Source organism: Lentibacillus jeotgali, assembly GCF_000224785.1.
Lineage (GTDB): Bacteria > Bacillota > Bacilli > Bacillales > Amphibacillaceae > Lentibacillus > Lentibacillus jeotgali.
Genome location: NZ_AGAV01000003.1, coordinates 57,672 through 115,342 on the forward strand (window position 1 = coordinate 57,672; position 57,671 = coordinate 115,342).

Below are 57,671 nucleotides of genomic sequence, written 5' to 3' on the forward strand. Positions count from 1 at the left end.
TGCAGCGAAGTCAGACCGTGAGGACTGGTGGAGCGTTTGGAAGTGAGAATGCCGGTATAAGTAGCGAGAAAAGAGTGAGAATCTCTTTCACCGAAAGCCTAAGGTTTCCTGAGGAAGGCTCGTCCGCTCAGGGTTAGTCGGGACCTAAGCCGAGGCCGAAAGGCGTAGGCGATGGCCAACAGGCAGATATTCCTGTACCACCTCGTGAGCGTTTGAACGATGGGGGGACGCAGCAGGATAAGGAAAGCGCACTGTCGGATAGGTGCGCCCAAGCAGTGAGGAAGTCGGACAGGCAAATCCGTCCGATGATTTCTGAGCTGTGACGGGGAGGGAAAATGAGTACCGAAGTTCCTGATTCCACACTGCCAAGAAAAGCCTCTAGTGAGTTCACAGGTGCCCGTACCGCAAACCGACACAGGCAGGCAAGGAGAGAATCCTAAGGTGATCGGGAGAACTCTCGTTAAGGAACTCGGCAAAATGACCCCGTAACCTCGGGAGAAGGGGTGCTCAGACCGAGTCTGAGCCGCAGTGAATAGGCCCAAGCGACTGTTTAGCAAAAACACAGGTCTCTGCGAAGCCGAAAGGCGAAGTATAGGGGCTGACACCTGCCCGGTGCTGGAAGGTTAAGGGGAAGCGTTAGCGCCTTCGGGCGCGAAGCGGCGAACCGAAGCCCCAGTAAACGGCGGCCGTAACTATAACGGTCCTAAGGTAGCGAAATTCCTTGTCGGGTAAGTTCCGACCCGCACGAAAGGTGCAACGACTTGGGCACTGTCTCAACGAGAGACCCGGTGAAATTATACTATGCGTGAAGATGCGCATTACCCGCGACAGGACGGAAAGACCCCGTGGAGCTTTACTGTAGCCTGATATTGAATGTTGGTACAGCTTGTACAGGATAGGTGGGAGCCGTGGAAACGTGAGCGCCAGCTTACGTGGAGGCATCCGTGGGATACCACCCTGGCTGTACGGACATTCTAACCCAGGACCGTTAGCCGGTCCGGAGACAGTGTCAGGTGGGCAGTTTGACTGGGGCGGTCGCCTCCCAAAAGGTAACGGAGGCGCCCAAAGGTTCCCTCAGAATGGTTGGAAATCATTCGCAGAGTGCAAAGGCAGAAGGGAGCTTGACTGCGAGACTCACAAGTCGAGCAGGGACGAAAGTCGGGCTTAGTGATCCGGTGGTTCCGCATGGAAGGGCCATCGCTCAACGGATAAAAGCTACCCCGGGGATAACAGGCTTATCTCCCCCAAGAGTTCACATCGACGGGGAGGTTTGGCACCTCGATGTCGGCTCATCGCATCCTGGGGCTGTAGTCGGTCCCAAGGGTTGGGCTGTTCGCCCATTAAAGCGGTACGCGAGCTGGGTTCAGAACGTCGTGAGACAGTTCGGTCCCTATCCGTCGTGGGCATTGGAAGTCTGAGAGGAGCTGTCCTTAGTACGAGAGGACCGGGATGGACACACCGCTGGTGTACCAGTTGTTCCGCCAGGAGCACAGCTGGGTAGCTACGTGTGGTCAGGATAAGTGCTGAAAGCATCTAAGCATGAAGCCCCCCTCAAGATGAAACTTCCCATCACGTCAAGTGAGTAAGATCCCTCAGAGACGATGAGGTAGATAGGTCTGAGGTGGAAGCGTGGTGACACGTGGAGCTGACGGATACTAATCGATCGAGGACTTAACTAACTTACTTGGCATTGAATGGCGCTCTTATTTAGTTTTCAGGGTATAAAGCAAAAGCGTAAGCGCCCGGTTAGCGATGTACGGACTGAACTGAACCGCAGGAGATAAAGAAAACTCTTTGGGAGCGAAAGCGAATCGATGTTGCCTTATCGTACGGAGGTGAGGGAAGTCGCGCTAGTCGCTGGGCGCTGAAGCTGGATGTGGCTTGTCCTGTGAAAGAATAATACAAAGCCAATTTTATATTGCTTTCATTAAAAAAATCCTTGCATTTTTCACTAAAAATGCGTATAATAATTTTTGTCCGTAAAAATCATATAGCGTCTCAATCAGACTAAAAACACATGCATAGGTCTGGCAGCAATAGCGGAGAGGACACACCTGTTCCCATGCCGAACACAGAAGTTAAGCTCTCCAGCGCCGATGGTAGTTGGGGTTTAACCCCTGCAAGAGTAGGACGCCGCCAGGCATTTTCCTATATTTTTTTATTTTAAATTATTCCACAGTAGCTCAGCGGTAGAGCAATCGGCTGTTAACCGATAGGTCGTAGGTTCGAACCCTACCTGTGGAGCCATTTTTTTGCTTCCGTAGCTCAGTCGGTAGAGCACCACCATGGTAAGGTGGGGGTCAGCGGTTCGAGTCCGCTTGGGAGCTCTTCTTAAAAAGGCTTTTGCTCATTTGGAGCAAAAGCCTTTTTATACGGTCAATCTTTTGATTAGAATAAGGAAGCAGGGGATTGACCTCTTTTCCTCTGAAAATAATTTTCTCTACGTTCTGTACCAAAAACGTTGTTGGGCAATGGCGGAAGCAAAGTCTTTTCCAAAATCCGGATTGTTAGCGGCAAAAACGACACCGGCCAGATTATTCTGGTTAGACTTTGGGAAGAAAGATTGTCCAGTCGTTGCTACACCAATTGGTTTATAATGTTTATAGGTCATATTGATGAACTCCATAATATCTTGCCTGAATTTAGCTTCATTATCGGCTCTTCCGCCAACGACATAAATCGAGTCATACAATACCGGGTAAGTTGTTTTAAAGGTCTCGTTTACTTCAATTGTTGTACCATCAGATCCGGTAACTGTCCCCAGTTTCTCACTGATAATGTCCATAAACACACCATATTGCTGCAGGGTGTCGAGCGTTCTTCTTACCTCTTCACCGTTAAATCCATTGTCAATTAAGACACCAACTTTTTGTGTTGCAGCATAATGCGGCGTATTGGCCTGGCTAATCGCCGGAGAACTTTTTGACATAGGAACATTGGATCCCTTTGGCCGTTCAACACCAATATTATCGGCAATGATACAAGCCATCTCCCTGTCTACATTAGCCCAAAATTCCACATTTTGCTGCCTGGTTAATTTGCTCTTAACATATCCAAGGTGATAATTAAATGTGTCGATAAGGTCTTGTTTTTCAACAGTTGACAAGCTGTTCCAAAACAGCCGTGCCTGTGAAAAGTAATCATAGAACGATTCGCTTGGGCGTTCTCTCGTTATATGCCCGTCGACCTCTTCAGGATAATGCGCATATCCACCTTCCTCAGGTGGGGTTTCTGCAGGTGTATTGCCGGCTAAAGTATTGTTATGATAGTGTACAGAATCCACATCTATTCGATATTTTGAAAAGCCGTCCCGATTGTTAATGTTCGTTTCTGTGATAGGCTTATTAACGGGTATTTCATTAATATTACCTGTACCAAGCCGGTGGTAATCTGTATCTCTGTAAGCAAAAGCCCTTCCTTGTAAAACAGGATCACTCGTGAAGTCAATGCCTGGAACAAGCGTAGCAGGATCGAATGATGACTGTTCTTCTTCGGCGAAGAAATTCTCAACGAGGCGATTCAACGTCAATTTCCCGATAATTTCAACAGGAATGACTTCCTCCGGCCACAGTTTTGTATCGTCCAGAACGTCAAAATCATACTTGTATTCATCTTCTTCATCAATCAACTGCACACCTAATTCATACTCAGGATAGGCGCCGCATTCGATCGCTTCAATGATATCGCGGCGATGGAAGTCCGGATCGACACCGCCGATAATATTCGCTTCATCAAGCAGCAAGGAATGAACACCAAGTTTAGGTACCCATTTAAATCGGACAAAGGTTGATTGACCTTGTTCATTAATGAACCGGAATGTATTGATTGGCCACCCTGCCATCATACGCCAGCTTCTTGGACGTCCTCGCATGGACATCAGCCACATCACCATATGTGCTGATTCCGGATTGCTGATGACATAGTCCCAAAAATTATCGTGCGCAACAGTCGCTTGTGGTACATGAGTTTTCGGGTTCGGTTTAGCTGCATGTGTTACGTCCATAAATTTCATGGCATCTGCAAGAATAAAGACAGGGAATTGAAGCGCTAAATTATCATAGTTTCCATCTTGTGTATAAAACTTAGTTGCAAATCCGCGTATATCGACTGCTGTATCCTTTGATCCCTTATTTCCAATGAAGTTGGAAAATCGAGTGAACACAGGAGTTTTGCGACCGGCCTCTTGCAGAAAGTGTGCTCTGGTGACATGCCTCATTGATTTATATGTTTCAAATTCCCCATAAACTCCAAATCCTCTGGCATGAACCACTTTTTCTGGTATTCGTTCACGGCTGAATCGTGACTGCTTCCTGTAAAAGTGAAAGTCCTGAAATAATAATGGACCGCGTCTTCCTGCTCGTAAACTCCACCGGTCATTAGAAACCTTATATCCGGCATCATCGGTCATTTTTTCGCCTGGTCCAGTATTTTTTTCATAGTATTGCTCAAGCTGCTCTTCTTTGTTGTCTTCGTGATCTTTATTATAACCGTGTCCTCTTGAAGACTTGTTTTCGTTTTCGTCCATGGTATCACCATCCTTTTCAATCAATAATTGCCTAAGCTCCACTTACATTCCTATTCATTTTTTGAAAATGTATTCATTTATTTAGAGGTAGTATATACAGTTTTACGGCGGCAGTCTTGTATTTTTTTAAACATTCTTCTAATATAGGGGTTTAAACAGCTTGCAGGGCCATTAGAGGGAATTATGATAATTTAAGTGCTTCAGCTGTAAATGTTATTCATCGTGAAGAGACAGGAGGAAATTAATAATGGATGCTTTCCCGGTTCTAATCGTTATTGCTGTTGTTGTGACGGTTATGGAGGTTTTTGTGGCCTTTTATTTAATTAAAAGGCACGATATGAGTATGTGGCAATCCCTTTATACGTCATTGCCGGTAGTTGTGATTGTCTGGATCGCAGCATTTACGTATTCATGAGACGATCCCTATTTTCGAACTTTTTTCGTGTAATCAGCCTGTACACCAGGTATTGCACCAGGAATACAATAAATGCCAATATAGATAGATTCACATAATACCAGATACCGCTTCCCAATAAGTCCAGGGGAGTGCTTGCTGTCGGTGTGTGGGACAGATACAAATAATTGGAATTCAGGAACGGGTTAACCAAAAAGCCGATGACAGCAGCATAGATTAATAAGTACCCATAAGTTTTAAACAATGATTGAAATGTAATGGTTACATGATTGGAAGCCACCAAAAAAATACTGGTCCAGGAAATCGTGATATGGTGAATAAAGAATTTCAAATAACGATAATGCGGGAAATCGTAAAGCAATTCGGGTGTTGCCAACGCCAAAAACGACGGAACAAGTCCAATAAAAAATGTGATCTGGATTAACCGTTTATTGTGATTAATCAAAGCAATAGCGCCGGTAATCCCGGCGACACCGCACAGATGCAGAAACATGTGATCACCAAGACTCCAGATGCCATTCAAAGCAGTATACGTCTGATAACTCACTTCGGACAAAACCAGCAAACTGAAGAGACTCCAGCGTATGGTATTATAAAAGATGGAGTGTTTATGTAATTTTTTGCAAAGGAACGGAAGAGCAGCAGCTCCCAAAAAATAGATGAGCAATGCTGTTAAATGACTTGTCCCATATGCTATGAATGGTTCACCACTCACTTCTAAGAAGATGTCTTTCATCGTTTTCCCCTCGAATACAAGTTTTTTGATTCAGTGATCTGTGCAACTAATAACAAGTGGGGGCGAGGAGCCCCAATTGCCCAGGTGATTGAGATTTCACTTAATTATAAGACGGAAAGATGAAATTGAAAATAAAAATTTCGTTTTCCCCTTTACAAAAGCCCATAATCTTTATATAATAAAATTCGTCGGTTTACGACAATACATATTTCAAGTTATTTTTGCGCCATTTGTGGCCCGTTGGTCAAGTGGTTAAGACACCGCCCTTTCACGGCGGTAACACGGGTTCGAATCCCGTACGGGTCACCACCGGAGGATTAGCTCAGCTGGGAGAGCACCTGCCTTACAAGCAGGGGGTCGCAGGTTCGACCCCTGCATCCTCCACCATTCATTTTTACGTAAATGCCGGTCTAGCTCAATTGGCAGAGCAACTGACTTGTAATCAGTAGGTTGGGGGTTCAATTCCTCTGGCCGGCACCATTTATTTTTTTGTGTATAAAATTAAGCAATGTTAGTTACAATATTTACGGAGGGGTAGCGAAGTGGCTAAACGCGGCGGACTGTAAATCCGCTCCCTCAGGGTTCGGGAGTTCGAATCTCTCCCCCTCCACCATATTGTTTATTGGGCTATAGCCAAGCGGTAAGGCATCGGGTTTTGATCCCGTGATTCGCTGGTTCGAATCCAGCTAGCCCAGTCTTTTTTTATTTTAAGAAATTGTTTATTCTAAAGAGTACCATAATATTATACGAGCCATTAGCTCAGCTGGCAGAGCATCTGACTTTTAATCAGAGGGTCGGAGGTTCGAATCCTCCATGGCTCATTGGACTATATTTGAACATCAGCTTAATTACATAACACAGATTATACCAGGAGAAACAAAACAAGGTTGTTATGATATTAACAGCCTTGTTTATTTGCATTTTATGCTGTTTTTTTACATAATAGAAACAGTAAAATCACAAATAATGATATTCTCATATGAATGATTATTAAAGGATGAGACGGTTATGGAAACTTCCAGAATTCCTGGCTTTTATAACATGACAGTTGAAGAACGCAGGCGTCTGCTGACCAAAATGGAAAATCTAACGGATAAAGATGCCGGATACTTATTTTCCAAAGAACCATTGGCAATGGATACAGCTGATAATATGATAGAAAATGTTATTGGCACTTTTCAGTTGCCGTTAGGGTTAGGATTGAATTTCCTAATGAACGGGAAAGACTACTGTATACCAATGGCAATTGAAGAGCCATCTGTCGTTGCTTCTGCAAGTCATATTGCCAAAATAGTCAGGAATGCCGGCGGTTTTACAACTGATGCCACCAACCGTGTTATGACCGGGCAAATTCAGGTGGTCGGCTGTCCGGACTTTAATGAGGCAAAAGAGGCTTTGTTAAAACAAAAAAAATCATTGATTGAAGCTGCAAATAATGCCTACCCCAGCCTGATGAACAGGGGAGGTGGAGCTGAAGATCTAGAAGTTAGAATATTAAATGAGGAATCAGGGTCAAAATACAGTCAAATGCTCATCGTTCATCTCTATGTCAACACGTGTGATGCAATGGGCGCTAACATTATTAATACAATGGCTGAATCACTGGCTCCTGTCGTTGAGGGTCTGACGAATGGGAAGGTGTATTTACGTATTCTTTCCAATTACCCTGAGCGTTGTCTTGCTCGCGCACGCTGTGTTATTCCGCCGGATTTGTTGAAGACAGGTGATTTCACTGGTGAAGAGGTACGTGATGGGGTTATTCATGCTTATGAATTTGCCGCTTCTGATCCATACCGTGCAGTCACGCATAATAAAGGTATTATGAATGGGATTGATCCGGTCGTGATCGCAACTGGAAATGACTGGCGTGCGGTCGAGGCCGGGGCACATGCACATGCTGCTCGTGATGGTGTGTATACATCCATGACGGTGTGGTCCAAGGACGAGCATGGAAGTCTGGTTGGTGAATTGGAACTGCCGATGTCAGTCGGAATGGTGGGCGGCTCAATCAGAGTCCATCCGATTGCTAAATTGGCCCACAAAATATTGAATGTCGATTCGGCACGGGAACTTGCTCAAGTCATTGTGGCTGTCGGACTCGCGCAAAACCTTGGAGCATTAAAGGCATTAGCAACCGACGGAATTCAGAAAGGGCATATGGCATTGCATTCTCGTTCTGTTGCCATCGCAGCAGGAGCTACAGGGGAGATGATTGACATGATTTCAGAGCGGTTAATTGAAGAAAAGGAAATCCGTGTTGGAAAAGCTAAAGAATTGGTGGAAGAATATAAAAAATGAGTATAGAAAAAGCAACAACGTCAGTACAAACAGCCAGCGGTGTAGCTCATAGCAAGTTGATTTTAATCGGGGAACATGCAGTTGTACACGGACAGCCTGCAATATCGCTTCCATTTCCATTGGTTGGTGCAGAAGCCACTATTGATTACGTACCGGGCTCGGTAAAGATTGACAGTACGTTTTATCATGGACCGATCGAATCCGCTCCGGAATCTTTAAAGGGACTTACCTCCTGTATTAAAGCGACACTGGATCACCTTGATATGCCATGCGAAGACCTGCTGATCCAAATCAAATCTTCCATCCCCCCTGGAAAAGGACTGGGGTCAAGCGCATCAGTGGCAATTGCCGTCATCCGATCCTTATTTGCCTATGCTGATGAGAATTATGCAATGGAGGATGTACTGAGACTTGCGGATATTTCGGAAAAACATGCTCATGGAGAACCAAGCGGTATTGATACATTAACGATAACGTCTGAACTGCCGATTTGGTATAAAAAAGAAGAACCTATTGACCTGATTGAACCTAAAGGCGATTTTCATTTTATTGTAGCCGACTCGGGCAGAATGGGCGACACCCGTCTGGCGGTAGAATCTGTGGGTAATCTGATCCGAACAGCTCCGAAACGGATACAGTCCAAACTCGAACGGTTTGGTGAGTTCACACATCGGGCCAGAACGGCACTGGAAACGGCCAGCAAACATCTGCTGGGACAAATGCTCAATGAAGCACAGAAGGAACTGGAGGCGCTTGGTGTTAGTGATGCCGGATTAAACCGATTGATTTATTTTGCTAGGCAGGAAGGCGCATTAGGTGCTAAACTGACAGGCGCCGGCAATGGCGGCTGTATCATTGCTCTGGCCCAAAACGAGGTACATTCCAAACAGCTGTGCGAAAAGCTGAAAAAAATTGGTGCACATGCCGTGTGGTCATTTGCGCTCAGAAAGAAAAATCATTAGCTTTGAGTTTTAAAAAATGCCCGGTTCCGCTAAGAGGGTTATTAGGCATTCAAAATGTATAATTACTTTCTTGCTGCATAAGAGCAACTGATTTTTTATGCTGAGCGATAAGCCAAGTTTTCTAATCTGATTTTCGGCATATTTCCAAAAGGCAAAGGGGGCATAACATGAAAGCTACAGCTAAAGCCCATACGAATATTGCCCTTATTAAATATTGGGGAAAACGTGACGAATCCCTGATTCTTCCGATGAACAATAGTTTGTCGCTGACATTGGATGGTTTTTATACAACAACATCTGTTGAATTTCAGAACGACCTGAGTGCCGACCGTTTTTATTTGAATGGTCAGTTGACTGAAGGTGCTGAAAAACACCGCGTCACAGCATTTCTCGACCGTATCCGGGCTGCAGCAGGCGAGCCGGACGCCTTTGCCGAAATTCATTCTGCCAATCATGTTCCGACAGCTGCCGGCTTTGCATCATCCGCATCAGGGTTTGCTGCTCTAGCCGCAGCGGCTGCCAAGGCTATTGACTTATCGGTGAATCAGCAGCAGCTCTCTATTCTGACGAGGCAGGGCTCAGGATCGGCATGCCGGTCGGTATATGGCGGATTTGTTGAATGGGAGAAGGGCAAGTTGTCTGATGGCTCGGATTCGTTTGCCATCCCGGTAGCATCTGCCGATCATTGGGATATTAGGGTGGCCGCCGTCGTTTTATCATCTGCTGAGAAAAAAGTATTAAGCCGGGAAGGCATGAAGCGTACGGTGAACACATCTGTTTACTACCCGTCGTGGGTGGACAGCATTCCTGACGACCTTGCTGCCATAAAAGACGGCATTGTGGCAAAAGATGTTGAAAAAGTAGGCGAAATTGCAGAAGCGAACTGTCTGCGAATGCATGCGACGACTCTGGCTGCAAATCCCCCTTTCAGCTACTGGCAAAGCACGACTGTTTCAATCATACAGGCTGTACAGGACTTGCGGGCGGCAGGCGTACCAGCATTTTTCACCATTGATGCGGGGCCGAATGTGAAGGTTCTTTATACACCTGATTATGAAGAAAAGGTACGCAATACGCTCCGTAATATAGCCGGCGTCCATGATGTGAAAGTCAGCAAGCCCGGCGAAGGGATATCCTACATATAGGGGTTGAATATGTTGCCTGATTCAGCTTTAACGGTAAAAGTTCCTGGCAAACTAATGGTTGCGGGGGAATTTGCTGTCCTCGAAAAGTATCAGAAATTAGTTGTAATGGCAGTCAATCGCTTTGTTTTTGCAACATTAAAAGAAAGCAATGAAAACCGTCTTTCACTCGAGACCTTTGATTTGAATAATATGACATGGCAGTATAAAGTCGATGGCGTCCATGTCAAAACAAGCGACAAGCGTGTAAAGTTTGTGGAAGAGGCTATGACCGTTGTCTATACATATTTAAAAGAATACAATTTGAATCCTGCTCCATTTCATCTTTCGATCCGCAGTGAACTGGATGACGCATCCGGAAGAAAGTATGGGTTGGGATCAAGTGCTGCGGTTGTGACATCTGTGGTGGCAGCTATTTTGACTAAATATTTACCCGAAAAGCCGTCAGAAAAGCTGGTTTTCAAGCTGGCGGCCATTTCGCATGTGAAAACGCAAGGGAGCGGATCCGGTGCTGATGTTGCTGCTTCTTCTTATGGCGGGTTTCTTCAATATGCCTCATTTCAAGCTGACTGGCTTCGGGGAGCTTATTATGAGGGGGACAGCATTAGCGCACTCGTGAATAAGGATTGGCCTTACTTTCATGTCCGGCCAATAAGGCTGCCGGCAGAGTTGTATATGTGTATCGGGTGGACGGGTAAGCCTGCATCCACTCATGATCTGGTTCAGGGAATTACCAGGCTCAAGACAACTGATGTATCCTTATACGAACAGTTTTTGGCCGCTAGTGGAAGGGCGGTCAATACTTTCTTAGACGGAATCAGCGGAGAAGATCCTTCATCCATTATAGACGGAACAAAGCAAAATCGGGCGGCGCTGGCTGCTGTTGGCCGGTATGCCAATGTTGAAATCGAAACCCCCTTATTAAAAACATTATGTGACCTTGCAGAAGAATATGGCGGAGCCGGGAAACCGTCTGGAGCAGGCGGTGGTGATTGCGGTATTGCATTTCTTCCATCCCGTGAAAGTGCTGAAGAGCTGATGAAGGCATGGGAACAGTCAGGAATCAAACCGTTGGATATCGTTGGCTCTGAAGCCGGAGCGGTTAAAATATAATGCAGGATTGGCCCATTTGGGATAATCCTGCTTTTTTTCTGGACACAACCCCGTGAATGCATATATATACATTTTTTTGTCAGGTTGAGTCATTGCTTATATTTTGTCTAAAATGGTAAGCAGAGGAGGCTTATCAATGCAAAAGAATATGTCTATTATTGGTGTACCGATGGATCTTGGACAAAGCCGCCGTGGTGTCGATATGGGTCCAAGTGCCATTCGCTATGCAGGTGTCACGGAAAGGTTAGAAAATCTTGAATATAATATTAACGATTTAGGGGATGTGCCGGTTTCGCGTCCGGACAGCAAAGATAATGTACAGGGAGGTAATTTGCGCAATCTGCAGCAAGTATCTGAAAGCAATTTGACACTATCAGACATGGTCGATGAAGAGATCGGTCATAATCGTTTTCCGCTGGTGTTAGGCGGTGATCACAGTATCGCGATCGGCACTCTAGCAGGAACCGCCAAACATTATGAGAATCTTGGGATCATCTGGTATGATGCCCATGGTGATTTGAATTCAGGCGATACTTCACCATCAGGCAATATTCATGGGATGCCGCTGGCTGTAAGTCTTGGCATCGGTCATAAAAAGCTCACTAATATTTTGGACTATACGCCAAAAATCAAACCCGAAAATATTGTCATTGTTGGGGCACGCTCACTTGACCCGGGGGAAAAAGAATTGATAAAGGAAAAAGGAATTACAGTTTACTCTATGCATGAAATTGACCGTCTGGGCATGTCTCAGGTAATGGCGGAAACGATTGATTACTTAAAAGCCCGCACAGATGGTGTACATCTCAGCCTTGACCTGGATGGATTGGATCCGGAAGAAGCACCTGGTGTCGGTACACCTGTCATTGGTGGTTTGTCCTATCGTGAAAGCCATTTAGCCATGGAAATGCTGTCAGAAGCAGATATTCTGACATCCGCGGAATTTGTTGAGGTGAACCCGATCCTGGATGATAAAAATAAAACAGCAACTATGGCTGTAGGATTGATTGGTTCGCTATTTGGTGAAAAATTGAAGTAGTATTGGAAATAAAAGAGGTTAGGGACCGCTGCGGAAAATACTTCGCTAATTCAGATAAAAAACGCCGTATACTGAAAAGATCCGAATATGATTCGAAAACCAACTGAGAACGTTTGAATCATTGTTCGGATTTTTCTTTATTGTGTGTGTTCAAAAATTTTGAAACAACCTCTTATAACTCTTTTATCCAAGTTAGATCCTCATCAAGCCTGAGTGATAAGACTTCGAATTGGTATATGCCTGAGTCTCTATAACAGCCAGGGACTTCATGTCCCCTAAGCACCAACATTTCTGGCGTTATTCTTCAATTTTTTCTTATAATATTGAAAGATTATCCACAAAAGCTGCTCCTACTTTAGTATAATTAATAGTGTACAATTACCCATTTTATTAAAATGATAAGCCATTGATTAAAGTTTCACTTTACATATTTTTTTTGAAACCTTTAGCGGTATTAGTCCGTACGATTAATACCGCATGCTATGCGGAGGTACAGAAAATGAATTTGATAACCCAAGAAAAAATAAAACAGGTAAAGCGAGGAGACCAATCCGCTTTTGAAGATATTGTTTCCTTTTATCAAAATAAGATTTATCAGCACTGTTATCGGATGTTGGGTAATAAGCATGAAGCTGAGGATATTAGTCAGGAGACATTCATTCGTGCCTATGTCAACATTCATTCATTTGATGACAAACGCAAATTCTCGACGTGGCTGTACCGGATTGCGACCAATTTGACCATTGATCGAATCCGGAAGCGGAAACCGGACTACTATCTTGACGCCGAAATCAAGGGAACAGATGGATTGGATATGTACTCACAACTGGCAACCGACAGCCTGCTGCCCGAGGAGGAAGTGCAGGGAATGGAACTTCAGGATTATATTAATCAGAAGATCTCTGCTCTCCCTCCAAAGTATCGCAGCGTTATTATTTTAAGATATTTGGAGGAGTTTTCACTGCAGGAAATCAGTGACATATTAAATATTCCGCTTGGTACGGTGAAGACCAGAATCCATCGCGGTCGCGAAGCCTTACGGAAGAAGCTTCGTCATGTGTAAAGGAGTGTGATCGCATGAATTGCAGCAATGAAGCAGTGGAGCTGATGCATAAATATTTAGACCATGATTTGACCCTCGAAGAAGAACAGAGGCTGCGCAGACATCTGGAAGATTGTGATGCTTGCCAAAAGCATTTCCATGAACTTGAACGTACGATCAAACTCGTGCAAAATACGGAGAAAATCAATGCCCCTGCAGATTTCAAAAATAACGTGATGCAAAGCTTGCCGACTGAGAAAAAACGCGTTAAATATTCACGCTGGTTTAAAGCGCACCCTGTGTTAACAGCAGCAGCGATTTTCTTTATTTTTATGTTCGGCGGCATGTTTTCAACCTGGAATCAAGATAGCGAATTAGTTGTGTCCAAACAGGAAAACCTGGAAATCCGCGGTGATACTGTCATCGTTCCGGAGGGTGTCACTGTAGAAGGGGATCTGATGGTCAAAAATGGTGATTTACGGATAGATGGAACAGTCGATGGGGATGTCAGGCTAATCAATGGTGAGTTGATCGAAGGCGATACAATTGAAGGATCAGGCTTAATGGCCTCGGCAGGAGAGGTAAACGGTGAACTGCAACAGGTGGATCAGATGTTTGAATGGCTTTGGTTCAGCCTGAAGGATCTGGTGAAAAATATCTTTTCGCTGGGGCATATCCACCTGGCAGGCTGACAGAATGCTTATAAATATTTATACAGATAAACAAACCCGGGATGCCCGGGTTTATTATGTTTGCAGCCAGCACTTCTTCCTTCCTGAAAGCGCGTTAAATTAAATTTAAACGATATAATTAAAGGCAGATACGAAATATGATATAATGGGAAAGGTTCTGGCGTAAGATAGAAAGAGTACATATGCGGAAGGAAGTGTGAACATGCTTGATGGGGGGTTTGACCTTCTGGAACTGTTAAGAATCGGCGTAGATATAGCTCTCGTCTGGTATGTTTTATATAAAATCATTATGCTGATCAGAGGTACAAAAGCCATTCAACTGTTAAAAGGCATTGTAGTTGTTCTGCTCGTTTGGGGCATCAGCATTGTATTAGAACTGCATACAATCCAATACCTGACAAACCAGGTCATAAACTGGGGTTTTGTTGTCATTATTATCCTGTTCCAGCCTGAGCTGCGAAGGGCTTTGGAGCAGATTGGCCGGGGTAGCCTTTTCTCAAGGGGGTCAAGATCTGAGGAAGAAATACTGGAGCAGAAGATTGAAGCGATCGCGCAATCTTGTCAGTACATGGCTAAACGCCGCATTGGTGCACTGATCTCCATTGAGCGTGAAACAGGGATGGGTGATTATGCCGAGACAGGTACCCTAATCAATGGAAAGCTGACCCATCAATTGCTGACAAATATTTTTACACCGAATACACCACTCCATGATGGTGCTGTCATCATAAAAGATGAAGAAATTTTTGCAGCAGCCTGCTATCTCCCTTTATCAGAAAGCCCGTTCATTTCCAAAGAATTGGGCACGAGGCACCGGGCAGCGATGGGAATAAGCGAGGTTACTGATGCGATAACAATTGTTGTATCCGAGGAAACCGGGAATATATCTGCAACAAAAAACGGCGAATTAAAACGGGATCTCGATCAGGAGGGACTGCGCAGCTACCTTCGGGAGAATTTATCGTCATCCATGAGAGCCTCTGAATCCAAGTCTCGAAATCGGAGGGGGCAAGATAATGGATAATTGGTTTAAAAGTCCATGGTTTGTTCGTGGCATTTCGTTAGCCTTTGCAATTGCGTTATATGTATTTGTACAAGTTGAGATAGGCCAATATCAAAATGATTCAAGGCTTTCAACAAATACAAGTGCTGACGCTCAGACAGTTGAGGATGTACCGGTCAATATCCGCATCGATGAAGAAAAATATGTTGTCAGTGGTGTGCCTGAAGCTGTTACTGTCACCCTTGAAGGGACAACAGGAACACTGACGGCTACAGCTCAGCAGCAGAATTTTGATATATACGTTAATCTGAAAAATCTGGAGCCTGGCACACATACTGTTGATCTGCAGCATACCGGAATCCCTGATGAATTAAATGCCTATATTGAACCAAAAACAATTGAGGTAACAATTGAAGAGCGGGCGTCAGAAGAATTTGATGTTAGCGTTGACCATTTTAACACCGATCAGCTACCAGATGGATATGAAATCGGGAAATCACAGACAGATCCTGGACAAGTTACCGTTACAAGTTCACAGGAGGTCATTGAAAATATCGCCATTGTTAAAGCGTTTGTTGATGTAGCGGAAACAACAGAATCAATCGAGAGCAGAGAAGCACCGGTTAAGGTTTATGACGCCAGCGGAAATGAACTGAATGTTCGGATTGAGCCTGAAAGTATTAGTGCTTCAGTTGAAATTAATAACCCGAATAAAAATGTCCCTGTCAGTGTGGAGACAACTGGAGAACTTTCGGACGGATACTCACTCGCATCCATTACTGCGGATACAGATGAGGTAACAGTATTCGGGACAAATGAGGTGTTGCAGAATATCGAAGAAGTTTCGACCGAGCCTGTTGATCTGTCAAACATAACGGAGTCAGGTACGGTTGAAGTCGGTCTTAATTTGCCGGACGGTGCAAGCGTACCTGATTCAGAAACAGTTGAAGTAACTGTTGAACTGGAACAAACAAGAACATTTGAAGCAGTTCCAATTAATGTTGAAAATCTTGGTGATGGACAAGACATATCATTTATAGAACCTGAGAACCAGGAAATGGATATAACAGTGACAGGAAATCAGGAAGAAGTGAGTAATCTGTCAGCAGATGACTTTAGTATTTTGATAGATGCAGAAGGGCTGGACCCTGGGGGACATGAGGTTCCCATTACCATCGAAAGTCCCGACGGCATCGAGGTAGATGGAGAATTCGAACAAGCTGACGTCGAGATTTCGTAATGGATCTGGAATAGACATTTAAGTTGATTATTCACAAAGCTTTATCCCGGACAGCTTTTTGGATAAGTTACAGTAGCTGTTACATGGATATAAAGGAGAGTTTATCAAGATGGGAAAATATTTTGGAACAGATGGTGTCAGAGGAATTGCTAACACAGAATTGACATCAGAGTTAGCATTTAAACTGGGCCGGTTTGGCGGCTATGCATTAACCAAAGGCACCAATAAGCCCAAAATTATGGTGGGACGTGACACACGTGTTTCCGGAAATATGCTGGAAGGAGCGCTTGTTGCCGGATTGCTTTCGATTGGCGCCGAGGTTATGCGGCTAGGTGTTATTTCAACACCGGGTGTAGCTTATCTGACAAAAGCCACGAAGGCAGAAGCAGGTGTGATGATTTCCGCATCGCATAATCCTGTCGAGGATAATGGTATTAAGTTTTTTGGACCTGATGGCTTCAAGCTGTCGGATGCCGAAGAGGATGAAATTGAAAAGCTGATGGATGGCGAAGATGACCTGCCACGTCCGATCGGCTCGAATATCGGTGTGATGAACGATTATTTCGAAGGCGGCCAAAAGTATCTTTCGTTCCTGAAAGATACGATTGATAATGAGTTTGAAGATATTAAAATTGCACTGGACTGTGCGCATGGTTCAACCTCAAGCCTGGCAACACATTTATTTGCTGATTTAGAAGCGGACATAGTGTCAATCGGTTCCTCGCCGGATGGCCTGAATATTAACGATGGCGTTGGCTCGACCCATCCGGAAGCTTTACAGGAATTTGTAAAAGAAAAAGATGCCGACCTTGGTCTTGCCTTTGATGGGGACGGTGATCGTCTAATCGCAATAGATGAAAAAGGAAAGATTGTTGACGGTGACCAGATTATGTATATCTGCGGGAAATATATGAATCAAAAAGGCCTCCTGCGCCATAACACTGTTGTTTCTACAGTTATGAGCAATCTTGGATTCTATAAAGCGCTTGAGGAAAACGACATGCGCAGTGATAAGACATCAGTCGGCGACCGTTATGTCATGGAAGAAATGCGCAAAGGCGGCTATAACCTTGGCGGTGAACAATCCGGCCATGTTATTTTCCTTGATTACAATACAACCGGCGATGGCATGCTGACTGCCTTGCAGCTGGTTAATGTAGTCAAAGAATCCGGTAAACCGCTGTCTGAACTTGCCGAAGAAATGGAAGTTTACCCGCAAGTGCTGAAAAATGTCAGAGTTGTTGATAAGCACAACGCTATAACGAATCCAAAAATCCAGGAAGCAATCGACCGTGTGGAGGAAGAAATGGCTGGGGAGGGCCGTGTGCTTGTACGGCCATCCGGGACTGAACCGCTCGTCCGCGTCATGGTGGAAGCGCCAACCAAGGAAGACTGTGAAAAATACGTCGATCAGGTAGCAACAGTAATCGATGATCTACTTGGCATGAAGGAATGAGATGATTTATGATAACTGCTCTCCGGAAAAGGGGGAGCAGTTCTTTAGGATAAATGAAAAATCACCAGGCATCAGCAGCATATGACAATCTTTTTAAACATTCGCCCCTGTTTATGCCACACCATTTGCGGTATAATTGTTATATAAATGGAATAATTCAAACACTTTGTCAAGGGGGAATATGATGATCACGTTTCCGAAACCGACTGTCGAACAGTTTTTCCGTACATATGTTATAACAGGTTTTGATGTCAGTCCGAATGAAGAGCGGCTGATTTTTAGTTCCAATTTAGACGGCAATATGAATTTATGGGCAATGGATCTGCCTGATACATATCCATATTTATTTGCTCATCAGGATGAATCGTGCAGTTTTATCAAGTTTGATCCGAAAGGCCGTTACGTGTTAGCCGGCTTTGACCGGGATGGTGATGAAAACCATCAAATCTATGCAATTCCGTATAATGGCGGTATGGCAAAACCGATAGTAACAGGCGATCCACAAGAAAAATACTTTTTCACTGACTTAAGTGATGACGGTGAACGAATCTACTATATGACATCAGAAGAGAATCCGTCATTCATGAACGCCCGTGTTCGCAATTTGGAAAATGATTCGGATACATTGCTCAATATAGGCGAGGTGTCACCGACCGAGCTGGCAGCTGTGTCCGATGATGAACAAGCCTTTGTGTACTTGCGCGCATTTGCTAATACGTATGTCACAGGCTTTGTCAAACAAGGAGAAGAAACGTATGATTTAACACCCGATCCGAAAAGAATCCATGTTACATTTGATCCAGTCTTTGTTGCTCCAAACACAGTTTATTTCATAACGGATTTTGAAAGTGAATATAATTACGTTGCAAAATTTGATATCAATAATCAAACGTTTTCCAAGGTGCTGTCGGTAGAACATGAAAGTGTTGAGCAGCTGAAATTCAGCAAAGAAAAGAACACGTTATACCTTGTTACTGAAAAAGGTGTGACCGATATACTCTACCGGTATGAAATGGAAACGGAGAAGCTGGTCAGATTGTCAGCGCCGGTCGATGTGATCGAACAACTTAAAGTGACCAAATCGGGTAATCTATATATTTTGGGAAGAAGTGCAACAGCGCCACATAATATTTTTCGATCAAAATTTGGTGAGAACTGGAAGCAGCTGACCAACAACCGGGTGCTCGGGTTAAGTAGCGATGATATGGTAATACCTGAAGTGGTTTCGTATCAGTCGTTCGACGAAATGGAGATTGAATCATTATTGTTCAAAGCCAAACCGGAGAACGATAATGGTTATACCATCTTTTGGCCGCACGGTGGACCACAGGCTGCCGAACGGAAGTCGTTTCGCTCGATGTTTCAATGTTTGCTGAACAGGGGTTATACGATTTTTGCACCGAATTTCCGGGGAAGCACAGGTTATGGCTCATCTTTTGTCAAACTGGTTGAACAGGACTGGGGAGAGGGGCCACGTCTTGATTGTGTTGCCGGAATCGAGTGGCTGTTTGAAAATGGTTTCAGTGACCGCGACAAGCTGTTCCTCGTCGGGGGGAGTTATGGCGGCTACATGACCTTGCTCTTGCATGGGCGCCACCCGGAATATTTCAAAGCATGTGTCGATATTTTCGGCCCGTCTGATTTGTTCACGTTCGTCAATTCAGTTCCGGCGCATTGGAAGCCAATCATGGATCGATGGCTTGGTGATCCTGAGCGTGATAAGGAACGTTTTGAAAAGGATTCACCCGTTACCTATCTTGAGAGTATGACAAAGCCGATGCTTGTCATCCAGGGTGCAAAAGATCCGCGTGTTGTTAAAGAGGAATCCGATAATATTGTTGCTAAACTCCAGGAAGAAGATCGCGATGTTGAGTACCTTGTCTTGGAAGATGAAGGCCACGGATTTTCAAAGAAAGAAAATGAAATTAATGTTTACAAACGAATGCTGGACTTTTTGGAAAAGCATAAGGATTGAAAAGAGAGGTGAAGCCAAATTTGGCTCCACCTCTCTTTTGTTGCAATAAAAATCATTAAGTATGCAAAATGGAACGGCTCTTCTCACTATAGCTTATTCCTTAATTAATTCCCACCTGATCGAATCCGTCAGCTGCTGCCTGATGCTCTTCGCTTTCTTCGCCATATATGTCGATGGCTGACTGGACAACTGCCTGTCGGGCATGGCTGAAGTTTGAAGTTGGTGTCAGATAGGCTGTCAGGGCACGATAATAGATTTGCCCTAGCTTATCCTTGCCAATCTGCTGACCAGTGATATATGCTGCATGGTTAATAATCGATGAGTTGATGTGGACGCCGCCATTATCAAGATTTGACGGTAAATCATAGTACTCATCCATGTGTGATGGATATTTTCCCTCACCATTTCCATACGGGACATAATCTTCATCAACATTATATTTGCCTGGATCACTCAGACTTCTTAGGGAAACACGTCCATCAGCAACGGCTTCCGGCCCCATGATTTCTTCTCCGATTTCCCAGTCCTCTTCGTCAACAATTGCACCGAATATATCGGCAAACGCTTCATTTAATGCCCCCGGCTGATTACGATAAACAAGGTTGGCAGAGTGTGTGATCACCCCATGTGTCATTTCATGTGCGGCCACATCAAGACCTGCTGACAAAGGAACCATGTACGAGCCGTCACCATTGCCATACGTCATGTGGCGCCCATTCCAGAAGGCATTGTTAAAATCAGTTCCGAAATTAACATATGAAATAATCGGCATTCCTTCGTCATCGAGTGAGTTTCTGCCGTGTTCTTCCATATAATAATTATAGACTTTCTCGGAATTATAATGGGCATCTACGGCTGGACGAAGGTTCTCAGCCTTCCACGATGAGCTCTGGTTTGTTACAAGTTCACCTGTGTCGGAATCATATGTGTATATTCCTTCAAGACCTTCATGGGATTCATCCTGCAACACAAATGAAGTGCTTTCCCGCGGCTGGGTAACCCTTGTTGTATGTAATTTGCGTTGGTCACCCCAATAACCTGTTCCGACACCTTTATGAAAGCTGCCATCTGCGGTAGCTATTGTATTATATTGATCAATAACCTTTCCGTTTTTCGCATCAACCATGACGAACCAATTGGCGGGCTGATCACCAAGATAGGTCACGTTGACTTTATAAGCCAGATGAGTATTACCATTGAATGGATAAATGACAAGTTCTGATTCTGGGTCGTAATTCATATTATTGGGTGCATTCACAGATGACGTTGCGATCTCGATTGCTTTTTCGCTGGTCAGTTCAGGAGTTGTAGCAATTGTTTGCTTTGCTATTTGAGGGTTGTGCGAACCGTTTGTGGAAACGATTTCGTTATCTCCATTGTAGTGAACGATAACTTCGGCACCTTCAACTTTCACCCCATTTTTCACTTGATTGAAACGGACATGGGTCATGCCCAGATCGTCTTTTTGTACATCTGTCGCTTCCAGGTTTTCTTGTACATTTTGGATACCTGTTTTGTTTTTATTTTTCGCCAAATAGTCCAGAGCATTGGATGCATTGTTTTTATTATGGTTCTGGGCAAACCTTTCTTTAACAAAGAATGGGACGTTGGCATTTTCATTCCAAGCTTTGTCAGACGTAATGTTTGCATTATCTGAAGGCGAGATGACAGACGCTTCACTGACTGAAACGGATCCAAGCAGGAATGCTGTGGTTAGGAAAACACTGGCAAAATACTTTTTCTTCAAGCAAACCCCTCCTAATAGATTTTATAAAGTTTAGTATAGTGTAATAGATTGGATATAACATGAGGAGATGGAATGATTTTAATAGTGTGAATATTGATCGCAAAAAACTAGCTGTACATATTATAAAGGTCTTTGTGATACTTTCGGCCGGGGTCTTAAGTCGTGATGGAACAGTCATGTATCAATGTGTGTCCGGCAGACGGAAAGTTCTTCTCACTCCTATAATCGAATTCAGGACAGAAAAAGTGGCATCCGAAAGAAATTCTCTTCAGAATGCCACTTTTTCGTTGTTTATTTCGATTATAGAAGCAGAAGGGAGAGTTAACTATTTAATATTTTCTGACATGTCTCTATTGCTGTTTCAGTGGATTTGATTAGTTCACTGTTGCGATCATCTGCTCTTAGTTCCAGAGCCTTATGAAAGTAATCGAGTGCTTCACGGTATTGCTTCTGGTCAAACAGGTTTTTACCTTGATGTTGATAAGCAAAATCCTGATACTCAGCGTAATCCGGATCATTTTCAGCTGTTTCGAGCAGCTCACCAAACATTTTATTGGATGTAGCAAAATCGTTATGCCATTGGTATGTACTAGCCAGACGAAGCTGATTGACAAACACGCTTTGATTTCGGCCTAATTCACGGAAAATGACGATTGCCTGATTAAGATGCCGCTTGCTCTCTTCCAGTTCACCGACAATGCGTAAAAAAGTACCCAGCAAACCGTGAGATTTACCTTTTTCCGCTTTGTCCAGGGTCTCGTCGTTAAGCTGTTTTTGAATATACATCATGCCATAAAGCATATCCATTTTGTTTAAAGGCATTTCCCTTAAATTCGGCCCAAATTTAAATCTCATATCGTGCGGAATATCTGAAATATTCATCACAATTCTCCCTCGTACTTTTTTCTTTAAGTATACTAGTTAATGACCTTAGCGGCACACATTGTGCTTCAAAAAGACATACACTTAAAACAACACCCCTTTTAAAAAGTAATTGACCAAGGCGCCCTGACTCGGTTAAAATGTAGGAGGCCTCGATTGCCAATGGGGTTGATTTAAAAATAGAAAGGAGAGCAGGGATTAAAGCATAATAAGCGCCTGGACTATTTTCCGATCGGAAGTGAAAATAGTTGACGAGGAGGGGGTTATCGAATTGATCGGCGGATACCCCCCGACTGTACATCTCAGTCGTATGCTTTTTCCGAAAACAGCGAGGCGACTTGCTGTACAAAGGTTAAAGCAAGATGACAGCAGTAACAATCACGAGAAAGGGGCAGCAAACGCCCCATAGTCGAGAAGAACTGTTTTTGCATTGATTGCTGCTTTTTTGTTTAAAGGATAGGAAGCTTTGCCTGAAGCGGGTTCGAAATTCAGTCAATGATAAAATGCAGCACTCTATAAGAAAACAGCCTGAATGATAGAGGTCGTTTGTTGCCCCTTTAACCAAGGAGGAAACAACGATGTGTGGAATTGTAGGGTATATCGGATATAATAATACAAAGGAAATTTTACTGAACGGACTGGAAAAGCTGGAATATCGCGGTTATGACTCAGCAGGAATTGCGATGTTGGATGATAACGACATTAACTTGTTCAAAGTAAAAGGACGGATCGCTGCATTGCGCCAGCGTGTCAATGATACAGCTGCGTCGACGATGGGGATCGGACATACACGCTGGGCAACACATGGCGCGCCGAGTGCAGAAAATGCACACCCGCATCAAAGCACATCCGGCCGCTTCGTGCTGGTTCATAATGGCGTCATTGAAAATTATCAAGAACTGAAAAGAGATTATCTCGACGGCATCGCTTTTGGCAGTGAGACGGATACCGAAGTCATTGTACAGCTTGTCGATAAAAACGCTGAAAAATACGGCGATACAGCAGAAGCGTTTCGTCAAACGATAAATCTCTTGAAAGGTTCGTACGCGATTGGTTTAATCGATAAGCAAGATAAGGAAACGATTTATGTGGCTAAAAATAAAAGCCCATTGCTCGTTGGGCTGGGCGACGGCTTCAACGTTGTCACCAGTGACGCCATGGCAACATTGAAGGAAACAGATCAGTATCTGGAAATTTTTGATCGGGAAGTCGTACTTGTGAACCGCAATTTTGTGGAAGTGCAAAAACTGGATGGTACTGCCGTGACCCGAAGCCCGTTTACAGCGCAAATTGATGTAAGCGACACGGAAAAGGGCACATATCCGCACTTTATGCTTAAAGAAATCGATGAACAACCATTTGTCATGCGCCGTATTATCCAAGAATATCAAGATGAACATGATCGTCTGAAACTCGATCAGGATATACGCAGTGCCATGAAAACGTGTGACCGTGTCTACATTATTGCAGCGGGAACCAGCTACCATGCAGGACTCGCCGGTAAACGGTTACTGGAAAAAATGGCCGGAATACCGGTAGAAGTGCATGTGGCCAGTGAATTTTCCTATAATACGCCGCTTCTGTCAGAAAAACCGTTATTTGTTTTCATTTCTCAGAGCGGTGAAACTGCCGACAGCCGTTCGGTATTAGTTAAAATTAAAGAAATGGGACATCCGGCGCTGACAATTACGAATGTGCCCGGATCCACCCTTTCTCGTGAAGCAGACTTTACGCTGCATCTTCATGCAGGACCGGAAATTGCTGTTGCTTCGACAAAGGCCTACTCAGCACAGATCGCGGTATTGGCGATTCTGGCAGTCGATACAGCACGGGCAAAAGGTTTCGAACTGGACTTTGATCCATTGCAGGAACTTGCTATCGCTGCGAACGCGATGGAAGTACTGACAGAGCAAAAAGAAACGATTGAAGAGCTGGTCCGGGACAATCTTGGAACAACCCGGAACGCTTTCTTCATTGGCCGTGGCAGTGACTATTTTGTCTGCCTGGAAGGTGCACTTAAACTGAAAGAAATCTCTTATATTCAGGCGGAAGGATTTGCCGGCGGAGAGCTCAAACACGGAACCATCGCATTGATTGAAGAAGGAACACCGGTCATTGCACTCGCGACTCAGGAAAACGTCAACTACGCCATTCGCAGCAATGTGCAGGAAGTCGTTGCACGCGGTGCCAATGATATAATCTTTAGCATGAAAGGATTGGAACGGGACACCGACGCATTTGTCGTTCCGCAAGTGCATGAACTTCTGGCACCTTTAGTTAGTGTTGTGCCAATGCAGCTGCTTGCCTACTATGCAGCATTGCACCGTGATTGTGACGTTGATAAGCCAAGAAATTTGGCTAAAAGCGTAACGGTGGAGTAAATCAAATAACAAGTAATTTGTGGCTTTGAGATAAAATCGGGATATTTTAAAAAGCTGCAAATTTTGTCTCCCCCCCTTTGGATAGACATTGCCCAAAGGGGGTTTTATGGTAAAAATAACATTATGATATACAACAAGGTGTGGCTTTGAAATAAAGCTTGATAATTTATAAAAGAGTTTGATAAATTATGTTGACAAGCCGTGTTATGACAATTCTACAATAGGGCCATTTTGTTGAATAAGGGGGAAGATACTTTTTTATCACATATTTATAGTGTATTGCTTTCAAAAGTATGCGGTTATGTTGATTAGAAATACATTTGACTAAGGAAAAGGCTGATCATGGGGGCAGCCTTTTTGTAAGTATCCTTTTTAACAAAAATCCCACAAATAAACCCGGGAGTACGCTTAGCATTGAAAGCCAGATGGGCCCCAACAATACCCCAAATAGCATTAGTTTTGGTGAATAGATCGTACCTACAGTCACAAAATAGGCCGAAAAAACAAATGGCAAAAAAGAATAAGGTTCTTTTCCTCCACCAGCATCTTTGAAAGCATCCCATATTGCAAAAAAGTATAAACAAGGATAAAACATCAACCATCCATATTCTGTTTGGTACATAGCTTCTTCGATATTACCGTGGAAACTTAAGATAATTATTTTATTAAAATTTGATTGAACATTAATCAAAAATTCCAATCCAATAAAAAGAAAGCCTTTAAAAAGCTTACGGTTTAAAATTTGACCGATACCTGGTAATGCGATGCTCCAAAAGAGTTTTTCATACTTATTATTTTGATTCATATTATCTTGTCCTAAGTTATCATAGATTTTTTACATTGCTTTTTTCCTCCATTTAAGTATGGATTAAGCATCACGCCTAGATTATTTGCCCTGTCCTTTTGATAATTTTGTTCTGTCCGTTGCTTGAGGGGGTTCTTCCATCCAACCGTGTTTTATCATTATTTTCCCTCCGTCTTTGGCAAAATCAAACGTGTTGGTCATAATTGTTCCCATTTTTAAAAGTAGGTCATTTCGAAAGCTAAAGGCTGCGCCTACTGAGTTACCTCCCAAACCGAATATCGATAGCAAATGTGTCATATACATCATAATTTTGTCGGAAAACGGTGAAATGGTTGAATTGGTTACAATTCCTGACCATGTGGAAGGCGCGCTTGTGTATCACTTTCCAGTAAAAGATCATTCATTATTGACACTTGCTTTTCCGCAAGTTCTTTTCCGCGTTGAAAATATTATTTGACATCAGGGTTTTCAGCAACCTGTGCAAAGCCCGTCATCAATTGTGTTCCTGTAATGTTTACTTCTAGTGCCTGATACACTAAGCCAATTTCAACTGTATTAAGTACACGTTTTTTCCCAAAGGGATTCAAGCCACTGCTATAACTTGTGTCTTGGACGAATTCAATGTCGTTAGGCATGGGAACGCTGGGAGGACGTGCTACAACACCTTTCTTTAATAGACACTGTGTGCTTGTTATAAATCGTTTGACTATCCGATGTAAAGTCGTGATATAAGTTGTAGATATCCTCGCGATAAGACATACCAGAGTGCAAAGCATAAAGGCCAATCAAAATCTTGGCAAAAAGGCGTACAGTCATCAAATAAAAATTATCATCAAACAAATGCGGGGCATGTTTGTCAGTATCTTTTTCCCTAAAGGCAACAGGAATTGGAACCCCTTCATTCTGAAAAATGTTTAATAGTGTTTATATTTTTCGTTTCAATATCAAGGGCAGATTGGAGAACATCTTGGATTTCCTTATCGTCGGAACTTGTAAAAAAACGGTTCATAACATGTAACGCCATTGATTTTTCTTGATAGGCTTGCCACAGATTTCCTAATTCTGTAGATGATAAAGGTATGTCAGCCATGTTAGACCTCCTAATCAAAATGTTTTATATTATTATGTACATCCTTTTCCTTCCCTCTATTTATTTCGGTTTTCTTAAAATATTGCTGTTTTTCTAGTTTTTCCTACCACATTTGATGAAGCCATCTGATAAGGTTGGGTAATATACGCTCATTTTGGAAAATTATGGAATAACATAATTAATCCAAACAAGCTTAGTAACCATATTTCAGAAAACTAAGAATAATGTACCGTATGATCGCACCTTTGGATCTCCACATTGAACATGGCGGTGGATCCTCCCATTTCTCTCGGCGTCATGCGCGTAAATTCCTGTGTTCAACCTTACCATGTGTGGATGCCGGAAATGCTTTTTAAGTGGGTCTATGCCCTAACGGAGTAAATATCGACCGGCTAATCCGTGCTTCAGATGTAATAGAATCTAGACAAATAGACAGCGTATTTTCTTTTCGTATAACTTCCGCATTTCCTGTATATCATTCATTATTTGGTTTTGCCGGGGGCATAGCCTGTTTACAAGCCATCCCAATAGACATCATCACTCGAGCATTGATCAGTATTAACACGTTTTAGACCGGCAATCCGTTCATTTCTGTAACCTGTCTAATCAAGCTGCTTCCTGCAGGGATTTCAATTGGGGAATATCCCTCATCATGCGCTTGCCATCGAATACACAGTTGCGAGTCCCCATGACATAAAAGATCTTGATGAGTTTCCGACCAAGTGCTACAAACGATTCCTTACCTGTCAGCGGATTGTTTGCTCGATTTTTATAATAATGATGCAGCTGTTTGAAACCTTCGTTATTAGCCGATAAAGGACGCGCAGCCAGGTATAGTATGGATCTCAAGCGACGGCGGCCACGTTTCGTAATCGTTGTTTGACCCTTAAAAATTCCCGACTGGTTCAACTGAAGATTATATCCCGCTAATTTAATGATTTGGCGTGGATCTTTATAATTGGATAAATCACCTACTTCAGCGAAAAAACCGGCAACGGTCATGACGCCAATCCCTTTTATCGCGATCATTTGACTGGCCCCGGGAACCTGGCGAACAAGTTCTTCCAATCGTGCTTCATGGGCCTCGATACGTTCCTCTATGGCCAAATACTGATCGATTAAATAACTGATTTCCTGGCGCGCCATGGCCAAGCCAACGGTGAGACCTACACTCGTTTCAGCCGCATGCTTAAGTGCTCGAACACGCTTGATTCCAACGCCACGCTTTGCCGCCACTTTTACTTCCACCATTAATTCCTCTTCCGAACATGATGCGATATCTGCTGGCAGATAACCTTTTTTCAAGAAATGGATCGGTGTTTTCTTGGTCCAATCCTTAAAAACGCTTGTAAACTCTGGGAAATAACGATCCAGCGCATTTTGTACTTGTGCTTTGATCGATGATAAATCTTTCTGCATCATGTCATGAAGCTTCATGCCTTCACGCAATTCGGCATAAATGCCTTCAGGCAAAATGGGATCATGATATCGTCCCGCCCGCACGACCTGTGCAATGACTTTCGCATCTTTTGTATCATTTTTTGTTGGCGAGTCATCATCCAACTCTTTTGTGCGGTTGACTTTGGTTGGATTAACAACCACAGCGTGTAATTCCTGGGCCGTTAAATAGTAAGCCAGATTCAGCCAATAATGCCCGGTTGGCTCCATTCCAAAAATAAGGTCGGGACGATTCGTTTCCTCCGAAAGGTTTTGCGTCCAATCCAGCAATTCTTTAAAACCTGTTAGGCCACTCTCAAACACCAATCGTTTGGCCAAGTCGCGTCCACGATCATCAATTGCACGTGCGACATGTTTGTGTTTTGCCACGTCGATTCCGATAATGAGTGTCTCGTCTGTGATTTGCTCTAAGCGATTATTTTGTGTAAAATCCATTGTAGGAGTCCTCCTTGGTATCTAATTTCGAGGTCATTGCAATGACACTCTCTATCGTACCAAGAGGGCTCTATTTTTGTATAATTGATTCTACGCCCATATAACCTCAAATTTCTTTATATACAGGAATGCTTTTTATTAGGTATTTTCCTCGTGGGTGATTCCAAAATGCCAATTTTTGTTTACAACAGGAGTTTTTAATCATAGTTAGGCAATACGAACGGGCGCAAGAGTTGAATAGCTGACTGTCAATTAAGTTCTTTTTGCTGTTCTTACTCAGCTATAGGGTAGGACTACTGAAATTGGATTTATACAGCAAACAATTGCCAGTGTTAAAAATCTACTGCCAACATAATGTATAACGATTTTCAGTAAATAGGAACTCTTTGCTGTAGTAAAGAGATATGTAGTTGGGAAAAAATATGTCAGTGAAATAAGGGAGTTTGTAAATTCCAAACTAAGTGTATTTAAGGAATGAATAAAATGAATGTTACATTGTTTCTGGTCTTTCACTTAATTATAGGTTTGGTTTTAATCTACTTTTACGGAAATTTACCTAAAAGATTAACTGCATTTCTGACTGTGGTTTTTGCTATGAGCTTTATTTACTTTGGATCGGTTATTATGAAAATGTATTCATAGCTTATGGGCTTTACTCCGATATATGTGTAACATCAACATTTGAATTGGTATAAAAAGTAAAACATTGATTAAACAATGTTTTTTAGACGTCCGATAACAGATATTATCGTACATACTCCCCCCTTAATTCTGATTCTTAATGTCCGTTAAGGTGCAACATAAAAGGTGAACCACTAAATTTATAACGATTATATCCGTAATTTGGAATGGTGAATGTAGATTTTGTCTCAGACATACCCCAATATGTTCATCACCTATATACCGGCCACGGATATAGGGAAAGAACACATTCATGATCTCTATACGCTTCGCTGGCAAATTGGCGTGTCCAGAAGGACACAACATCTAGTCGGTGAAAGTCCGACCGGGAGAAAAGACTCCAATCCCGTAGCCTGAGAGACACCGCGGAACGAAAGTGAACCGGTGAAGCCCTCTGACAAACATTCTAAAGGAATGCGGCAAAACTTCAGGTTGTAACGCACAGTGAACGCAGATGTAGCCTCGTTACACGCAAATCCGGTGGCTGAGACGGTCGATAACGTGCGAAAGCAGCAGGAACTGACTGAAAAGAGTCTGAAACAGTAGTTCCCACCGGCGGGGTATCAGCGGCGACATGAAGGGAAAGATGATGTGGAAACTGGAGAAGCCCTCGACACCCGGTGAAGAAATCTCATCGAGGAGGCTGTCCTTATAACCGTGAATGGGAAATGGGACTAGCAGGTGTCAGGGTGGCGGAACGGATTGTAGTACTGAAGATACGCGTGCAGCAAAACACGCGAGGAGGGAAGAATCCGAACCTGTAAACAATTCGTGTGACCGAAGGAGGTAAGGGTGCCATGACAAAAACACCCATCAACTTACAGGAACTAAGGCAGCGAATTTATCAAAAGGCGAAGGCTGAACCTACGCATCGTTTTTGGGGATTATTTATCCACATAACCAAACGAACTACCCTTCATGAAGCTTACTTACAAGCAAAGAAAAACGGCGGTGCCCCAGGCATTGACGGACAGAGCTTTGATGATGTGGAGCATGAAGGTGTTCAACCGTTTTTGGAAAACATTCAGAAAGAACTCCAAGAAGGAAACTACCAACCGCAAGCGAATCGAAAAGTAGACATCCCAAAGGCAAACGGGAAGATGCGAACACTGCAAATTCCAACTATTCGAGACCGTGTCGTACAGGGGGCGTTGAAACTCATCATGGAAGCCATCTTTGAGGCAGATTTCTGCCCGAACTCGTACGGCTTCCGTCCAAGGCGCTCACCGCATCAAGCACTGGCAGAAGTACGGCGAAGTTTACTGCGTCGTATGACAACAGTCATTGATGTTGACCTATCTCGGTATTTCGATACGATAAGACATCACATATTGTTGGGGAAAATTGCGGAACGCATTCAAGACCCACAAGTCATGCATCTTACAAAACAGGTGATAAAAGCAGCAGGAAAAATCGGCGTACCGCAAGGGGGGCCATTTTCTCCACTAGCTGCAAATATCTATCTGAATGAGGTTGACTGGGCTTTTGATGCAATCCGGCTTAAAACAGCGGAAGGCAACTATGAGGCGGTAAACTATCATCGGTTTGCCGATGATATAGTGATTACCGTGAGCGGTCACTCCAGCAAACGGGGATGGGCAGATTTAGCCCTTCAGCGGCTCTGGGAAAATCTCGAACCTTTGGGAGTGGAACTTAACTTGGAGAAAACTCGGATGGTCAATGTCCTTAAAGGAGAATCATTTGCTTTTCTAGGTTTTGACCTAAGACGAGTCCCAAACCGAAAAAGAACAGGGCATTTCATCATGATGACACCAAGAAAGAAAGCGCGTACGATACTGAAAGCAAAAATTCGAGAAGTCATCCAAAAAGGAGGAGCAAAACCGGCCGAGGATATCGTCAAGCAAATCAATCGAATTCTTACCGGATGGGTCAACTACTTCCGTGTTGGAAACTCGAGTCGTGCATTCAGTGAAATACGTGACTACACAGAGATGAAAATTAGAACCCTGCTTACAAGAAGAAAACGAAGGAAAAAGCGTAGCATCGGATGGCAGAGATGGAGTAATGGGTACCTCTATGGCATACTGGGACTATATTGGGACTGGAAAGTCCGCCCGCTTGGAAATGCCGAAAGATACCGATGAAAGTGTCTACTATTCGATAGGTCTCATAACCCTTTTGACGAAGATTACGGGGTGAGCTGCTTGAGGGAAAACCTCACGAGCAGTTCTTATGGGGAGGAGCTGGAGACGGATCTCAATAAGACACCGCGCCAGTTCTTTACCCGACAGATCCTATTTAAAACATCTTGATAGCGGTTACATAGATGTTTATAATTGTGTCACAAGTTAAAATTATGGTGGAGACATGGAGACCCATACTGTAATAGTACTTTCTTCAGGAAAGTTCTATTGTTGTATGGGTTTTTGTCATTTTACACATTTGTTTGAATGACATCATGTTATTAAAAGGGGGCTTTTAACCAACCGTTATAGTGTTTGCGCCGTTAGATTGGTCTATTATTATTTTCAGGTTTAAAAATAATAATATCAAGAAAAGAGGGAGATTATGGAGAAAGTAAAGAAAAGAGCAAAACTGTTTGTGATACTATCTGTCATATTATGTTTGGTTAGTATGGTTGGAGCTTCGTTTGTTCAAACTTCCGGTGGTGACGTGGAAGTTAAGGAATTACAATGGGAGACTCCATCCGGTCATCTATTGAGTGCGTTACTTTTTGTGCCAGATGGTGTATCAGATGAGAATCAGGCACCGGGGATTGTTACAAGTCATGGTTGGTATAATAATAAGGAAATGCAGGATTTAAATTTTGTCGAGCTTTCCAGAAGAGGCTATGTTGTCATGTCCATAGATATGTACGGGCATGGGGATTCCGAAGCTGTTAAACCATCTGAATGGGATGACCGTGGTACTGGAATGTATGATGCTGTCGAACTGATGGCTCGTCTTCCTTACGTGGATAAATCGAGAATTGGAGTGACTGGCCACTCAAATGGTGCCAGAGCTGCCAACTGGTCGATTATGGTAGATAATAAAAAGGATAATCCATTGATTTCTTCCGTATTATTGGTTGGTAATGATGCTATTTATAAAAATCCAAAAACAAAAGAATATTTCAATTTATATGGAGCCAGAGATGTTGGAATCGTAGCTGCCAAATATGATGAATTCTTTTTTCGATCCCAAAAACCTGATGGAACGGTTACTCCCCCAAGAGAGTTTATACACACGGAGGCTGCGCAATCGTTTTTGCGTTTCGGAAAAAGTCCTGAAAACTTCAATTCCGAACGTTCCAGTTATGAAATGTATAAAAAAGAGATTAACGGAAAGACAACTACACGGGTTATTTATAATCCAACTCAAACACACCCGTGGAATCACTTTTCTGCTCATGTGGCAAAGGTAACTGTTAATTTTTTCGATGAAACGTTAGGAGCTCCGGAACCTATCCCGGCTACTAACCAAACATGGCAATACAAAGAGTTTTTTAATTTTCTGGGTCTCATTGGTTTTGGAGTGTTCATCGTAAGTTTGACAAAACTCTTACTGTTCACCCAACCTTTTTCGGACCTTCGTGCCTCACAAAAACCGGCTCCGACTGTGATGAGAACCAGAAGAGAAAAAGGATGGTTTTGGGGTGGACTCGTGGTCAGTGCCATATTTTCAGGGGTTTCTTACCTTGCCTTGTATAACTGGAGTGTAACCGTCCGACCGGATTTCTTTCCACAGCCATATACGTTCTATGTTGGCATTTGGGCAGCGGTAAATGGAGTGTTTGCGATTCTGTTAATGGTCTTGGCGCGAAAATTCACACCAAATGAGCAAAAGGCTTCTCTAAAAGAACTTGGTGTATCCATTCGTCCTAAATTGTTGGGTAAGACGGTGCTTTTAGCCGTATGTGTCAGCGCTGCTTCCTTTGGTTTAGTATTTGTCAGCGACTATTTTTTTAATACCGACTTTAGAATATGGTTTATTGCAGTTCGAACGTTTACGCCAGATAAAATCATTATAGCCTTAAAATACCTTCCGTTCTTCTTAATATTCTTTGTAGCTAATTCAGTAGTAGTGAATAGTTTTAATTACTACAGAAATAGCAAAAAAGAATGGGTTAATACTGCATTACTTGCTTTATTTAACACAATAGGTGTGGCAATTGTATTCGCGATCCAGTACATCACGTTTTTTGTTACAGGACATGTATTCTTTGAAAATGTATCAGCTATTGTTGGTATATGGTTAATAAGTTTTCTGGTTATTTTGCCTGTTGCTGCAATAATCTCAAGGAAAATCTTTCGGGTCAGCATGAACCCTTACCTTGGAGGCATAATTTACGCTATCATTGTCACATTGATTTCTGTGTCAAACACTTTAACTATTTCTTAAATAGACAGAAAGAATAAATACAATCAAAAGCACCTTTATTTTTGTAGGTGCTTTTTGTCTTATCAAAGGTTGCAGGTTGGGTAAGTGTGCATTGTTAATCGGGTGTTTTCATCATTTAAGTATATTATCAAACAAGCACATCCTTTCCCCCTCGTCTATATCATACAAAACTGGGGAAGATTGCTGGTACTACACCTAATAAACAGCTTTTAAAATCTATTCTCCCACAAAAATTCCAGAAAATATTCTCAGATGAAACAAATATTCAATAAGGATGTTTTTGCAAGTCCTCCGAAATGGCAGAATAAGGCTGTACCCCTTGTATGGGTTGGGTTCCAAAAGAGTCTTTCAAAAGGTGTTTTGAAAAATGGCGAAAATCCTCAAGACATTTTGATACAGACCATTTACCTTCTTAATCCCCTTTTTCAAGGCGTTGAGAAAAACGCTTAATCTTTGTCGGGTCTTTTGCCAATGGTATTTTGGTCACATGGTTAATTGTCAGTAGCCAGGCGATACAGTATCTTGCTTCGTGATAAAAAACACACCATACAATCTTCTTTTACGGAGGGTTGTGTGATTTTCCTTAATCATAGTTGTAATAAAGAGGACCGTTCTACTTTATTGATTTCTTTTACGGAGTATCCTCAAACTAATAGTCGCGGTCAGTCAAGGAGACGAAACCTCAAGAATCTGTATCCCTTTGACCACCTTTGGTCACCTTTTTAACAAGTCCGATAAAACTTCTCTCAAACAAGAGTGTGCCTGTGAGGGTGGCGAATGAATGACCAAGGTTCCAATGATGATATTTGAACAGTTTTGTTGTTTTTTCCAAAAACCATTGTCCGATTGTCATCGGGATGCTGAAGACGAGTGTCTTTAACAAGATCATCACCGGGTTGGAAGTGTAAGTCATTCGGGTATAGATGACGCCAATGATCGGGTACATCAAATAATCATAGAGGATGTTCAGTTTGAAGTGTTTGGACAGAAAGCGAACGGGATACCTAATTCGTTTGGATTCCACCACGTAAGTATCGACTAAGCTTGCTACAAAGGCCTTAAAAAGGAAGGCAATGATTAAAATTGGTAAAGGTCCCTTTTTGAATATGAAGGGTAAAATTCCGACACACGCGGCCAACAGGCCTTTTAACATTAAACGTTCCATGGGTGACTCACCTCTTTTGTTAGGGATAGGTTTATTATTTGCATTGTGGGGGAATTTATTCATTTTGCGAATCACGTGTCACAATTTACGAACCCACGTTTTTTGAAAACCTTTGCGTAATTGAACGAATGTCTTGACGTGGTCAATTCTATCCTTTGACCAATCATTGTAGTGTTCATCCCAATATTCGACTGTTGAAAAGAAGAAACCAAGAGCGACAAACTATTATTTTTTTGACTAAACTGTCTGGTTATTTGTATTAAATTTCTTAAAATAAATAGTAAAAATAAGAGTTAAATCTCCTTCATGTAAGGGATGAAAGACGGGATTTCTATGGATGAAACAAGGGTTGAGGTCAAGTGGGATAAGGGATCGAGGGAGATGGGGGAGATTTGTAAAAAGGAGTTACAAAGGCACAGCTGAGGAAGAAAAATGTAGTTTAATTTATGGAGGTGAGGTTGTCACCTTTTTTATGGTTGATTTTGGATTTTTTTCAGGAGCATCAGCCATCCCGGATACAAGAATATTCTAGTAAGAGAAAGGCATTTAAACTGTAAAAAGGAAAGAGGGGCCTGTTACCTTTTCTTTCCTTTTTGCTGAGGCACATGATTTACTCTGTATTCGCTTGCTGAATATGCTGTAATAAATTTGTGAAGTCGAAAAGGGTTCTCGAAAATTCCTCTTCAGTGAGACCACTCTTTTTAATAAGCTTACCGGGAATCTCCGCTGCCGTTTCCTTTAATTGTTTTCCTTCTTCAGTTAAGGAAATTAATACACGTCTTTCATCATCGGGATCTCGTTTTCGGTATGTTAACGCTCTTTCTGTAAGGCGCTTGAGCACTGGGGAAAGTGTTCCGGAATCGAGAAAAAGACTGTCTCCCAACTCCTTCATTGTACAGGATTCTTTTTCCCACAAAACAAGCATGACAAGATACTGTGTATACGTTAAATTGAGTTCTTCCAAAAACGGACGATACAATTTATTTATTTCCCTTGATAATGAATAGATAGAAAAACACAGTTGGTTGTTTAATTTTATTGCTTCATCTTTCTCCATTAATTATCATCCTTTCAGTCCTTCTCTATTTTAAACTATATGGAAGTTCATAAAATGTCAAACTGGTTTTTTGACGAGAAGAAATTTTTATGGTTTAATAAGTATCGCGCAATTAAATTGCACAAAATTAAATTGGGGTGATAAACTTGAATGCTTTATATACTGCTTCATCCACTGTCAGAGGTGGACGTAATGGACGTGTGATTTCAGATGATAAGATAATTGATATGCCATTAGTAATGCCTAAATCACTTGGCGGTGCAGGGGGAGAAGGGACCAATCCGGAATAATTATTTTCCGCTGGGTATGCGGCCTGCTTTGACAGTGCGTTGAATCTGGCTGCCAGAAAGCAACGAATTAAAATTGACGAAACAGAGGTGAAAGCGCAAGTATCAATAGGAAAAGATACCGATGGAGGTTTTGCTCTTACTGTTGCATTGGATGTTACAATTCCGGGAGTTGAACAAGAAGTAGCTGAACAACTTGTTGAATCCGCCCATCAAATCTGTCCATACTCCAAAGCAACCAGGGATAATATTGCAGTCGACTTGAAGGCTAAAGGGGTGGAAAGATAATGACATTAAAAGAAAAATTGAAAAATAGTCAGATTCTATTGGCAAAGCGCCCAAAAGGGCTGCCAACAAAAGAGAATTTTACATTTCAAGACAGTCCTGTACCACAACCGGAAGAAGGAGAGGTTCTTGTTAAAACAATCTATTTATCTGTTGATCCGTATATGAGAGGCAGGATGGATGATGCAAAATCGTATGTGAAACCTTTCGAATTAAATGAGATGATCTGTGGCGGAATTATTGGAGAGGTCGTTTTGTCTGATTCAGATCAGTTAAGCGTCGGTGATAAAGTAGTCGGGACGCTCGGATGGCAGCGATATAACGTTATTCAAGAATCTAAGGTACGTAAAATTGATGAAACAATCGCTCCTCTGACCGCATACCTGAGTGTCCTTGGCTTAACTGGCTTGACTGCTTATTTTGGTCTGCTTGATATTGGTCAGCCAAAAGAAGGGGAAACAGTTGTTGTATCCGGTGCAGCAGGAGCGGTTGGTATGATCGTTGGACAGATTGCCAAAATTAAAGGAGCTCGAGTTGTCGGAATTGCTGGTTCCGATGAAAAGACAACCTACTTAAAGCAGGAACTTGGCTTTGACGAAACGATTAACTATAAAACCTCTCCAAATATGGAAAAGGCGCTTGAGAAAGCCTGCCCAAATGGAATAGATATATATTTTGACAATGTCGGCGGACCAATTTCTGACGCAGCGATAAATCTATTAAATGAATTTGCACGCATCCCTCTTTGCGGTGCAATTTCGTCTTATAACCGGACGGACGGTGATTTAGGTCCAAGAATTCAGACAAAACTCATTAAGAGCCGTGGATTGATCAAAGGCTTTATCATTGGTGACTATGCTGACCGTTTCAGTGAAGGTATCCGGGATCTTTCAAGCTGGTTAGCCGAGGGGAAACTGAAATATGAAGAAAATATTGTGGAAGGATTTGAGAACGTACCAGAAGCTTTTCTCGGGTTGTTTAAAGGTGAAAATCTTGGCAAGCAACTTATAAAAGTCGATGAGGAATAACGAATTAGAAATAAGGAAATACATGATGAAGGAGGACCCAAATTGAAAGCAGTTATTATTGAAAATTACGGCAGCATCGATGAGTTAAAGTATACGGAGGTAGACGAACCAAAATTGAAAGACAATGACGTCTTGATTGAGATAGCAGCTACGTCCGTAAACCCCGTTGATTGGAAAATACGTGAGGGGTATCTGAAAGGAATGCTGGATTATAACTTTCCGCTTACTCTCGGTTTGGATGCCGCAGGAACAATAAAAGAGATAGGAAAAAAAGTGACGAAATTCAGGGTCGGAGACAAGGTATTTACCCGGCCGGATATAACCCGTAATGGAACTTATGCGGAATATGTAGCTGTTGATGAAAACCTTGTTGCAAAAAAACCGGAAAATCAATCTTTTGAAGAAGCTGCATCAATTCCGCTTGTTGGATTAACATCGTGGCAATGTCTTGATGACTTTGCTGACATCAAACAAGGTGACAAAGTGTTAATTCACGCTGGATCAGGAGGAGTTGGAAGTTTTGCCATTCAACTAGCAAAATCCTTGGGTGCCTGGGTGGCAACGACATGCAGCACGAAAAATGTTGAATTTGTTAAATCGCTGGGGGCAGACAAAGTTATTGATTACCGCAACGAAGATTTCACACATGTTCTTGCCGATATGGACATTGTGTTTGATACGCTTGGCGGTGACATCCAGACGCAAAGTTATGATGTTTTAAAAGAAGAAGGTGTTCTGGTTTCTATTGCTGATCAGCCTGATCAGGAATTATCCCAAACGAAAAAGGTGAAAGCGGGCTATGTTTTCCTTGAACCTGATGGTGAACAGCTTGCCAAGATCGGGGAAATGATTGAACAAGGAAAGATCCGCGCAAATGTAGGGACAGTTATGAAACTTGAGGAGATTCAAGAAGCCCACCGATTAAGTGAAACACATCATGCCAAAGGAAAAATTGTCCTCCGAGTGGGGTAAGGTAAGGAAAGTGCACAGATTTTACTAACGATTTTTTTCATGGCAAAGGAGTGACATCGCCAACGATTCACCGTATGGCTTAGGCGGAGCCTTCCATTCTGATTCCTTAGAACATGGGGTAAACATCGCTAGAAGACTTCATATCGGTATGGTTCATGTCAATGATCACCGTTAATGACGAGTCCCACGTCCCGTTTGGCGGGGAAAAAGAATCAGGTCTTGGTCGATTTAATAGGGACTGGATTCTTGACGAATTCACAACAGTACAATGGGTATCTGTCCAACACGAAAGACGCGATTATGGTCTTATTTTGATTAAGGGCTAGCGTGGTAAAATAGAATAAAAGTTCAATATCGAATCCATACTTGATGAATTCGGTATTGATAGCGTATAAGAGACTGCTTAATGGAATTGATTCGATTGTTTAATCCTACTAGAGAAGATAAATTTAAATATTGGGGATGAAAAATAACCATCAGTTAAAGCTGTGAAATTAGTAGATGAGGAGCTGTTGATATGAAAGTATTAGTGATCGGTGCATATGGACAAATTGGACAACATATTTTATCTGTCCTGGACAAGAGCGAACATCAAGCAAAGGCGATGATTCGCAACGAAAATCAGGCGAATGAACTAGAACATTTAGGGGCGGAGGTTGTTGTTGCCGATTTAGAACAGGATTTTTCTTATGCTTTTGACGGTTGCGATGCGGTGATTTTTACCGCTGGTTCCGGTGGCCATACCGGTCCTGAAAAAACGGAATTGGTGGATCGCCAAGGTGCTATGAAGGCGGTGAACGAGGCAGAAAATAATCATGTAAAGCGTTTTATCATGGTCAGTTCAATGAATGCTGATACCCCTGATAATGGTCCGGAGTCCATGAAATATTATTTCAAAGCAAAAGGCGATGCGGACAAAAACCTGCAATCCAGCCATTTGAATTATACCATTCTCCGTCCCGGAAGGTTATTAAACGAACCTGCCAATGGGACCATTACCGCGGCGGAACATATCGAAGACCGTTCCAATGGCATTCCGCGTGCTGATGTAGCGCAGGTTGCTGTCACTTCACTAGATACAGAAAATACATCCCATCGGGTGTTTGAAATTCTCTCAGGCGATGTTCCGATTGAAGAGGCACTAAGGAATATCTAAGGAATTTGCGAGTAATGAAAGTATTTATATGATATGCGATAGGTTGTTTTTATTATAGGAAATTTTTGTAAAATAATCTTTTTTAAGGTTGAAGTTATAAAGGGGAGGCAAAAACGTTGAATGAAAAATACCAGCCATTATTTGAATCCTTTTCTTTTCCGAATGGTACCCGATTGAAGAATCGTGTGATCATGGCCCCCATGACCAACTGGTCCTCAAATTCGGACGGAACGGTTTCTGATGATGAAGTGAAATATTATAAACGTCGTTCAAAAGGGGTCAGCATGGTCGTCACAGCCTGTGCCAATGTGACAGCAGGCGGCAAAGGCTTCTCCGGCGAAATTGGCGTGCACAATGATGATATGATCCCGGGATTAAGAAGGTTGGCGACAACGATTCAAGATCAAGGCGCCAAAGCGGTCTTGCAAATTTATCATGGCGGACGGTTGTGTCCACCGGATTTAGTCCCAAATGGGGACATTGTCAGTGCTAGTGCAGTTCCGGCAGGAGAGAACGAACCGGTTCCCCGTGCATTAGAGGATGGCGAAATCAAGGAAATCATTCATGCGTATGGGGAGGGCGCCCGTCGAGCCATTCAAGCCGGATTCGACGGGGTTGAAATCCATGGAGCGAATGGATACCTGATCCATCAGTTCTTTTCTCCTCATTCAAATCATCGTGACGACCACTGGGGTGGAAGCCTGAAAAAACGAATGAACTTTCCACTGGCTGTCATCAATGAGATCCAGAAAACCGTGGGTGACCACGCAAAAGATCCATTCATCGTGGGGCACCGGCTTTCTCCTGAAGAACCCCAAACTCCAGGTATTACAATGGCGGACACGTTGGAATTCGTCGATGTTTTAGCCGATCAGGAACTGGATTACATTCATGTTTCACTAATGAATTTTTGGTCCCGTCCTAGACGAGGCTTGGAAGATACACGTTCACGCTTAGACATCATCCAAGATCGTGTAGGGAACAAAGTCCCTGTTGTCGGAGTAGGCTCCATCTACTCAGCCGAGGATGCCCGATCCGCAATCCAAAGCGATGTACCTTTGCTAGCTTTAGGACGCGAACTTATTATAGATCCCGACTGGGTAGGCAAAATCGAACAAGGAAAGGCTTCCGATATTGAGACGATTTTAGATACAAATGGTCAAGATCGGCTGGTCGTACCGAATCCTCTTTGGAAAGCGATTATCCACACCCCTGGATGGTTCCCTGGTGTTGATTAACAGATTTAAAGCCTTTGCCACCTACAAAAAGGTGGCTTTTCATAAGATTGATTCCAATAATAATGGTTACGGACTTTTTAAAAACCTTTCATAACGCCATTATACTCACAAACTGTATATTTTACTGTTATTCTGGTAGATGCCCCATCCAGTTCTTCAGCCGTTCAAGATATCCGTCGACATACCTTCTCTCGAAGAGAGGCTTCAAGCCTTCGTTCTGCCGAATCAACTGGCTTCATACCTCAAAAATAGATGCACTCAGGATTGTTGACGAGATGAATTCGGGAAACGTGGTTCCGTCATTTTCACCCTCCGTTGTAAAGTTGGAATTCATTTGAAAGTTCCCAGCATTTCGTGCCTCAAAGTGTTTATAGCAGAACTTGTCGCGTCGCCCGTTGCGGAAGATAGGTAATCAATTTCAGTAATATTTTAAGGCTACCAACTTTATTGTTATATGACTGACTTTTATGTTAAACAACAACAATAACCATTACGGAAGGTTTTCTAAAAGAAATTTACGATGAATGGTATTAAGATAAAAGTATTCTTCAGCTAAAGGGCGCGCTTCTCGAATAGAAGGCGTCCTTCTTAAGGGTACATTTTTAGTACCAGGTAATAATATCATGTGTTAAAGTGGAATAAGAATAAGGTAAGGAGTGAAATGAATGACTCAATCAAAAGCTCGCATTACAGCCGTTGGAAGTTATGTACCGAAACGTATATTATCTAATGCTGATTTAGAAAAAATTGTTGACACAAATGATGAGTGGATCACTCAGAGAACAGGTATGAAAGAACGTCGCATAACAGAGGAAAATGAATTTACATCCGATTTATGTATTAAGGCGGTGGAAAAAATAGTACAAGATTATAATAAGAATCTTGACGATGTTGATTTAATTATTGTTTCCACCTCTACAGCAGATTACGCATTTCCAAGTGTAGCTTGTCAAGTTCAAGAACATTTTAACTTGAAAAGTACTGGTGCATTTGATTTGAATGCGACATGTGCTGGGTTTACATATGGGTTACACGTAGCCAATGGTTTAATTACCTCCGGACTTCACAAAAAAATATTGGTAATTGGGGGAGAGACGTTATCGAAAGTTACGGATTACACTGATCGTTCGTCATGTGTTCTGTTCGGCGATGGGGCTGGCGCGGTATTAGTTGAATATGATGAACAAAACCCCAGTTTTATATCTTCTGTTTTAGGGACGAATGGGGAAGGTGGGATCCATCTTTATCGTACTGGATTGTCAAAGCAAATGAATGGTATGGATTTGCTTGGGAATGGAAATATGGTTCAGAATGGGCGCGAAGTATATAAGTGGGCGGTACGAATGGTTCCAATTGGTCTCCAGACATTGTTAGAAAGAGCAAATTTAAAAACAGAAGACATTGATTGGTTTGTACCTCATAGCGCAAATTTAAGAATGATTGAATCTATTGGTGAAAAATCACATATTAGTATGGACAACACATTATACAGTGTTGAAAATATGGGAAATACTTCATCGGCATCGATACCATTAGCACTCGACCTCGGAATAAAAGAAGATAAATTACATTATGATGATACGGTTATCCTGTATGGATTTGGCGGGGGACTCACATATACCGGATTGATTGTTAAATGGGGAGTTCCTGACCGATCAAAAACCACTCAAAAGTAATAAATACTTGATTGCAACTATTCCTCAAACGGGCGCTAATCTTTAATAAGGATTGGCGCCAAAATTGCATATAAGGGCCATTTTGTGCAATAAGAAAACTTTTAAATTTATATAATGAAATGGGGATTTGAGCGTGAAAATTTTTGATTCGCATTTCCATATTATTGATTTTGACTTTCCAATTATAGAAAACCAAGGATATATACCACCGAGCTATGTTGCGTCAGATTATCAAAAGGAAACTGCTGATTTGAATGTGCAGGGTGGAGCGATTGTATCTGGCTCTTTCCAAGGATTTGATCAAGATTACTTGTTGAAGGCACTTAAACAAATGGGTTCAACATTTTGCGGTGTTACGCAATTGCCGTTTACTGTGACAGATGATGAAGTCTTGAACTTACACAACAAAGGGGTAAGGGCATTACGATTTAATATCAAACGAGGTGGATCAGAAGCTTTATCAAAACTCGACTACTTTGCAAGAAGAGTTTATGATCTGGCTGGGTGGCACAGTGAACTTTATATTGATGCAAAAGAGTTGCCCGAAATTGCGTCAACGATTGAAAGATTACCTGCCATATCGATTGACCACTTAGGACTATCTGAAGAAGGGTTACCACATTTATTAAGATTAGTGGATAAAGGGATTAGAGTTAAAGCCACTGGTTTTGGTCGTGTGCAATTTAATATCCAGAATGTCTTAAAATCAATTTATGATGTTAACCCAGATGCCCTTATGTTTGGAACAGATTTACCATCTACAAGAGCGAAAAGACCTTTTGAGTATGGAGATATTGAATTGATACAGCAACTATTTGACGAACAAGCTGCTGAAAAAATTCTGTACACGAATGCTTATCAATGGTATTTCAAATAATTTACTTATTCCTCAATCGGGCACTGTAATTGAATTAGAGCAGCGCCCGTGTTTCTTATAAGAGCCAGAGTGTTGATTTGTTGTGTCAAAAGTAAGAAAATATTTGTAGATGCTTTAGCTTCATCTTAATCCCCAAGAGGAGGGGGATTTATGAATGACAATAAATTGTATAATCAACTCGTAGAATACTTTGAACGTCAACTTTGACGCACACTATCCAAAAAGGAAGAAACTTTTGTTCAATGGATGGCACATCAAAATAGTGTAGATTGTGACAATAATAGAAATGGTGAGTGATTAAAATATGTCCCTAAAACTATTGTGTAATTATGTCCTTTCAGAGGCTTATGAAAAGGCAAGGCAGGAAGGTTTAGATGAGGATTTTATTGATTTGCTTAAAAATGAATTGAATCATCGTGATTTATTGGATTTGGATCAGGATATTGTAATTAATTAAACAAGACGATCGGGCGCCATTCTTGAATAAAAGATTGACGCCCGTGTCATATATATAAGGGTCAATTGTTGAATGAAACTTTTTGGACTAATCCCATAGGTGTAGTCAAAGGATGCTTTCAACTTTTAAAGAGGGGGCAGTCTTATTTTTTATCCTGCTTCTTATCCAATATGGATCTTAGTTCTTTAATATCCTCTTCAGACAGGTCTTCATCCTGAATGAATTGAACGAGCATCGATTTCAAGGTGCCGTCATAGAATCGTTTTACAAAGGAGTCTGTTTTGGCACGTTGGCACTCGTCTTGGGAATAAAACGGGTAGAATGTATAAACTCTCTGATTTTTATGGACGCCGACAACTTCTTTTTTAGTGAGCCGATCCAACAGTGTACGTACGGTTTTCGGCTTCCAGTTCGTCTGTGCTTGCAAGGATGAAATGATATCATTTGCTGTTTGCGGCGCCTTTTCCCAGAGAACTTTTAAGACTTCCCATTCCGACTCTGAAATAGTGGGTATTTTATTCGTCACGTTATTCCCTGCCTTTACCTTTTAAATAGATGCCTTTATCGTACAAAATGGATTTCGTAATTTCAGCAGCTATACTGCCACTGCCATGATGGTCGCTTTCAATATTAGTTGCGAAAAAATACGTATTGTTTTCTGTTTCTACATATCCAATGAACCAGCCATTCACATTTTTCCCGTTGACCGTTCCTGTGCCGGTTTTGCCATAGAGTGTTGCACTGTCTTTCGTCTCCAGTTTGATGGCATCTTTTATGAATTGAATGTTCTTACCATCAAATCCAAATTGGTTTGTATAAAAGTCTTTGAGTGTCTGCACCTGCTCAATCGGTGAAATTTTTAAGGAAGATTCAAGCCAATAGTCTTCGGTTCCACCCGACAGATTCTGATTGCCGTACTGTATTTTATCAAGGTAAGATTCAATGTTTTTCATTTGTACCTTTTTGTCCAGTTGCTGGAAGTACCAAGTTACGGAATTTTCCATTGCAGTAAGTAAATTTTGATTCTGGTTCCAGCTTTGATAAGGATACGAGTTCCCATTCCACTTCATGGAGTTGTCATTTCGTGCGATGACTTCGGACTCTAATGCAAATAGTGCACTGTAAATTTTGTACGTGGAATTTGGCGAAACCCGTAATGTGCTTTTGTCTTTATTATAGATATTGTATTGTTCCTCCTGCAAATCGTACAGTACAAAACTACCTTCATATCCACTGAAAAATGCGCTTAAATCCTCATACATTGTCTGCTTATTGTCGAAATCAATCCTATCATCACCATAAGGCATTGCAGAAACAATTGGTATCTGACTCACGACAATTCCGACAAGAAGTATAAAAACCAGGATGCTTTTCAGTTTTAGTAGCTTTGTTTCAGATCTAAAGGCTGCAATACGTTCAATCCGTTTTTTTAATTGTTTTTTTGAACTAGCGATTTGGTTAACCATTGAGAAATGCCTTGGAAGATAGGATTTATCCGCAAACATAATAATCGTGTTTCCGTATGCTGCATGCTGGTATTGATCCAATGTATTTAGGACAGCACTGTCACACGCGATTTCTCGGTCCAACCGCATTTCCCTGAACGCCATCCAGATCAGTGGATTAAACCAGTATAAAATCTGGAATAAGACGATCAGATAATTTATGGCAATGTCTTTATATTTATAGTGATGTAATTCATGCAGCAAAATGTATTTTATTTCATCCATGGACAGCCACGCTTCAGCATGACTCGGCAAGACTATATAGGTTTTAAATATCCCGAACGTCAATGGTGATTTGATCAATGGCGATTCTCCCAATACCAGTGGTCGTGATACATTCAACAGTTGTTTGCACTGTTTGAATAATGATAGAACCCTGCTATTCGTTAGCAGGATTATGGACTTTTTAATTTGTCGCAGTTTTATCCATGCGTGAATGGAGAGAGCAATCATCACGAGCATGCCTACAATCCATGTGATGGTTAAAACGTGATTCAAAAATGTCAAATCAATCCGGTTAACGGATGTTGAAAAATCGTGCATCCAATTTCCATTTTCCCATGATCTAGGGTTTTCGGTTGTAGTCACAGATGGTAACGGATTACTGTTTTGGTTCCCGTTCCACGTGAACTTATCTCCGAAGTTTAATAATTGGGTTGGAATATAAGGTAATAGTAAAGCGATTAGTAACAGGAACCAGAGATTATATTTCCATTTGGATGACAATTGGTTCTTAAAAATCTTTCGGATCAGCATGATAGCGATGATCATGATAGAAGATATGAACATACTAACAGCCAGATGGAGGACAGACATTTCTTTATCTCCTTAATCGCGAAGGTATTTACACAAAGCGCCTCTATTTTACCACTCAAGTCCATTTTATTGTTATGGAAAGAAATGCAAAAAAAGAAGGGTCACACATGCCGTCCCTGACTGGCATGTGTGTCCCGGATTTTCTTATTTAAAAGCGTTCAGTGTGATTTCGGCAGCCTTTGCAATCAGTGCATCATCATATTCGGCATTCTCTGTATCGTGCCGGGACATAATTGCAATGACGATTGGTTCTTTGTTCGGTGGCCATACAACGGCAATGTCATTTCTTGTTCCGTAGGTTCCGGCTCCGCTTTTATCAACAACTGTCCACTTTTCAGGTGCGCCTGCACGTATTAATGGATCTCCTGATTCATTGCCTGTCATCCAGTCGATAAGCAATTCACGTTTATCACCTGGCAGAAAGTCACCAAGGGCGACCTTCTTCAGATTGGTGGCCATAGCTCTCGGTGTGCTTGTATCACGCTTGTTCCCCGGTGTGAATTCATTCAATTCGGTTTCGTATCGTTCAGGCTGGGTAACGTCATCGCCAATGTCACGTAAGGCATGCTCAAATTTATCAGGACCCCCAATCGCCTCAAGTAGAAGATTCCCCGCAGTGTTGTCACTTTTCCGGATGGCCGCTTCACTTATTTCCAACAGCGTCAATCCGGCATCCACATGTTTTTCAGTAACCGGAGAATAAGTAACCAAATCATCATTGGTGTATGTAACGACTTTTTCAAGATTTTCTATGTTGTTTTGCTTAAGCAAGATTGCTGCAGCCAAAGGTTTGAAGGTGGATGAATAGGCAAAACGTTCATTCGGTCGGTATTCGATGGTTTGTTTCGTCCCTGTATCCATTGCATAGACACTGATTTGGGCATCAAACTCATTTTCAAGCTGTACAAACTTTTCATCCTTATTGATCGTTTGCTTTGATTCATTCTCCTTGTCGGATGATGTATCGGTCTTATTACCTGCATTTCCGCACGCGGTAAGTATTGTTAGTAACAGCAACGTTATGGACAGTGTAAACAGGTGCATACCGATTTTGGATGGGCTCGTTTTTCTCATATTGGTACCTTCTCTCTATTAGATTGAATTGCTCATATTTGTTTTCTTCGTTTACCAACCGTTATTTGTAAGCATTTTATACCTCCTTATTAACTCTATGACTACAACTGTAGTGTAATACTACAGTTGTAGTCTATAAAATGTCAAGCTAAAATTTAAAAGTAGTTTGACACAATCTTGAAGTGTTTTTCTGTGAAAGTGGAGAATGGTGTGGGCAAGTATGTCATGGAATAGGAAAAGGTATCGATTACAAAGATGAGGGCGCAGATCGTGGAATAAAGGAAGGATAGGATTTTTAGGTGGATCTTATATGTTAAAATATTATTATTCACTTTGGGGAGTGAGATGTAAATGGAAAATAACACTGCAACCGAATTATGGAATGACTATTCGCGGAGGAATTATTATGATTAAGCGCATCACCATTATAACCCTTATTGCTATCATCGCTCTTGGGGCGGCTTTCTTTTTCATTCGTTCATTGGCTGATAATACAAATGGTAAACAAGCAGACCAACAACCAAAGAATCCATCATCGGGTCATGAAAATGTAGAGATCCAGGAGCCGGAAGAAGCTTTGGACAACATATTCAACTTAGCCAAACAAGGAAAAATCCCGGAAAGCAATATCGTTGTCGGTGAAACGACCACCGATGCGGTGCAAGAAACTTTGGGGGAACCGGAAAAGACCACGGATACGGATGTTGGTCGTTTTTTGAACTATCCGTCACATGACATTGATGTCGGTATTACAGAGGGTATTGTGTCTGATATGCGTTCATCACAGGGTCAATTCAAGTCGTTCGATTTTGATACAATTAAATCAAATAAAAAGTCCGATGATACGCGTTACTACCAAAACGAAGATTACAATCAAATCATTCTTGTCTATGAACTTTCCAACAATTATGTCTTGAAATGGGTGTTGCCGAAACCTGCCGATGATTCAGATAACCCTAATGTAGATCATATTTCATTATCAAAAGAAATTAGCGGGAGTGGTGTAACTGATGAGAAAGGTGATAATCCCAGTGATACAGGCAACGATGATATGAGCCTTGATGAAAAAATTGGACAAATGATATTCAGCGGGGTCGATGGAACGGAAATGACCACTGAAACAAAAGACATCATCCAAAAGTACCATGTTGGAGGTATCATTTTATATGCCAATAACATCAACAGTAAGACGCAAACTGTCAACTTTTTAAAAGGGATGAAAGCTGCGAATGCTGACAATTCTTATCCATTATTTTTGGGTGTTGATGAAGAAGGCGGCCGTGTGACACGAATGCCTGATGGAGTGAAAAGCCTGCCGTCGAGCCGTTCGATTGGAGAACTGAGCGACAAGAATGTATCCTTCAATGTCGGTACCATCCTCGGTGAGCAGATGAAGGCACTCGGTTTCAATTTGGACTTCGCGCCTGTCCTCGACGTTAACAGCAATCCAGATAATTCTGTTATCGGAGATCGTTCATTTGGTGACGACCCCGATATTGTCGCCAGGATGGGCATCCAGACAATGAAAGGAGTTCAGAGTGAAGGGATTATTTCAGTTATAAAACATTTTCCTGGGCACGGGGATACGAGCAAAGATTCTCATTTGCAACTCCCAAAGGTTGATAAAAGCTACAAGGAGCTGTCCAAATTAGAACTTATACCTTTCAAAAGAGCCATCTCAGAAGGTGCGGACGTCAGCATGGTTGCACATATCTTGTTGCCAAAAATCGACGCAAATGATCCGGCATCCATGTCAAAAGAAGTGATAACGGGTATTTTGCGGGAGGATTTTAATTTTGATGGCGTCGTCATGACCGACGACTTGACGATGGAGGCAATAACAGATCATTATCATGTCGCACAAGCAGCAGTCCAAGCGGTGAAAGCGGGTGCAGACTCATTGCTTGTTGGACATAACCCGGATTTGATTTCCACTGTTTTTGATAAATTGAAAGAGGCTGTTGAAAATGGAGAAATAAGCGAGGACAGGATAGACGAAAGTGTGGAACGCATCACTGATTTGAAAGAAAATTATCAGCTGTCGAATGAAAAAAAGCGAGTACCCAATTTCCAATCGATTAATAAAAATGTGGAAGCCATTTTGAAAAAGGTATCCTAAAAGTTTTTCAACAGCACATGAGTGAAACTGTACAGCGTTACAGTTGGGAATCCCTGACCCAAAAGGCAGGGTTCCGTGCGAAGGGCGTGACCCATGAAGATCAATGCAAGTAGACTTTCGGATGTCTGTGGAAGTGGACAGATGCTGGATAGAAGTCAGGAATCGACTGATGCCAGGGTGGGACAAACGTATACCGTCCATCGCTTGTGGGAGGAAACAGGGATCGCAAAAAGCTATCAGCCCTGTGTCAATCGCATATTAAGAGGAGAAACAGAACAAAGGAAGATACGAAAGCAATGACGTAAAGGGAGTAAACAGATCATCTGTTTAATGACCTTTATCTCTAAAAGAGACGCCATGGGAGGAGCCACATGCGTAGACCCGCATGTGTGGAGCTGTGAGAGACGTAGTCACTAATGGCTACGCCTACTCGGTTAATCACAAGTAATATCAAAATCCAAGAAGAATTAAACTTGTATATCTGTGGTCTTCCGCTATACGAAGGGCGCGAGAACCGAATAAAAAGTGCGCTGTTTCTTGATTTATGGGCTAGGTTGTGGAGTGAAGTATTGTGCTTAATGATTTTAAAAACAAGCGCTATTGGATACTTATGCCGCCATTTTTAATTAGTACTTTTTGCCTTTCTCCCTAGTATTACACGTATTATTCATTTTTAGTAATTATTGTGTTTTGGATTGTCTACCATAGTTGGAATCATTATGCAGAAAAAAATAAACAAAATAATTTGGAATAGTTACCTTAAGCAATACGATCGGGCGCTTTCACGGAATAAGAACAGAGTCCAAAAGCCAAAGGGGTAGTGTATAATTAAGCTACTATATCAAACATGAAAGGAAGAAGCTTTAAATGGCACAGCTTGAATTGCAGATGTATGACTATAATGAATGGGCAAATAGACAAATTTTCAACCGATTAAGGGAGCTTCCCAAGGATGTTTATCGTCGAGAAGTGCAAAGTGTGTTTTCATCGGTATCTCATATTTTAGCCCATGTTTATCTTTCTGATCTTGGGTGGATAGAAGTTTTTTCCGGTAAAAGTATGAATGATTCATTGATGCTACAAGAGCAGTTAAAAGAGGAAACAGTGTCAAAGAAAATAGAAGAAATGGAAACGATGTTTCTTAAACTTTCAGAACGATACAAGTTATTCCTAAGTAAAATGGAAAACATAGATAAATCTCTTGTGATTGAAAATCCGAATGGTGATTTGATGGAAACAAGTGTATTTGAGCAAGTGCCCCATGTTGTGAATCATGGAACATATCATCGTGGCAATATTACTGCTATGTTAAGACAGATGGGTTATGCTTCTGTTCCGACAGATTATGGCCTTTATTTATATTTAAAACAAATGGAGAATAATCAAGAATGAATCTTTAATTTTGATTGTTCATGAATCGGGCGCAAATCCGGAATTGGCGCCTGTACCATATATGGGGAATCAAATTGAACAATAGAAGGGTTTTTGAGCAATCGAGAAGAATTTTTCGCATTTATATGTGATAAACTTAAAAAAATTGATTCTAGAACGTCAATAAGGAGGATTCTCTCATGGCGAGTGCACCAAATAACAAGAGAACGGATTCTGCCTCAAGAGTGATAATGACATCACCGCAAACCATTTATCAGTCATTCTTAAACCCTGAAGCATTGGTTTCTTGGCTTCCGCCAAAAGGAATGTCGGGTCATATTGATATGTTTGAACCCCACGAAGGTGGAACTTATAGAGTGACTCTCACGTACGAAATAGATCAATCAAACCCTGGGAAAACTTCAGAAAACACTGATGTAGCTCAAGGGAAATTTGTGGAGTTGGTTCCGGACAAGCGAATTGTGCAATCAGTAGAATTTGATTCCGAGGACCCGGCGTTCTCGGGCGAGATGACACAGAAATGGCTCTTAGAAGCCATTCCAGAAGGCACAAAGGTCACTATCGTTTGTGAAAACGTACCTGAAGGAATACGAAAAGGGGACCACGACACAGGTTTAAGATCCACACTAGAGAATCTGGCTAACTTCACTGAATAACATGTAAACAATTTTGATGCCTTTGTAAATATCATCAATCTTAAGCAATAGGGCGCTTTCACAGAATAAAGAATGTGCCAACTATTGGCTTCCAGGGCAATTTTGCGGAAGAGTGAACGGAGGTTGACGATGAGATTTGTTAAGCAGTATGGGTTCTTCGTTGTAACAATAGTCCTAACTTTAGTGGGCTATTTAAAACTGAAAAGTAGCGTTAACGATGGGATAGATGCGGCAAATTCATATTTACGCTCTGTGGGAGGTAGTATGGACTCAGCTCAATTTACTGATATCCAGAATACGTTCGTTATATCTAATATCCTTATAGGCGGGATATTGTTTGCGGTAGGATTGACCTTTCTCTGTTTTTCCATTTACAGACTTTTAAAAGAAGTTAGCACATTTTAAAACAATCGGGCGCTTATCAGGAATAAGTAACGGCGTCTGATCCTGCGGAAAAGGGGCATTATGTTGAATAAGACATTAAGAAAGCGAGGATAAGGATGATACCTTTTAAAATTTCTATCGAGCAATATCGAGGGACCTCTTACAATATTGGTTATTTCCAAGGTAAGCATATGAATAAATCATTGATTGAAATGTTCTCAAAAATTGTAAATGAAGATGAAATAGACTTAGCTGGATTAAACAATATATATTCCTTACATGCTCCTCATTTAATTGAAGAATTGCATGGGATAGCTGATGCAATGGATATCCCATTTAAAAAGGCTGCACTATTTGGTGGTTATGGAACTCCTGAAATCCAAGGTATGGGTTGTTCCTCTATTGTGGACAGTAAAATGCTTGTCAGAAACTATGATTTCTCGCCTGAGGTCTATGATGCTCGTCTTGTCCTTGTTCAACCAAATGAAGGGTACGCAAGTGTCGGGCACAGTTTACATGTAATGGGGCGCACAGAAGGAGTTAATGAAAAAGGGCTTGCTGTTGCTTTGCATTTTGTTAATAGTAAAGAAACACAGAATGGACTCACTGCGGGAAGTGTAATAAGGATACTACTTGATACATGTAAGAATACAGAAGAAGCTGTCAATATGATTAAACAATTACCTCATTCTTGGAGTTATAATTTTTCGATTGGCGATTCTGAAGGTAATACAGTTGTGGTTGAAGAATCTCCATTTGATATCAAGGTAAGGAAAGATGAAAATATCTTATTTTGTACAAATCATTTTCAAAGGGAAGAAATGAGCCGATTAAATCGAGAACATATAGAGGGTACTCAGGAACGATTAAACTATCTATCTCGAAGTAATTTAAGGAACAAAAGTGCCCAACGGACTTTTAACACGTTTAGGGATGCAGCAACACCATTGTATAATGAAGCATATAGTGAATTTTTCGGGACACTACATACTTTTGCATACCTATTTGAGGAACACAAGATTTTAACTGCAATTCCTAATGGGGATATCCTGGAAATTGATTTTAAGGAATGGGTTAGAGGCCGGAATCTCACACAAAATGAATTGACAGGCAATCTAAATTACTCTTGACCTTTCTTCAAGAATCGGGCGCATTCGCGGAATAAGAACAGAGTTTAAAAACCAAGAGGGTAGTGTATAATTAAGCTGCTATATCAAACATGAAAGGAAGAGGTTTTAAATGGCACAGCTTGAATTACAGATTTATGACTATAATGAATGGGCAAATAGACAAATTTTCAACCGATTAAAGGAGCTTCCCAACCATGTTTATCGTCAAGAAGTTCAAAGTGTGTTTTCATCGGTATCTCATGTATTAGCCCATGTTTATCTTTCTGATCTTGGATGGCTAGAAGTTTTTTCTGGTAAAAGTATGAATGATTCATTGATGCTACAAGAGCAATTAAAAGAGGAAACAGTGTCAAAGGAAATAGAAGAAATGGAAACGATGTTTCTTAAACTGTCAGAACGATACAAATTGTTCCTAAGTAACATGGAAAACATAGATAAACCTCTTGTTATTGAAAATCCGAATGGTGATTTGATGGAAACAAGTGTGTTTGAGCAAGTGCCCCATGTTGTAAATCATGGAACATATCATCGTGGTAATATTACTGCTATGTTAAGACAGATGGGTTATGCTTCTGTTCCGACAGATTATGGTCTTTATTTATATTTAAAACAAATGGAGAATAATCAAGAATGAATGTTGTGGCAATTTGAATAAAGGAATACATCTTTAATTTTGATTGTTCATGAATCGGGCGCACTTCTGGAACAAGTGCGTCCCCTTTAACTTCGCCATAATATTATGGCTTTTTTTATTGACTTTTTTTGAAATATACCTTATTATTACGTTATACGATATATCATAAAACGTAATAATAATCACAAAGGAGTGACAACGTGGTTGGAAAAAACAAATTCACAGAACCTTCATTGTTAATTTTGATAAGCCTTGCAGAAGAAAATCGTCACGGCTATGCCATTATGGAGGACATTGAAAAAAATTATGATATTAAGTTAGGTCCAGGAACTTTATATGGAGCAATTTCACGTTTAGAGAAGGCAGGATATATAAGTGCTCTTGAATCACAAGACCGTAAAAAGCCTTACAAGTTAACAGAGGAAGGGCATGTATATTTAACTAACCAAATTAAAGAAATTCAAAAAGTAACTACACTTGGTTTGAAAAGGCTCGGTTTAATATGAAGTGGTTTATCTATATGTATCCTAAAAGTTGGAGAGGGCGATATGGCAATGAAATGATTGAAGTCTTAAAACAGACGGATTGGTCATTCAAAGTGGTCTTCGACTTATTATTAGGCATAGCAGACGCTTGGATAATGGAGTTAAATAAAAAGAAAGTTTTGGGATTTCGTATGAGCCAAGTATTATTGCTAATTAGTTTAACAAATGTTTTTGTCATTTTGAAATTGACATCATTAAGGGGGGTTAATGTTATGTTAGAGCAAGTTTCGTTACTTATAGCAATGCTGTCTTTTTTCTTAGCAATTGTTGTTTTAATAGCGAATATGCTTAAGGTTGGGATTATACCTGCACTTTCGATTAAAACTAAGTTAGCTAAAATATCTCTTAGTTTAATGGGATCTTATGCACTTTTCTTTACAATATTTTTAGTGGCAGCAAATTAACTATTCAATAATATGTTCTTACTATAATGGACCCAAGATTTTAGACACGAAAAAAGGAGATGTTAAGGTAGGTATATGAAACGCAAAAGATATACACCAGAATTCAAATCACAAATCGTGTTGGAAATCTTGAAGGAAGAAAAACCAATGAGCCAAATTGCTTCGGAAAACGGAATCCATGTGAACCAACTTCATAAGTGGAAAACACAATTCCTGCAAGAAATGCCGAAGCTCTTTAACAAGCAGAATGAGGACCAGGAAAAAATGAAAGCCGACTATGAAGAAAAGCTTGAAAATCTCTATGCAGAAGTCGGAAAGTTAACCACGCAATTGTCGTGGATCAAAAAAAAATCTGGCATATACCACGACTAGACGGGAACGGATGGAGATGGTGGACTGGGTAGATCCGGAACTGCCTATCTCCCAGCAGGCTAAACTACTCGGAATCAATCGTTCAAGCCTTTACTATAAGCCTGTTCAACCGTCACCGGAAGAGGTTGCCATGAAACATTGGATTGATGAGATTTATACCAAATATCCGTATTTTGGTTCACGCAGGATTGCTGAAATACTAAAGAAAAAAGGAGTGAATATCAACCGTAAAAGAGTGCGGCGTCACATGCGTGAAATGGGTATACAAGCCATTTATCCGGGTCCTAATTTGAGTAAACGCAATCTACAGCACCGTATTTATCCATATCTGCTGAAAGGAGTGAATATTACTCGGCCCAACCAGGTTTGGAGCATTGATATTACATACATTCGCTTGCATAATAGCTGGATGTATCTAACGGCCATTATCGACTGGTATTCCCGTTACATTATCAGTTGGGAACTGGATCAGACGTTGGCAATTGACTTTGTCCTGGATGCCGTACAACACGCATTCACGCACGGTACACCTGAAATATTTAACAGTGATCAAGGCAGTCATTTTACCAGCCCAAAATACATTAATCTTTTAAAAGAGCATCCATCCGTACAAATTAGTATGGACTCAAGGGGGCGGGCATTGGATAATATCATGATTGAACGCTTTTGGAGAAGCCTTAAGTACGAAGAAGTCTATTTAAAGGACTATGGGTCACCAAGAGCGGCAAGAAGCAATATAAGGGATTATATGAACCTTTATAATCATGAACGGCCTCATCAATCATTAGATTATCAAACACCGGCATCTATTTATTTCGGGTAGCCCGTACCGTTATCCTTTCCATCTTGGGCAATTATCTTTCCTGTGCCAGAACCTGTCAAGGGAAAATACGCCCTTGACAGAACCTGACACAAGAAAGAGCTAGTTAGTAAGATGGGAAAGGGAAAACAATGATAACTCACCCCCCACCTTATTTTTATAAAATATGTGTCTTGACAATGGGGTCCACCTTATACAGAATAGAACTAGCATCACATGTTATCTTAACCTATAAGCCTTGATTAGATTATGCCGCAAACGGGCGCGCTTCCGGAATAAGGATCTGCGCCTGTATTGTGCATAAGGGCTAGACTGCGTAAGGTTTACTTAAAAAGGAGTGATTAAGATGCCTTCTTGTCAGAAATGCCATAAAAAATGGAGTTGGAAGCAAACTTTTAAACGTTCTTTTACATTAGGTGGTGGAATGACGTGTCCTTATTGTGGAGAAAAACAATATCTTACTGCCCGTATGAGAAAAAGAAGTACTATAATTCCTTTTATAATAGGGGCTTTAATAATGCTTGCTAATCTTTTCTTCGGTCCTTCCTATGTTTCCATATTTGCACTTTTAGCTTTGCTTCCGTTAGTTTTTATAATCAATCCCTTTTTTGTAGAGCTGTCTAACGAAGAAGAACCACTTTGGTGAATCTTAAGCAAACGGGCGCTTTTCCCTAATAAGGAATTGCGCCAAAAAGGCTGATGACGGAATAACGCTTTTAAGTTATTTGTGAATATTTGTACCAGTATTGTATTGTAATTGCAAGTGCACTGCTATTAGCTTAGCATTCCAGTTCAAAGGAACGAGGGGATATTATCAAAAGATATTTTGTTTTAATTCTAATAGTTGTTTTATTTTTACTAAGTTCCTGCTCTGAAAATGAAGAAGTTGTTAATATTAAAGATAAAAGCGTGTCAGGCCAGCTATTCATTCAAAAAGTTGAGGATAATACAAGTTCTGAAGAAATGACAAAAGTGATAAAGGATAAGCAAAAAATAAAACAAGTATTAACAATGGTTGAAGGACTCAAAGTAAAAGAGACAAATAGTGAAAACATCACTGATCAATTGAAATCACAGAATAATTACTCATTTAATTTTTCTAAGGGTGAAAAACTGGAAACTAGTAAAAGGGTACCATACTCTTTTACCGTGTTAAGTGATGGAACCTTTATATTTCCTTATAAGGATTTTAATTCTTTGCAAAAGCCCAGGATTACCATTGAAAAGCATAAAGAACTATTTAATGATATTAAACAGCTTCTTGAAATAAACTTTTAATGCTTATTCAATCAACGGGCGCACTTCTTGAAGACTTAGCGTCCGTTCATAAGGGTCAGATTATTTAATAATTATTCGAGGTGATGTACTTGTTTGTGAAAGGGCTTAATCACTTTTTGTTTTCTGTTTCTGATTTGAAAAAATCAATAAAGTTTTATCAAGATGTGTTTGATGCTAAATTACTGGTTAAAGGTAGAAGCACTGCCTATTTTGATCTGAATGGTATGTGGTTGGCTCTCAATTTGGAGAAGGATATTCCTCGAAATGAAATTAGTCAATCATACACTCATGTAGCATTTTCGGTTGAAGAGGTCGAATTTGATAGTATATATAACAAATTAGAAGAATTGGAAGTAAACATCCTAACTAGCCGTCCTAGGAATGAAAAAGATAAAAAATCTGTTTATTTCACTGATCCTGATGGCCATAAATTTGAATTTCATACTGGTACTTTGCAGGATAGGTTAGATTATTATAAGCAGGAAAAACCACATATGGAGTTTTATGATTAAAGGAATCTTCCAGAAATGGGCGCGTTTCCAGAACTGGACTGGCGTCCTTTTTGTAAGGGGAATTTTTGTTAAGTAAGAAGGAATTTGATGAAAAATGTTGAAATAGTTAACTAATAAAATTACGTAACCGATGGAATTTGAAGGGAGATAAAAATGTTGTGGAAAGATTTTATTAGTTCTATTTCAAAGGATTGTTATTTCGAAGCCCCCGCAACTGAGCCTGAGATTGCATATATTAAAGAAAATCTTAATGTTGAATTACCAAAAAAATTATTAGAATTATATAGAGAAACTAATGGTGTTTTTAATAAAAGTGAGTATGAAAATTATCCATTAATTTGGCCAACTTCCCG

At 41.4% G+C, this 57,671-nt stretch carries 47 protein-coding genes, 8 tRNA genes, 2 rRNA genes and 4 pseudogenes (2 of these 61 cut by a window edge); 47 read left to right on the forward strand and 14 right to left on the reverse strand.

All coding sequences use genetic code 11. The features are described 5' to 3' along the window. From ON01_RS00720 to ON01_RS00735, 4 genes are all read left to right on the forward strand, one after another. A 23S ribosomal RNA gene (locus ON01_RS00720) occupies window positions 1–1,679 on the forward strand; it begins 1,247 nt to the left of the window's first position. Window positions 1,680–2,026: 347 nt separating this feature from the next. Continuing rightward, a 5S ribosomal RNA gene (gene rrf / locus ON01_RS00725) occupies window positions 2,027–2,142 on the forward strand. A gap of 30 nt (window positions 2,143–2,172) precedes the next feature. Next, a tRNA-Asn gene (locus tag ON01_RS00730) sits at window positions 2,173–2,247 on the forward strand. A gap of 7 nt (window positions 2,248–2,254) precedes the next feature. Next, window positions 2,255–2,327, forward strand: a tRNA-Thr gene (locus ON01_RS00735). 113 nt (window positions 2,328–2,440) lie between these two features. Here the strand turns inward: ON01_RS00735 and ON01_RS00740 are convergent. Next, window positions 2,441–4,525, reverse strand: coding sequence for a catalase (locus ON01_RS00740; RefSeq protein WP_040912183.1), 2,085 nt, complete (start codon window positions 4,523–4,525; stop codon window positions 2,441–2,443). Window positions 4,526–4,772: 247 nt separating this feature from the next. On the opposite strand from ON01_RS00740, the gene ON01_RS19365 reads away from it, so the two are divergent. Beyond that, window positions 4,773–4,940, forward strand: a complete 168-nt coding sequence (locus ON01_RS19365) for a hypothetical protein (RefSeq protein WP_175284914.1) — start codon at window positions 4,773–4,775, stop codon at window positions 4,938–4,940. Here ON01_RS19365 and ON01_RS00745 read toward each other — a convergent pair. Further along, window positions 4,927–5,676, reverse strand: a complete 750-nt coding sequence (locus tag ON01_RS00745; RefSeq protein ID WP_010529098.1) for a YwaF family protein — start codon at window positions 5,674–5,676, stop codon at window positions 4,927–4,929. The two genes, ON01_RS19365 and ON01_RS00745, sit on opposite strands and share 14 nt — an antisense overlap. A 234-nt stretch (window positions 5,677–5,910) precedes the next feature. Here ON01_RS00745 and ON01_RS00750 point away from each other — a divergent pair. The 17 genes from ON01_RS00750 to ON01_RS00830 all read left to right on the forward strand — a co-directional run bounded on the left by ON01_RS00750 (window position 5,911) and on the right by ON01_RS00830 (window position 19,638). Beyond that, window positions 5,911–5,985: transfer RNA gene (locus ON01_RS00750), tRNA-Glu, on the forward strand. Between the two features lie 2 nt (window positions 5,986–5,987). Continuing rightward, window positions 5,988–6,063, forward strand: a tRNA-Val gene (locus tag ON01_RS00755). Window positions 6,064–6,080: 17 nt separating this feature from the next. After that, window positions 6,081–6,156, forward strand: a tRNA-Thr gene (locus ON01_RS00760). Window positions 6,157–6,204: 48 nt separating this feature from the next. Further along, window positions 6,205–6,289 (forward strand) — tRNA-Tyr (locus ON01_RS00765). 10 nt (window positions 6,290–6,299) lie between these two features. After that, window positions 6,300–6,371, forward strand: a tRNA-Gln gene (locus ON01_RS00770). A gap of 53 nt (window positions 6,372–6,424) precedes the next feature. Next, a tRNA-Lys gene (locus tag ON01_RS00775) sits at window positions 6,425–6,497 on the forward strand. A 187-nt stretch (window positions 6,498–6,684) separates the two neighbouring features. Continuing rightward, complete coding sequence (locus ON01_RS00780) at window positions 6,685–7,974, forward strand: hydroxymethylglutaryl-CoA reductase, degradative (protein WP_010529099.1); 1,290 nt, start codon at window positions 6,685–6,687, stop codon at window positions 7,972–7,974. After that, entirely contained in the window at window positions 7,971–8,936 is a 966-nt protein-coding gene (gene mvk, locus ON01_RS00785; RefSeq protein WP_010529100.1) for a mevalonate kinase, read from the forward strand. Before ON01_RS00780 ends, mvk begins: the two co-directional genes overlap by 4 nt. A 167-nt stretch (window positions 8,937–9,103) precedes the next feature. Then, window positions 9,104–10,081 carry a diphosphomevalonate decarboxylase gene (gene mvaD / locus ON01_RS00790; RefSeq protein ID WP_010529101.1) on the forward strand — a complete coding sequence of 326 codons (978 nt, stop codon included), beginning with the start codon at window positions 9,104–9,106 and terminating at the stop codon, window positions 10,079–10,081. A 9-nt stretch (window positions 10,082–10,090) separates the two neighbouring features. Continuing rightward, window positions 10,091–11,191 (forward strand): phosphomevalonate kinase, encoded by a 1,101-nt coding sequence (locus ON01_RS00795; protein ID WP_040912162.1) that lies wholly within the window; start codon window positions 10,091–10,093, stop codon window positions 11,189–11,191. Between the two features lie 136 nt (window positions 11,192–11,327). Further along, window positions 11,328–12,230, forward strand: a complete 903-nt coding sequence (gene rocF, locus ON01_RS00800; protein ID WP_010529103.1) for an arginase — start codon at window positions 11,328–11,330, stop codon at window positions 12,228–12,230. Window positions 12,231–12,729: 499 nt separating this feature from the next. Further along, window positions 12,730–13,293, forward strand: a complete 564-nt coding sequence (sigW, locus tag ON01_RS00805; RefSeq protein ID WP_010529104.1) for an RNA polymerase sigma factor SigW — start codon at window positions 12,730–12,732, stop codon at window positions 13,291–13,293. 14 nt (window positions 13,294–13,307) lie between these two features. Next, window positions 13,308–13,964: a zf-HC2 domain-containing protein gene (locus tag ON01_RS00810; protein WP_010529105.1), complete on the forward strand. Its 657-nt coding sequence runs from the start codon at window positions 13,308–13,310 to the stop codon at window positions 13,962–13,964. A 202-nt stretch (window positions 13,965–14,166) separates the two neighbouring features. After that, window positions 14,167–14,988 carry a diadenylate cyclase CdaA gene (gene cdaA, locus ON01_RS00815; RefSeq protein WP_010529106.1) on the forward strand — a complete coding sequence of 274 codons (822 nt, stop codon included), beginning with the start codon at window positions 14,167–14,169 and terminating at the stop codon, window positions 14,986–14,988. Then, a complete protein-coding gene (locus tag ON01_RS00820; RefSeq protein ID WP_010529107.1) occupies window positions 14,981–16,207 on the forward strand; it encodes a CdaR family protein in 1,227 nt (408 codons plus the stop codon). Before cdaA ends, ON01_RS00820 begins: the two co-directional genes overlap by 8 nt. Window positions 16,208–16,316: 109 nt before the next feature. After that, window positions 16,317–17,663 (forward strand): phosphoglucosamine mutase, encoded by a 1,347-nt coding sequence (gene glmM, locus ON01_RS00825; protein WP_010529108.1) that lies wholly within the window; start codon window positions 16,317–16,319, stop codon window positions 17,661–17,663. 184 nt (window positions 17,664–17,847) lie between these two features. Next, window positions 17,848–19,638: a S9 family peptidase gene (locus tag ON01_RS00830; RefSeq protein ID WP_010529109.1), complete on the forward strand. Its 1,791-nt coding sequence runs from the start codon at window positions 17,848–17,850 to the stop codon at window positions 19,636–19,638. A 100-nt stretch (window positions 19,639–19,738) separates the two neighbouring features. Here ON01_RS00830 and ON01_RS00835 read toward each other — a convergent pair whose 3' ends face one another. Together ON01_RS00835 and ON01_RS00840 are read right to left on the reverse strand one after the other, a co-directional pair. Continuing rightward, window positions 19,739–21,385 (reverse strand): M4 family metallopeptidase, encoded by a 1,647-nt coding sequence (locus ON01_RS00835; RefSeq protein ID WP_010529110.1) that lies wholly within the window; start codon window positions 21,383–21,385, stop codon window positions 19,739–19,741. A 321-nt stretch (window positions 21,386–21,706) separates the two neighbouring features. Beyond that, complete coding sequence (locus ON01_RS00840) at window positions 21,707–22,267, reverse strand: tetratricopeptide repeat protein (RefSeq protein WP_010529111.1); 561 nt, start codon at window positions 22,265–22,267, stop codon at window positions 21,707–21,709. Between the two features lie 578 nt (window positions 22,268–22,845). Between ON01_RS00840 and glmS the strand changes: the two genes are divergently transcribed. Continuing rightward, window positions 22,846–24,648 carry a glutamine--fructose-6-phosphate transaminase (isomerizing) gene (glmS, locus tag ON01_RS00845; protein ID WP_010529112.1) on the forward strand — a complete coding sequence of 601 codons (1,803 nt, stop codon included), beginning with the start codon at window positions 22,846–22,848 and terminating at the stop codon, window positions 24,646–24,648. 340 nt (window positions 24,649–24,988) lie between these two features. Here glmS and ON01_RS00850 read toward each other — a convergent pair whose 3' ends face one another. The 5 genes and pseudogenes from ON01_RS00850 to ON01_RS00860 form a co-directional block, all read right to left on the reverse strand. Beyond that, on the reverse strand, window positions 24,989–25,453 hold the full coding sequence (locus tag ON01_RS00850; protein ID WP_010529113.1) for a hypothetical protein: 465 nt from the start codon (window positions 25,451–25,453) through the stop codon (window positions 24,989–24,991). 81 nt (window positions 25,454–25,534) lie between these two features. Then, window positions 25,535–25,810, reverse strand: a pseudogene (locus ON01_RS20155) (DUF3231 family protein); the annotation flags it as partial. 92 nt (window positions 25,811–25,902) lie between these two features. Next, a complete protein-coding gene (locus ON01_RS20160) occupies window positions 25,903–26,088 on the reverse strand; it encodes a DUF3231 family protein (RefSeq protein WP_010529115.1) in 186 nt (61 codons plus the stop codon). After that, window positions 26,081–26,543: pseudogene (locus ON01_RS20165) on the reverse strand (DUF3231 family protein). Before ON01_RS20165 ends, ON01_RS20160 begins: the two are co-directional and overlap by 8 nt. Window positions 26,544–27,149: 606 nt before the next feature. Then, entirely contained in the window at window positions 27,150–28,436 is a 1,287-nt protein-coding gene (locus ON01_RS00860; RefSeq protein WP_010529117.1) for an IS110 family RNA-guided transposase, read from the reverse strand. A gap of 1,478 nt (window positions 28,437–29,914) precedes the next feature. Here ON01_RS00860 and ltrA point away from each other — a divergent pair. Together ltrA and ON01_RS00870 are read left to right on the forward strand one after the other, a co-directional pair. Then, entirely contained in the window at window positions 29,915–31,222 is a 1,308-nt protein-coding gene (ltrA, locus tag ON01_RS00865) for a group II intron reverse transcriptase/maturase (protein WP_010529118.1), read from the forward strand. Between the two features lie 424 nt (window positions 31,223–31,646). Continuing rightward, a complete protein-coding gene (locus ON01_RS00870) occupies window positions 31,647–33,479 on the forward strand; it encodes a CocE/NonD family hydrolase (RefSeq protein WP_010529119.1) in 1,833 nt (610 codons plus the stop codon). A 682-nt stretch (window positions 33,480–34,161) separates the two neighbouring features. Here the strand turns inward: ON01_RS00870 and ON01_RS00880 are convergent. Next, window positions 34,162–34,644 carry a CBO0543 family protein gene (locus tag ON01_RS00880; protein WP_010529121.1) on the reverse strand — a complete coding sequence of 161 codons (483 nt, stop codon included), beginning with the start codon at window positions 34,642–34,644 and terminating at the stop codon, window positions 34,162–34,164. A 610-nt stretch (window positions 34,645–35,254) separates the two neighbouring features. Further along, the gene (locus tag ON01_RS00890) at window positions 35,255–35,701 is read right to left on the reverse strand and encodes a MarR family winged helix-turn-helix transcriptional regulator (protein WP_010529123.1); all 447 of its coding nucleotides are present in this window, start codon (window positions 35,699–35,701) and stop codon (window positions 35,255–35,257) included. A 146-nt stretch (window positions 35,702–35,847) separates the two neighbouring features. On the opposite strand from ON01_RS00890, the pseudogene ON01_RS00895 reads away from it, so the two are divergent. From ON01_RS00895 to sda, 9 genes and pseudogenes are all read left to right on the forward strand, one after another. Further along, a pseudogene (locus ON01_RS00895) lies at window positions 35,848–36,276 on the forward strand (organic hydroperoxide resistance protein). Then, window positions 36,276–37,301, forward strand: a complete 1,026-nt coding sequence (locus ON01_RS00900) for an NADP-dependent oxidoreductase (RefSeq protein ID WP_010529124.1) — start codon at window positions 36,276–36,278, stop codon at window positions 37,299–37,301. The pseudogene ON01_RS00895 and the gene ON01_RS00900 overlap by 1 nt, the downstream one beginning before the upstream one ends. 42 nt (window positions 37,302–37,343) lie before the next feature. Further along, window positions 37,344–38,273, forward strand: a complete 930-nt coding sequence (locus tag ON01_RS00905; RefSeq protein WP_010529125.1) for an NADP-dependent oxidoreductase — start codon at window positions 37,344–37,346, stop codon at window positions 38,271–38,273. Window positions 38,274–38,328: 55 nt separating this feature from the next. Then, window positions 38,329–38,599 (forward strand): annotated as a pseudogene (locus ON01_RS19100) (aldehyde dehydrogenase family protein). A 191-nt stretch (window positions 38,600–38,790) separates the two neighbouring features. Continuing rightward, the gene (locus ON01_RS00910; protein ID WP_010529126.1) at window positions 38,791–39,429 is read left to right on the forward strand and encodes an SDR family oxidoreductase; all 639 of its coding nucleotides are present in this window, start codon (window positions 38,791–38,793) and stop codon (window positions 39,427–39,429) included. Window positions 39,430–39,545: 116 nt separating this feature from the next. Next, window positions 39,546–40,667 carry an NADH-dependent flavin oxidoreductase gene (locus ON01_RS00915; RefSeq protein ID WP_010529127.1) on the forward strand — a complete coding sequence of 374 codons (1,122 nt, stop codon included), beginning with the start codon at window positions 39,546–39,548 and terminating at the stop codon, window positions 40,665–40,667. Window positions 40,668–41,332: 665 nt separating this feature from the next. Continuing rightward, window positions 41,333–42,343, forward strand: a complete 1,011-nt coding sequence (locus ON01_RS00920; RefSeq protein ID WP_010529128.1) for a ketoacyl-ACP synthase III — start codon at window positions 41,333–41,335, stop codon at window positions 42,341–42,343. 133 nt (window positions 42,344–42,476) lie between these two features. After that, window positions 42,477–43,220, forward strand: a complete 744-nt coding sequence (locus ON01_RS00925) for an amidohydrolase family protein (protein WP_010529129.1) — start codon at window positions 42,477–42,479, stop codon at window positions 43,218–43,220. Between the two features lie 304 nt (window positions 43,221–43,524). Further along, window positions 43,525–43,677, forward strand: coding sequence for a sporulation histidine kinase inhibitor Sda (sda, locus tag ON01_RS18690; RefSeq protein ID WP_082684220.1), 153 nt, complete (start codon window positions 43,525–43,527; stop codon window positions 43,675–43,677). A gap of 142 nt (window positions 43,678–43,819) precedes the next feature. Here the strand turns inward: sda and blaI are convergent, their stop codons facing one another. The 3 genes from blaI to bla all read right to left on the reverse strand — a co-directional run bounded on the left by blaI (window position 43,820) and on the right by bla (window position 47,072). After that, window positions 43,820–44,203: a penicillinase repressor BlaI gene (gene blaI, locus ON01_RS00930; protein WP_010529130.1), complete on the reverse strand. Its 384-nt coding sequence runs from the start codon at window positions 44,201–44,203 to the stop codon at window positions 43,820–43,822. Between the two features lies 1 nt (window position 44,204). Next, on the reverse strand, window positions 44,205–45,998 hold the full coding sequence (locus ON01_RS00935; RefSeq protein WP_010529131.1) for a BlaR1 family beta-lactam sensor/signal transducer: 1,794 nt from the start codon (window positions 45,996–45,998) through the stop codon (window positions 44,205–44,207). Window positions 45,999–46,142: 144 nt separating this feature from the next. After that, complete coding sequence (gene bla, locus ON01_RS00940; RefSeq protein ID WP_010529132.1) at window positions 46,143–47,072, reverse strand: class A beta-lactamase; 930 nt, start codon at window positions 47,070–47,072, stop codon at window positions 46,143–46,145. A 406-nt stretch (window positions 47,073–47,478) separates the two neighbouring features. Here bla and nagZ point away from each other — a divergent pair, with 406 nt between their 5' ends. The 13 genes from nagZ to ON01_RS01015 form a co-directional block, all read left to right on the forward strand. Then, window positions 47,479–49,191, forward strand: coding sequence for a beta-N-acetylhexosaminidase (gene nagZ / locus ON01_RS00945; protein ID WP_040912187.1), 1,713 nt, complete (start codon window positions 47,479–47,481; stop codon window positions 49,189–49,191). Window positions 49,192–49,284: 93 nt separating this feature from the next. After that, window positions 49,285–49,491, forward strand: coding sequence for a hypothetical protein (locus ON01_RS00950; protein ID WP_010529134.1), 207 nt, complete (start codon window positions 49,285–49,287; stop codon window positions 49,489–49,491). A gap of 567 nt (window positions 49,492–50,058) precedes the next feature. Further along, complete coding sequence (locus tag ON01_RS00955) at window positions 50,059–50,583, forward strand: DinB family protein (RefSeq protein WP_010529135.1); 525 nt, start codon at window positions 50,059–50,061, stop codon at window positions 50,581–50,583. A 179-nt stretch (window positions 50,584–50,762) separates the two neighbouring features. Then, complete coding sequence (locus tag ON01_RS00960) at window positions 50,763–51,239, forward strand: SRPBCC domain-containing protein (protein WP_010529136.1); 477 nt, start codon at window positions 50,763–50,765, stop codon at window positions 51,237–51,239. A 500-nt stretch (window positions 51,240–51,739) separates the two neighbouring features. Beyond that, window positions 51,740–52,753 (forward strand): C45 family autoproteolytic acyltransferase/hydrolase, encoded by a 1,014-nt coding sequence (locus ON01_RS00970; protein WP_010529138.1) that lies wholly within the window; start codon window positions 51,740–51,742, stop codon window positions 52,751–52,753. A gap of 109 nt (window positions 52,754–52,862) precedes the next feature. Then, on the forward strand, window positions 52,863–53,387 hold the full coding sequence (locus ON01_RS00975; protein WP_010529139.1) for a DinB family protein: 525 nt from the start codon (window positions 52,863–52,865) through the stop codon (window positions 53,385–53,387). Between the two features lie 200 nt (window positions 53,388–53,587). Next, window positions 53,588–53,893: a PadR family transcriptional regulator gene (locus ON01_RS00980; protein ID WP_010529140.1), complete on the forward strand. Its 306-nt coding sequence runs from the start codon at window positions 53,588–53,590 to the stop codon at window positions 53,891–53,893. Between the two features lie 14 nt (window positions 53,894–53,907). Then, the gene (locus tag ON01_RS00985) at window positions 53,908–54,336 is read left to right on the forward strand and encodes a hypothetical protein (protein WP_245544958.1); all 429 of its coding nucleotides are present in this window, start codon (window positions 53,908–53,910) and stop codon (window positions 54,334–54,336) included. A 75-nt stretch (window positions 54,337–54,411) separates the two neighbouring features. Continuing rightward, window positions 54,412–55,531, forward strand: a protein-coding gene (locus ON01_RS00995; RefSeq protein ID WP_138919703.1) for an IS3 family transposase whose coding sequence is annotated in 2 segments (ribosomal slippage) — window positions 54,412–54,680 and window positions 54,679–55,531 — 1,122 coding nt in all. Because the reading frame shifts where the segments join, the coding sequence is not laid out codon by codon here. Between the two features lie 343 nt (window positions 55,532–55,874). Beyond that, entirely contained in the window at window positions 55,875–56,174 is a 300-nt protein-coding gene (locus tag ON01_RS01000; RefSeq protein WP_010529144.1) for a TIGR04104 family putative zinc finger protein, read from the forward strand. A gap of 263 nt (window positions 56,175–56,437) precedes the next feature. Further along, window positions 56,438–56,806 carry a hypothetical protein gene (locus ON01_RS01005; RefSeq protein ID WP_010529145.1) on the forward strand — a complete coding sequence of 123 codons (369 nt, stop codon included), beginning with the start codon at window positions 56,438–56,440 and terminating at the stop codon, window positions 56,804–56,806. A gap of 83 nt (window positions 56,807–56,889) precedes the next feature. Next, window positions 56,890–57,318, forward strand: a complete 429-nt coding sequence (gene fosM, locus ON01_RS01010) for a FosM family fosfomycin resistance protein (protein ID WP_425357493.1) — start codon at window positions 56,890–56,892, stop codon at window positions 57,316–57,318. A 156-nt stretch (window positions 57,319–57,474) separates the two neighbouring features. Continuing rightward, window positions 57,475–57,671, forward strand: partial view of an SMI1/KNR4 family protein gene (locus tag ON01_RS01015; RefSeq protein WP_010529147.1) — the 5' portion only. It continues 247 nt past the right edge of the window; the window shows 197 of its 444 coding nt (coding positions 1–197); it begins with the start codon at window positions 57,475–57,477; the stop codon falls past the right edge of the window.

What these genes read in the sequence shown, in the direction of transcription:
- ON01_RS00740 (WP_040912183.1), bottom strand. Translation starts at nt 4,525, where the DNA reads ATGGACGAAAACGAAAACAAGTCTTCAAGAGGACACGGTTATAATAAA.
- ON01_RS19365 (WP_175284914.1), top strand. Translation starts at nt 4,773, where the DNA reads ATGGATGCTTTCCCGGTTCTAATCGTTATTGCTGTTGTTGTGACGGTT.
- ON01_RS00745 (WP_010529098.1), bottom strand. Translation starts at nt 5,676, where the DNA reads ATGAAAGACATCTTCTTAGAAGTGAGTGGTGAACCATTCATAGCATAT.
- ON01_RS00780 (WP_010529099.1), top strand. Translation starts at nt 6,685, where the DNA reads ATGGAAACTTCCAGAATTCCTGGCTTTTATAACATGACAGTTGAAGAA.
- mvk (WP_010529100.1), top strand. Translation starts at nt 7,971, where the DNA reads ATGAGTATAGAAAAAGCAACAACGTCAGTACAAACAGCCAGCGGTGTA.
- mvaD (WP_010529101.1), top strand. Translation starts at nt 9,104, where the DNA reads ATGAAAGCTACAGCTAAAGCCCATACGAATATTGCCCTTATTAAATAT.
- ON01_RS00795 (WP_040912162.1), top strand. Translation starts at nt 10,091, where the DNA reads ATGTTGCCTGATTCAGCTTTAACGGTAAAAGTTCCTGGCAAACTAATG.
- rocF (WP_010529103.1), top strand. Translation starts at nt 11,328, where the DNA reads ATGCAAAAGAATATGTCTATTATTGGTGTACCGATGGATCTTGGACAA.
- sigW (WP_010529104.1), top strand. Translation starts at nt 12,730, where the DNA reads ATGAATTTGATAACCCAAGAAAAAATAAAACAGGTAAAGCGAGGAGAC.
- ON01_RS00810 (WP_010529105.1), top strand. Translation starts at nt 13,308, where the DNA reads ATGAATTGCAGCAATGAAGCAGTGGAGCTGATGCATAAATATTTAGAC.
- cdaA (WP_010529106.1), top strand. Translation starts at nt 14,167, where the DNA reads ATGCTTGATGGGGGGTTTGACCTTCTGGAACTGTTAAGAATCGGCGTA.
- ON01_RS00820 (WP_010529107.1), top strand. Translation starts at nt 14,981, where the DNA reads ATGGATAATTGGTTTAAAAGTCCATGGTTTGTTCGTGGCATTTCGTTA.
- glmM (WP_010529108.1), top strand. Translation starts at nt 16,317, where the DNA reads ATGGGAAAATATTTTGGAACAGATGGTGTCAGAGGAATTGCTAACACA.
- ON01_RS00830 (WP_010529109.1), top strand. Translation starts at nt 17,848, where the DNA reads ATGATCACGTTTCCGAAACCGACTGTCGAACAGTTTTTCCGTACATAT.
- ON01_RS00840 (WP_010529111.1), bottom strand. Translation starts at nt 22,267, where the DNA reads ATGAATATTTCAGATATTCCGCACGATATGAGATTTAAATTTGGGCCG.
- glmS (WP_010529112.1), top strand. Translation starts at nt 22,846, where the DNA reads ATGTGTGGAATTGTAGGGTATATCGGATATAATAATACAAAGGAAATT.
- ON01_RS00850 (WP_010529113.1), bottom strand. Translation starts at nt 25,453, where the DNA reads ATGAATCAAAATAATAAGTATGAAAAACTCTTTTGGAGCATCGCATTA.
- ON01_RS20160 (WP_010529115.1), bottom strand. Translation starts at nt 26,088, where the DNA reads ATGCCTAACGACATTGAATTCGTCCAAGACACAAGTTATAGCAGTGGC.
- ON01_RS00860 (WP_010529117.1), bottom strand. Translation starts at nt 28,436, where the DNA reads ATGGATTTTACACAAAATAATCGCTTAGAGCAAATCACAGACGAGACA.
- ltrA (WP_010529118.1), top strand. Translation starts at nt 29,915, where the DNA reads ATGACAAAAACACCCATCAACTTACAGGAACTAAGGCAGCGAATTTAT.
- ON01_RS00870 (WP_010529119.1), top strand. Translation starts at nt 31,647, where the DNA reads ATGGAGAAAGTAAAGAAAAGAGCAAAACTGTTTGTGATACTATCTGTC.
- ON01_RS00880 (WP_010529121.1), bottom strand. Translation starts at nt 34,644, where the DNA reads ATGGAACGTTTAATGTTAAAAGGCCTGTTGGCCGCGTGTGTCGGAATT.
- ON01_RS00890 (WP_010529123.1), bottom strand. Translation starts at nt 35,701, where the DNA reads ATGGAGAAAGATGAAGCAATAAAATTAAACAACCAACTGTGTTTTTCT.
- ON01_RS00900 (WP_010529124.1), top strand. Translation starts at nt 36,276, where the DNA reads ATGACATTAAAAGAAAAATTGAAAAATAGTCAGATTCTATTGGCAAAG.
- ON01_RS00910 (WP_010529126.1), top strand. Translation starts at nt 38,791, where the DNA reads ATGAAAGTATTAGTGATCGGTGCATATGGACAAATTGGACAACATATT.
- ON01_RS00920 (WP_010529128.1), top strand. Translation starts at nt 41,333, where the DNA reads ATGACTCAATCAAAAGCTCGCATTACAGCCGTTGGAAGTTATGTACCG.
- sda (WP_082684220.1), top strand. Translation starts at nt 43,525, where the DNA reads ATGTCCCTAAAACTATTGTGTAATTATGTCCTTTCAGAGGCTTATGAA.
- ON01_RS00935 (WP_010529131.1), bottom strand. Translation starts at nt 45,998, where the DNA reads ATGTCTGTCCTCCATCTGGCTGTTAGTATGTTCATATCTTCTATCATG.
- bla (WP_010529132.1), bottom strand. Translation starts at nt 47,072, where the DNA reads ATGAGAAAAACGAGCCCATCCAAAATCGGTATGCACCTGTTTACACTG.
- nagZ (WP_040912187.1), top strand. Translation starts at nt 47,479, where the DNA reads ATGATTAAGCGCATCACCATTATAACCCTTATTGCTATCATCGCTCTT.
- ON01_RS00950 (WP_010529134.1), top strand. Translation starts at nt 49,285, where the DNA reads ATGAAGATCAATGCAAGTAGACTTTCGGATGTCTGTGGAAGTGGACAG.
- ON01_RS00955 (WP_010529135.1), top strand. Translation starts at nt 50,059, where the DNA reads ATGGCACAGCTTGAATTGCAGATGTATGACTATAATGAATGGGCAAAT.
- ON01_RS00960 (WP_010529136.1), top strand. Translation starts at nt 50,763, where the DNA reads ATGGCGAGTGCACCAAATAACAAGAGAACGGATTCTGCCTCAAGAGTG.
- ON01_RS00970 (WP_010529138.1), top strand. Translation starts at nt 51,740, where the DNA reads ATGATACCTTTTAAAATTTCTATCGAGCAATATCGAGGGACCTCTTAC.
- ON01_RS00975 (WP_010529139.1), top strand. Translation starts at nt 52,863, where the DNA reads ATGGCACAGCTTGAATTACAGATTTATGACTATAATGAATGGGCAAAT.
- ON01_RS00985 (WP_245544958.1), top strand. Translation starts at nt 53,908, where the DNA reads ATGTATCCTAAAAGTTGGAGAGGGCGATATGGCAATGAAATGATTGAA.
- ON01_RS01000 (WP_010529144.1), top strand. Translation starts at nt 55,875, where the DNA reads ATGCCTTCTTGTCAGAAATGCCATAAAAAATGGAGTTGGAAGCAAACT.
- fosM (WP_425357493.1), top strand. Translation starts at nt 56,890, where the DNA reads ATGTACTTGTTTGTGAAAGGGCTTAATCACTTTTTGTTTTCTGTTTCT.